Origin of the sequence: Desulfacinum hydrothermale DSM 13146, assembly GCF_900176285.1 — a bacterium.
GTDB classification, from domain to species: Bacteria; Desulfobacterota; Syntrophobacteria; order Syntrophobacterales; family DSM-9756; genus Desulfacinum; species Desulfacinum hydrothermale.
Genome location: NZ_FWXF01000018.1, coordinates 1 through 57,671, shown reverse-complemented (window position 1 = coordinate 57,671; position 57,671 = coordinate 1). Strand labels below are relative to the sequence as shown.

The window sequence follows — 57,671 nt, the reverse complement described above, 5'->3', positions numbered from 1 at the left end:
ACCACCCCGCGGCGTTCCTGGTGGAATGTGCGGGGAGAAGCCGGCCCGGCGGGAACGCCCTTGCCTGGGACTGGGCGTCCGTGAAAGGCCGCGTACAACACCGGCCCTTCATCCTGGCGGGAGGGCTGGATCCGGCCAATGTGGAGTCGGCCGTGCGGGCGGCCCGCCCCCAGGCGGTGGACGTGAGTTCCGGGGTGGAAGCGCGCCCCGGGGTGAAGGATGCGCGGAAGATGGAAGAATTCGTGAACGCGGTGCGGCGGATGGAACCGTCCGCGGCGCAAGGGAGGATCTTTTCATGACGATGCAGACGGCTGGTCAGAACCTGCCCGATGTGCGGGGCCATTTCGGACCGTACGGAGGCCGTTACGTGGCCGAAACCCTCATGCCGGCGCTGTTGGAGCTGGAGGAGGCCTACCTGGAGGTCCGGACCGCGGAATCTTTCCAGAAGGAATTCCGCGATCTCCTGGAAGAGTACGCCGGGCGTCCCACCCCGCTCTTTCACGCCCGCCGCCTGAGCGAGGCCTGCGGCGGGGCCCGGATCTATCTCAAGCGGGAAGACCTGACCCATACGGGGGCACACAAGATCAACAACACCCTGGGACAGGTCCTGTTGGCCCGGTACATGGGCAAGCGCAAGGTGATCGCCGAGACGGGCGCCGGTCAGCACGGCGTGGCCACGGCCACCGCCGCGGCCCTTTTCGGCATGGAATGCAAGGTCTTCATGGGCACGGAAGACGTGCGCCGGCAGGCTCCCAACGTGCGCCGCATGGAACTGCTGGGGGCCCAAGTGGTTCCCGTGGCCTCCGGCACGGGGACCCTCAAGGACGCCATGAACGAAGCCATGCGCTACTGGGTGGGGGCCGTGCGGGATACCTTCTACGTCATCGGATCGGTGGCCGGGCCCCATCCCTATCCCCAGATGGTCCGCGATTTCCAGAGGGTGATCGGCGACGAGGCGCGCCGGCAGATCCTGGAACGGGAAGGGCGCCTTCCGGACGCACTGGTGGCCTGCGTGGGGGGAGGCAGCAACGCCATGGGCCTCTTCTTTCCCTTTCTGGACGATCCGGTGGACCTGATCGGAGTGGAAGCCGCCGGTGAAGGGGTTCCGACGGGCAAGCACGCGGCCACCCTGGGGGCCGGTTCGGTGGGGGTTCTCCACGGATCCAAGTCCTACGTGCTCCAAGACGAAAACGGCCAGATACGCGAAGCCCATTCCATCTCGGCGGGACTGGATTACCCGGGTGTGGGCCCGGAACATGCCTGGCTCAAGGAATCGGGCCGGGCGGCCTATGTGTCCGTCACCGACCGGGAGGCCCTGGAGGCCTTCCGGCGCCTGTCGCTGCTGGAAGGCATCATTCCGGCTCTGGAAAGCGCCCATGCCGTGGCCCATGCCATGGTGGAAGCGGCGCGGCGCGATGGGCACCAGATTCTCATCGTCAATCTTTCCGGGCGCGGCGACAAGGACCTGGGGATCGTCTTTCGGGAGTGAAGGGACAAGAGGCACGGGACAAGGTGAAAAGGACGGATTCATGAGTCGATTGGGGCAAGTGTTCAAAGAGTTGAGACAGAGGGGCGAAGGCGCGCTGGTGGGGTTTGTGACGGCCGGGGATCCGAACCCGGAGACCTCCTTGGCGCTCATCCGGTCCATGTGTGAGGCGGGCCTGGACGTACTGGAACTGGGGGTGCCCTTTTCGGATCCCACGGCGGACGGCCCGGTGATCCAGCGCTCGTCGGCTCGAGCGCTGGGCCAAGGCATGACCCTGGAAAAGGTTTTCGGCCTGTGCCGGGAAATTCGGCGCTTCAGCCGGGTGCCCGTGGTGATCTTCAGCTACTACAATCCCATCCTGGCGGTGGGCCCCGACGCTTTTTACGAAAAGGCCGTGGACGCGGGAGCCGACGGGGTCCTGGTGGTGGATCTTCCTCCGGAAGAATCCCCCGAGATGCTGGACGCCTGGAAGGGCAGAGATCTGGATCTCATCCGCCTGGTGGCGCCCACCACACCCACCCCGCGCATGGAAGCGATCACCCGGGAGGCGTCCGGGTTCGTCTATCTCGTTTCCATGACGGGGGTTACGGGAAGCGCCGGGCTGGATCTTTCGGAGGTGGAGGCCACGGCCGTGCGCCTGAAACAGGTCACGTCGCTGCCCGTTTGCGTTGGATTCGGGATTTCCAAGCCCGAGCACGTGGAAGCGGTCTGTGGAGTGGCCGACGGGGCCGTGGTGGGAAGCGCCTTTGAGCGGCTGATCGAGGAAAACCTGGAAACGAAAACCCTGCCGGACCTGATCGGTTCCTACACCCAACAGCTCAAGGCCGCCACGCGAAAGACGCTTCTGGGTGCCCAAGGGAATCCAGCGGGCCATGCGGCCGGGGTGACGTCGGGATGAGACGCCCCTGGACTGATCCGGCGCATCCTGCGGAGGGCCGTTAGCGCCTTTGGTTTTGGGGCTGGGTTGTGAGGGGTGCGGCCGGGCCCTGCGCAGGCCGGCCGGCGCATCACGAATCCGGAACTGGAAAGGGATAGGGCGGGGTCCGTGACGGTCAGAAAAGGACGGATCCCGCCAGGGCCCGGTACAAGAGGTGGTCCAGGATCTGAAACAGAGAGCGGCTCAGGCCTTCGTGGCTCATGTTTCGGCCGAAGAGCTCCTTTCTCAGGCCGTCCACCGTGGGGTTCACCGACTGAAGCTTGGAAAGCGACCGGTTCTGGCCCGCCGCCCTTTCTTCCAAGAGGAGACGCTTGGCCTTTCGGCAGAAGATGTGCGTCCTTTCCGCCAGTTTCCGGCTCGGGCCGTCCCAGGCGGGGTCGGGATCGCCTTTTCCGCGCAATTTTTCCATCTCTTCCAGAAGGAATCGCAGGCACACGGCGAGCGACCCGTATTCCAAGCCGCGAAGCCCTCGCTGCCACTGCAGGAGCCAAGGCCGACGCCAACGCCAGAGCAGATTCCGTTCCCCGAAGGCGATGAGCGATTGGGCGTCCTGGTGGGCCCTTTGAACGGATTCCAGGGCGCTTTCACCCGGCGGTCCCCAGGATGCCCCATCCATCGGGGGCTCCCCGGGGCCGGGCGGGCAAGCGCCGCTGCGGGCCGTTGCGACCCATTCCAGCATGTTCAAAAGAAGCCGGTTTCCCCAAGCACATCCGGGTGTTTCCAGGTGGGGATAGGACAGGATGATCCGTCCGCGGCCCAGGGGGGCTGTCACAATGGCGGGTTCTCCCAGCAACCGTTTCGGGTTGAGCGCGATGCCGTAGTCTGCTTCCCAGGCATCCCAGTCGCCTTCGTGGGCCTGTACGTCCGCATACCTCAGGTCGGCCACCTGGAAGTCCTCGGCCGGCCCGTGGTAGGCGGCCAGGATCTCCACCGACGCCGGGTCGGAGACGGCGAATTGGGAGGGCCACCAGATGGAGACGGGAATCTGCGGGGGAAGATCCCGCCAGCAGGGGTGCTCGGAACGGCCCTGGACCCAGACCCCTCCGCTGACGTTGGGAAGGCGTTCTGCCAGGGGCTTTCGGCCGACCGAAGTGAGCCCCAGGGACGACGGGCTGGAAAGGGCCAGACCGGCGCCGCCGCAAATTCCCAAGTACGCACCCCCCCCTTCCACGAACCGCCGGACGGCCTCCCGGCCTTCCCGGTCCAGGGCCTGGGCCTTGTGGGTCGCCCATCCGCCGGGAACCACCAGGACGGAAAAACGCTCCAGGATTCCCCGGCGGATCTGGGACGCCGTCACGAGCCGAAAGGGAACGTCCAGGCACCGAAAGGTGTCCACGAAAAGAAGGCCCCAGACCAGGGACTGGTCCCAGAAAAGGGCCACCGGTGTTCTGCGGGTATCGATCATCGGGGGTGGTTCTCGGTTTTCGGTTCTCGGGCGGTCATTCACCACTTAAATCGACGATGCCCGATTTCTTGATGGCCGCCACGCCGCCCTGCAGGTTCAGCGCGTTGGTGATTCCGGCCTTTCGCAGCTGCAGGAGGGCCTCGTAGGAACGCACGCCGCTGTTGCAGATCAGTACCAGCTGCTTGTCCCGGGGAACCTGGTCCAGGCGCTCTTCCAAGGTTTCCTGGGGGATGTTGATCCACCGGTCGCCGAAGCGGGCCACGAAGGGAGCGGCGTTCTGGGGCCCGCGCACGTCCAGGCACAGGATGCGGTCGTCCTGACCGTGGAAGAAAAGGTCTTCGAACACTTCCGGATCCAGGGGGCGGTTGAGGCCGTCCAAAGTGTTTTCCGCCGTATTCCCCAGCGCGTTGACGATGTCCATGGCCGATGCAAAGGGAGGCGAGTAGGCCACTTCCAGATTGGACAGGTCCTCCACGGTGCCCCGAGCGGCCATGATGGCCGCCACGGCGTTGACCCGCCCCACCAGGGCGTCCCCGTTGTGGCTCACGCCTTGGATACCCAGCACGCGCCGGGTCCGCCGGTCCACCACGGCGGCCAGGTACATGAGGTCCTGGGTGGGATAGAAATGGGCCCGATCCGCCTGGACCAGCAGCACGAAGAGCGGATCGAAGCCTTCCTCCCGGGCGGCCTTTCGGGTGAGGCCCGCCGTGGCCACGGCCAAATCGAAGATCTTGACGGCGAAGGTGCCCACCGATCCGGGAAAACGGGCGGAGCCGCCGCAGATGTTGGTGCCGATGACCCGCCCCTGGCGGTTGGCCAGGGATCCCTGGGGGAAGTGGAAGTGCCGGCCCGTGATCTGGTGCATCACCTCGATGCAGTCGCCTCCGGCGTAAATAAAGGGATCCGACGTTTGGAGCCGCTGATTGACCAGGATCCCGCCCCGGGGCGATACGGCCAGGCCGGCGTTTCGGGCCAACTCTCCGCTGGGGCGCACCCCCACGGCGGTGATCACCAGGTCCGCTTCCAGTTCGCGGTGGTCCGTGCGCACCACCAGGGGCCCGTCGCCCTCGGCGGGGGCCGCCACTTCCCGGACCGTCTCGCCCAGGTGAACCGCCACGTCGTGTTCTTCCAAGTGCTTGCGCACCATGCGCGCCAGGGACGTATCCAGCACGCCGGGAAGTACCTGGGGAGCGATCTCCACCAGGGCGGTCTCCACCCCCCACAGGTCGCTCAAGGCCTCGGCCATCTCGCAGCCAATGGCCCCGGCACCCACGATCACCGCCTTGTCCACTTCCCCCTGGGCGATCTTTTCCTTGACCGCCACGGCCTCATGAAGGTTGCTCACGCTCGTCACCCGGGGATGATCCAGGCCGGGGATGGGCGGCCGGTTGGCCACACTGCCCGTGGCCAGCACCAGGTAATCGTAGGGGAGGTCGTCTTCCTGGCCGGTGTTCAGGTCCCGGATGCGGACCGTCTTGGCCTTGCGGTCGATGGATTCGGCCCGAGTGCGGGTGAGAACCTTCACCCCCTTGGCCTTTTCGAAGAACTGGGGATTGCGGAGCATGTGGAAGCTGGTGCTCATGAGCTCACTCACATCGCTCACATCCCCCGAGATGTAGTAGGGAATGCCGCAGCCTCCGTAGGAGATGTATTCGTCCTGGTCCACCATGGTCACGTGAAAATCGGGGCGAAGACGCTTGATGCGGCAGGCCGTCTTGGGCCCCAGCGCCACCGCTCCGATGATCACAACCCGAGTCGTCGCCATAGCTGCCTCCCGTGTTCGGACGCCGCCCTACTGATTGCCGAAGCCCCGGATGGCTCCGCAATCGGGGCAGGTCCAGGTGATGCCGTTGCAGGTCATGCCCCACAAATTCTCTTCCATGCAGTCGGAACAGATCATGAACCCACAGGGGCAGGTCCAGCAAAAGGGCTGTTCCGTTCCGCACGTGGAGCAGACGTAGCGTTCGGGGTGCCGGCGCCGGCGCGGCCCCTTGCGCCCCTGTCCCGCCTGGGACGCCGCCTTATCGGCATCGAATCGTTCATCCTTGTCCATGGGTATCGAAAAACCTCGCGCATCTCCGTGACGCTGTGCCTTCCGCCACGGCAAGCTGAGGGGGCGGGTCTCCTCCGCCCCCCTGTTCCCAGGTTCCGAAAGCCGCCTTGCATGCCTTGTCGTGGCGGATTCGCTCCATGGGTCGTCTTCCGCCCGTCTCCTTTTGAATCCACCCGCGCAGGCACTCTTAGGAGCTTGTCTGACAATGGTCCCTTGGCCTTTCTGACAAATGCAATTCAACCGGGCCATGTGATGTTGCTTGAGCTTTGTCGGGGCGGGTTCGGAACCCGCCCCCATGGCGGCCTGGCCAGGCCGACCGCACGGGCCCACAGGGAGCTCTGGGCATTTTCGGACAGGCACTCTAGGGGTTTTTCTCGTTCCGGGCAACCCCCATGGCCGTTCCCACTCCGGTGTCCGTCCGTGCCCGTTTCCCGTTACCCGGGGATCGACTTCATGGCACCGACGCGCAGGTCGTGCAGGGGGATGAGGATGTCGGCCATCTGGCGAATCTTCTGGATGCTGTCGTAGGCCGCCAGGGCATCCGTGTGGACGCCCGGTGTGATGGCGGGGCCCGTGGCGGGGAAGTTCTTGTGGTTGCAACAAAAGCCCGTGATGATGGCTCGGCCCGCCGAGGTGTTCACCGCCACCGATTGTCCCCCCGGCGTATGGCCGGGCGTGAAGATGAGGTCGATCCCGTCTCGGAACGCCACGTCCCCGCGAACCGTCTCCACCTTCAGACCGTCCAGCAGGTCCGGGTAGTACCGGTGGTCCAGGGGATGGGGATTCCGGAAAAAGGCGTATTCCTCTTCCTGCACGACGATGGTGGCGTTGGGACACTTGGCATCGTTTTCACAATGATCGTTGTGCAGATGGGTGTGGAGGATCACGTCCACATCTTCGGGACGCAGCCCCACCGAGGCCAGGGCGTCCTCGAATTCCAGAATGTCCAGGTTGTAGGTTTCCCCCACATGATCGGGCACCATGAACTCCTCCAAGCCCGTATCCACCAGGATCGTTTCATCCCCTTCCTGGATCACGAAGACGTAGATGGGAATCCAGATCCGTTTGCCGTAGTCCTTGAGATAGGTCATGATGCCCTGGTCCGTTTCGTTGGCTCCCACTACCAGCGGTCGAATGGTGTACTCGCGCATGTGGCACCTCTCTCGGCTTGATCTCCTTGGGCTCTCTCATATCAACCTGGAAACTACCTGTCACAGGTCATGGAAAAAGGCAAGTGGTCTTCCAGGCAAGGGGGACCGTGAAGCAAAAGAACGGCATGTGGTGAGTGGTGAGTGGTGAGTCGGGAGTGGAGAGGGGTGGCTATTCCCGACCCGAAAACCGATGTCCGCGAGCTGAGAACGGAAAAGAGAGAATTGGACACTTGAAATCGCTGAATCCGGCGCCGTCTCTGTCAGGTCTCGTACGGCCTTTCGGCTTTTTGGTGGATTTCCAACGGGTTGAAATTCCACCGTACCTTGGGGTGCTTTTGGGGTTCTCAGGCAGTCTCGCAGGGGCGGGGTCGGAACCCGCCCCTGGTGCCGTTTCCACCGGATGGCCGGGGATCGCAACGGGAGGTCTTTCGATTGCGGAAAGCATCACCGGGTTTTCAGCCGGGGTCCCTGGGGCGACGCCGACCGAGTGCCTTCCAATCGAATGATTTCCACGGACGGCGGGGGCGGAGGGAGGACGCTGGGGGTGGAAACGACGCGGGTCTGGGCGTTCCGTTCCAAAAGTGCGGGGGATCGGAAGGGCTTTTCTTCCCGGGGCGGAGGCGCCGGGACATCTTTTGCGGCAGGCCCTTCCGTCCAAGCCGGCTCTTCCAGGGGCACCAGGGATTCGGGAATGGGCAGGGGCTTCAAAATGCGCTGGCGCGTTGAAGGATCGGTCCTTTTGGAAGGTGCCGGCGGGGGAGGGGCCTCAGCGGCGGAAGGGGGCTTCGAAGGGGCCGGCCGCGCTTGGGCGGGGTCCTGGGCTTCCATCCCGGAAAAGAGGGCGGGCAGTCGGTCCCTGGCCCAGCCCAGGATCCTCTCCTGGCCGCCCGTGTACCAAAGATAGGCCGCCCCCGCCACCAGGGCGCAGGCCAGCACCGCCGTCACCCATTTCCAGGAGCGTCTCTTGTGGACGCGCCCCTCCAGGTCGTCCACCACTTCCCGGATGATCCCCGGGGTGATGGTCTTCCGGCCGTAGCCGAAGCCCGTGATGAGGGCGTTGTCGCAGATGATGTTGATGCGGCGGGGAATCCCGGCCGCCTCCTTCACGATCCGTTTGAGGGCCGAGTCGGTGAAGATCGTTTTCTTGTGCACCTGGACCAGGGAGAGCCGATGCCGGATATAGTCCAGGCTTTCCTGGCGGGTCAGGGGCTTCAGCTTGGTTCGGATGACGATGCGCTGCTTGAGCTGGCGCAGCTGGTGGAGGTTGAGGGTCCGTTCCAGTTCCGGCTGGCCGATGAGGATGATCTGGATCAGCTTGTCCTTGGTGCTTTCCAGGTTGGAGAGCATGCGAAGGTTTTCCAGCGTTTCTACCGGCATGTTCTGGGCTTCGTCGATGATGAGCACCACATTCCAGCCTTCCTGGTATTGGCGGATGAGCTCCAGGTGCAGGTGGTGCACCAGCTCGTGGGTGTCCCCGTCCGGGGGCTCCATGCCCAGTTCCCGGTAGATGGTCTTGAGCAGTCCATCGAAGGAGACGTTGGCGTTGAAGACCAGTACCGTCTTGATCTTTTCCGGGTCGTAGCGTTCCAGGTAGGTGCGGACGATGGTGGTTTTTCCCAGGCCCACTTCTCCGGTGATGGTGATGAATCCTTTGCGCTGTTCCACCCCATAGACGATGGCGGCCAGGGCCTCCTTGTGACTGGGGCTCAGGTAGAGGAAATCGGGATCCGGTGTGATGTGGAAGGGCTCAGCCCGGAGGCCGAAAAAATCAAGGTACATGCGACGAATCCTTCATCTTGGGTCGCAACACGCCAATCCTAAGGCGTAAGCTGGGGGGGCGCCCGCGGCGGCTGGGCGCTCACCTTCCCCCTCGCCTGCCTCCCTTCCCGCAAGGGAAAAAGGAAACAGGGGGTGTGGGTTGCGAGAATCGGTCAATTGAGCTTTTGATAACAGAAGTCTGGCATTCCCGCAATGTTAGGGGCGGCAAATGTGCTTGCTGATCCGTTGCGGGGTGGCTAGAATTTCGGCAAAAAACCAGGAGGTCCCGTTGACATTGCTCAAGCCTCGAAGGCCCACCCGCCGCCTCCACATCGGATCCGTTCCCATCGGAGACGGCGCTCCCATCGTTGTGCAATCCATGACCAATACGGACACCCGGGATGCCGGGGCCACCATCGCCCAGATCCAGCGCCTGGAGCGGGCGGGGTGCGAGCTGGTGCGCGTGGCCGTTCCCGACCGGGAAGCCGTGGAGCGCCTGGCCCAGATCAAGGCTTCCGTGTCGGTGCCCTTGGTGGCGGACATCCATTTCGATTATCGGCTGGCCCTGGGGGCGTTGCGGGCCGGAGTGGACGGCCTGCGGCTCAACCCCGGCAACATCGGAGGGGCAGACAAGGTCCGCCGGGTGGCCCAGGAGGCCAAGGCGCGGGAGGTTCCCATCCGGATCGGGGTCAACAGCGGATCGCTGGAAAAGGATCTGCTGGCCCGTTACGGAGGGCCCACGGCGGAGGCCATGGTGGAAAGCGCGCTGCGCCACATGGCGCTGCTCCAGGACCAGGGCTTTGAGCTCATCAAGGTGTCGTTGAAATCTTCCGATGTGCTCACCACCCTTTCCGCCTACCGTCTCCTGGCGGAAAGGACCGACGTGCCGCTGCACCTGGGGGTGACCGAAGCGGGAACGCCCGTGCAGGGGGCCATCAAGTCGGCACTGGGCATCGGTCTGCTTCTGGCCGAAGGAATCGGCGACACCATCCGGGTGTCGGTCACGGGGGAACCCGAGGAGGAGATGCCCATCGCCTACGGCATCCTGCGGGCCCTGGGCCTTCGCCGGCGTGGCGTGGAGATCATCAGTTGTCCCACCTGCGGCCGCACGGAATGGGACCTGATTCCCCTGACCCAGCAGGTGGAAAGGCTGGTGCGCGGCGTGGCCACGCCATTGAAGGTGGCCATCATGGGGTGCGTGGTGAACGGCCCCGGAGAAGCCCGGGAGGCGGACGTGGGAATCGCTGGGGGCCGTGGGACCGGCATTCTCTTCAAGAAGGGATGCCGGGTCCGAAAACTGCCCCAGGAAGGGCTGTTGGAGGTGCTGTTGGCGGAGATCGAGGCCATGACGGGGGAGTGCCTGCCTCGGGCATGAGGCCGGGAAGGGAAGGTGCTGTGGAATACTTCCAGATCGAGGATCAGGTCTTGGGCTATTTTCCCGAAGCGGACGTGGAGCTTCTTCGCAGGGCTTACGCCTTTTGTGCCAAGACGCATGAGGGCGCGGCCCGCCTGGCCCGGGAACCCTACCTGGAGCACCATCTGGAGGTGGCCGGGCTCATGGCGCGGCTCCACATGGACGATCAGACCATCGCCTCGGCTTTCTTGCACGACTGCCTGGATGACCACAGGGCGGACGAGGAGACCCTGCGGGAGCTCTTTGGACAGAAGGTGGCCCACATCGTCTCCGGGGTCCAGAAGATCTCCCGGTTCCGGCTGGAAGAGGGCAAGGAAAAGCAGGCGGAAGTGCTACGCAAGATGATCCTGGCCATGACCCGGGACGTGCGCGTGATCCTCATCCGCCTGGGCGACATCCTCCACGACGTGCGGGTGCTGGAGCGCTTTTCGGAAGCGAAGCGGAAGACCATCGCGCGGGAGGCCCTGGAGATCTTCGCGCCCCTGGCCAGTCGTCTGGGCATCGACTGGATGAAGGTGGAACTGGAGGACCAGAGCTTTCGGGAGCTGTATCCGGAGGAGTTTGCGCGCCTCCAGAGCCAGATGGCCAGGACCCAGGAGGAGCGCCGCGGCTACATCGAGGAGGTGCGCGGCATCCTGGCTGAAAAGCTCCGAGAAAACGGGCTCTCGGGAAGAATCCTGGGGCGCTCCAAGCACCTCTACAGCATCTACAAAAAGATGGTCAGCCAGAACCTGGAGCTGGACCGCATCTACGATCTCATCGCTTTCCGGATCATCGTGGATACAGTTCCCGCCTGCTACGAGACCCTGGCCGTGGTGCACGCCACCTGGGAACCCGTTCCCGGTCGTTACAAGGACTACATCGCCAAGCCCAAGCCCAACATGTACCAGTCGCTGCATACCACGGTGGTGGGCCCCCACGGGGAACGCATGGAGGTGCAGATCCGAACGGAGGAGATGGACCGGGTGGCCAATGAAGGCATCGCCGCCCATTGGCTCTACAAGGAAGGCCGGGTGCTGGAAGGCGTGGACAGCCAGGAGACGGAGCGGTTTTCGTGGCTGCGTCAGCTGCTGGAGCCGGAACGGGGCTGGCGGGATCCCAAGAGCTTCTTCGAGGGCCTGGAACTGGATCTCTATCCCGACGAGGTGTACGTCTTCTCGCCCCAGGGGGACATCAAGGTGTTGCCCCGGGGATCCACACCCATCGACTTCGCCTACGCCATCCATTCCGAAGTGGGCCACCGGTGCGTGGGCGCCCGGGTGAACGGCAAGATCGTTCCACTGCGCACCGAGCTGCAAAACGGCGACAGTGTGGAGATCATCACCGCCGCCAAGCACAAGCCCAGCAAGGACTGGCTCAACTTCGTCAAGACGAGCAAGGCCCGGAGCCGCATCCGCCATTGGATCAAGGCCGAGGAACGGGATCGGTCCATCGCCATGGGCCGGGAGATGTGCGAGCGGGAATTCAAGAAACGGGGCCTGAACTTCAACCATTACATCAATTCGCCGGAACTGGCCGAGGTGGCCCGCCAATTCTCCCTGCAGTCCGTGGAAGACCTGCTGGCCAGCGTGGGCTACAAGAAGGTCTCTCCCGTGCAGCTCATCGGCCGCCTGCCCCTGCCGGAAGCAGAAGAACCGGCCGAAGAAGAGCGCCTGCCGGAACGCCGGAAGCCGTCCAAGCCGGACGAGGGCATTCGGGTCCAGGGCGTGGACGATGTGCTCTTTCGCATGGCCAAGTGCTGCAATCCGCTGCCCGGGGAGCCCATCGTGGGCTATGTCACCCGCGGCCGGGGCGTGACCATCCATCGCCGATCGTGCAAGAACGCGGGCCAGGAAGGCGACGACCGGCGCATCGACGTGCAGTGGGACACCGGGGAGGCCCAAACCTATCCGGTGGACATCAAGGTGGTTTACGACGGCGACCGGGCCACCTTCGGGCTTCTCAGCAACGTGCTGGGCCAGATGGATGCGCCGGTGAACGACGTCCAGATCAGTCGAACCGCCAACGGGCTGGCCCAATGCCGGCTCAGCATCGAAGTGCGCGACAGCGAACACCTGAACCGGGTCATCACCGCCTTGAAGAACGAAAGCAGCGTCTTCCAGGTGATCCGAAGCCGTGACGGCTGAAAAAGGGCCGGGATATCAGGCGTCATGACCGGGGCGCCAAAGGGGATCGGGGGGGTATGGCCTTACGCTGATGCCCCCTGCCATGGGCATGAGCTCCAAAGCCAGAGGCGCCCGTTGCGGTCGGTCCTGGACAATGGGTGGTGCCGCCCCAGTCCAGAGAAACCGAAAACAGAAGCCCAAGAGCCCAAGAAAAAGCCCCTTTGGATCCGGAGGTTCCGGTCCGAAAGGGGCTGGAAAAATCTCTGGTCTCGCCCAAGCGGTGCGAACTCAGGCCGGCTTCACCACCAGGCCGGAGCGGATGCAGCGCGTGCAGACACGGACACGACGCACCGTGCCGTCCTGGCTCACATGGCGGACCCGCTGCAGGTTGGGATACCAGGTGCGCTTGGTCTTGTTGTTGGCATGGCTCACGTTATGGCCCACATGAGGCGTCTTTCCACAGAATTCGCATTTTCGGCTCATGGTTGTGTTCCTTTCCGCGGTCTTTTCGCTAACCAACTGAATAATCTATATTTTCTCGCATCGCGCGATTCACTCCCGACGAATTGCTTTGCTTAGCATACCCTGCGGCCCATCGCAAGGGCTTTTTGCCCAGGGGCGATCCACGTCGGTTCGGGGTTTTTCTGTTCTCGGTTTACCATCGATCCCCTTGGACCCACCGGCCGTTCCTCACCGCAGGCGTGGGACCCCGTTGGAAACCAACGGTCTTCGCCGTTTGGATGCCTGAAGGCCGAACCCCTTCCGTCACCGTGTTCCGCCCTGGGTTTGCGGGCGATTCCACGATTCACGACTCACGACTCACGACTCACGACTCACGACGGCCAGGGCCGCCAGCATACCGCTCACGGACGCCTGCAGAAGTCCGCGGGTAATGCCGGCGCCATCGCCCACGGCAAAGAGGTTGGTCACTTGGGTTTCCAGCTCCGGCGATACCTGGATGCGGTTGGAATAGAATTTCACTTCCACGCCGTAGAGGAGCGTGTGGCGCGAGGCGGTTCCCGGAGCAATCTTGTCCAGGGCCTGGAGCATCTCCACGATGCCCAGCAGGTGCCGGTAAGGAAAAACATAGCTCAGATCGCCGGGGACGGCCCGGCGCAGAGTGGGCCGGGTGAGGCAGCGGGCGATGCGTTTGGGGGTGCTGCGGCGGCCGGCCATGAGGTCGCCCAGGCGCTGGACGATGACGCCCTTACCCAGCAGGTTGGCGAGCCGGGCGATGTAGCGGCCGTAGGCGATGGGATCGTCGAAGGGCTCGGTGAAGGCGCTGCTCACCAGCAGGGCGAAGTTGGTGTTAGAGGTCTTCTTTTCCGCATAGCTGTGCCCGTTGACGGTGAGCATGTCGCCATTGCTTTCCTGGACCACCTCGCCGTACGGGTTCATGCAGAAGGTGCGCACCTTGTCGTCGAAGGTCTTGGAGTAGTAGATGAGTTTGGATTCGTAGCTGATGTCCGTGATGTCCTTGAAGACCACGGCGGGAAGTTCCACCCGAACGCCGATGTCCACAGGGCTTGCCTGGCTGGCGAGTCCCAGGGCCTGGGCCTGTTCCTTCATCCACGGGGCTCCCGATCGCCCCGGGGCGGCAATGACGTACTGGGTGCGCACCACCTGGCCCGTGGAAAGTTCCACGGCCCGCACGGCGCCCTCTTCGGCGAAGATTTTCACCGCACGGCACTGGGTGCGGATTTCCACCTCCTTTTCCAGGAATCGCTTCAATCGGTCCAGCACGATGAGGCAATTGTCCGTGCCGATATGGCGGATCTTCATGGGGATGAGCTCCAGGTCCGCCAGGCGTGCGCGATCGGAAAGGGCTTCCATCTGCGGGGTCATCTCCCCGTAGAGGCGGTCCGGAGCACCGAAGCGCACGTAGAGGCGATCCGCTTCCAGGAGCAGATCCTGAAGGGCGGCGGTACCCACAAAGTCGCCCAGAAAACCGCCCACTTCCGGCGACAGGGTGAGCTTGCCGTCGCTGAAAGCGCCCGCCCCTCCCCAGCCGCAGAGCACATCCTGGGCCCTCTTTTTCCGGTCGTCCAGATCCTTTCCCTGTTCCACCAGAAGCACCGGGCCCACGCCCGCTTCGGCCAGGGTGAGGGCCGCAAAGATGCCCGCCGGCCCTGCGCCCACAATCACCACCTTGTAGTCCATGGCTTGCCGTCTCCAGATCCGTTGGGGCCGTGGGGAGTGATAAGGGTGGCTTTCACTTCCCACTGGCCATCATTTTCATCCTTCTTTGTTCCTGCGTCCTGCCATGCCCGTGTATCCCAAAACGGGCACCTTGACAAATCCTTTGGGGCTGGTAGCTCTAGGGGTCCGGCTGACGATGGTCTCTTGGCCTTTTTGGCCTTTCTGACAAATGCAATTCAACGGTGCTATGAGATGTTTTTTGCGCTTTGTGGGGGCGGGTTCGGAACCCGCCCAAGGCCGGCCTGGCCAGGCCGAGGGTCCACAGGGAGCAATCCGGGCGTTCCCAGACAATCTCCTGGGGCGAAGGTGCTTGAGAATGCGGCAAAACACGAAGGTTCGCAGGAGGAAGGCGCAATGAAACGATGGTTGGTCTGGTGTGTGGCTCTGATGCTGGCGGCAGGATCCCTGACGGCCTGCAATACGGTGAAAGGCATTGGAAAGGACCTGAAATCGCTTGGAAGGGCGATCGAACGAGCTTCCGGTCCATGAGGCCCCAGGAAACACCGGGAGAAGGCTCCGTGCGGGGCTGCCTGGACCGGAAGGACTGGCGCGGCGTCCCCGCGACAGCGCAGGGCCAAGGCATCCAATTCACAGTGTATATCTGGGAAATGGGGAGCGATTGCACCCTGAACGGCGGTCCAAATCATCCTTGCCCCTGGATCTCGGACGTGGGTAAGGATAATCTAAGGCAGTGAACAGGAAGGGGGCGGGAATGGACCGCGGGGAGCGAGACAGACGAAGACAGCGGCGGTTTCCTCTGAAGGAAGGCGTCTTTGCTGCCATACGACCCGATTTCTTGCGGGTGGGGCGGGTCGTGGACGCCGGAAGGGGGGGCGTCGGCTTGGCCTACGCATCGGACCTGGGGCCTCTCGAGGCAAACACGGTGACAGTGGACCTTTTCACCGATGATACCGACCGGATGATCCCAAAGGTGCGCTGCCGGGTGGTCTACGACAGGGGGGAATCGCCGTTGAGCCAAAGGAATATCCGGTGTCGGCGCATTGGCTTGCAATTCCTGGATCTACCGGACCACCAGCTGCGCTTTGTCCACGAATTCCTGGAATCTCACCGGGCCTGATCGGTGCGGGTGGGGGCCATGCCGCCTCTGGGAGCCTGATCCGCCAACGGCCTTTCCGTTTTTTTTGGTTTCTGACAGGTTGAAATTTTACTGTGCCCAGGGGCTCTTTAAGAGTCGGACAGCCTCGTGGGGGCGGGTTCGGAACCCATCGCTGCGCGCGCAAGGCCAAGCTGGCAGCACGGGCCCGCAGGGAGCGACCTGGGCGTTCTCGGACAGGCGCTTAGGCGTGCCTGGATGGATCCGCGGAAGGGGGGCTCCCGGGTGAGTGGACGGCCAGGTGGGCTCTCAGGTCCGCTTTCGGGTCGGTAATGCCCAGCTTTTTCCGGATGTTTCGCCGGTGGGTCTTCACGGTGCTCAGGGACACGTTCATCTGCCGGGCGATCTCTTCCGTGGTCAGGCCGCTTCGAATGAAGGATGCGACCCGCAATTCCGTTTGCGTAAGGGATCCCACGATCCGCCCGTCCATGGTCTCGCCGGATGCCAGCTCCTGGATCATCTCATTCAAGGCGTTTTCCAGCTGCTCCATCTTGGGCCGCAAACGGGCGTCCAGGGCCATGCGTTCCACGATGGGCAGGACGATGCTGCGAAGCTGCAGAGCGAGGCGCCGTTGGGTCTCTTCCCGTTCCACGGAAAGGTTGCGCGCCAGGACGGCCATGGCCTTGTTGGTGTTGAGCAGCTGCTCGTTGAGCTGTTTCAGGCGGCGGTTCTGCTCCAGGAGTTGCTTTTCGCTTTCGCGCAGTTGGCCCAGGAGCTGGATCACCTCCTGCTCCCTGCGCCGGGCGTCCAGGGCCTTGGTGATCGCGTGCTTCAGGTCCTCGGCCTGGAAGGGCTTTTCCAGGTAGTCAAAGGCGCCCAGCTTCAGGGCCTGGATGGCGCTTTGCTTGTCGCCGGCTCCCGTCACCATGATCACCTTGGCGTCGGGAAACCGATCCTTGATCTTGGGTAGGGCGGTCAGGCCATTGTCGTTGGGAAAGTAGATGTCCAAAAGGATCACCTGGCACGCGGAGGGCGGAGCCCCCCAGGCCAGGAACTGCGCCGGGGTGTCGAAGCTTTCGGCTTCCATGCCCCACGAGGCCAGAAGCTCCGTCAGGGTGGCCCGGAGCATGCCTTCGTCGTCGATGACCACCACGCTGGGCGTTCTTCCTTCGGCAAGCGCCAGGGGCCGTGTGTCAGTTGATTTCATGTCTCGATCGATTCTCGGTGTTTACGGGGTCCGCTCCGGCTCCCAAGCGGGCATGGCGCGGATCTCCGTGGCGGGCCGGCTGATATGCAGGGAGAACCAACACCGCCTTGCCATTGTGTTTGGTACTCACACGGAAGAAACGGGCGGGTTGGCCGTCACGGGTCTTCAGGTACGAGCAGGTCTGGATCCCGTCCTGCACAAGAGGGCAGTCCGGTGGGGGCTCGTTTCGGCAGCCGATGGCTTCGTTGCAGGGGCGGTCGACCACGGCTGCACGGTCCGCCTTCACATAGGTCAGGAGCGCCGGGTTGGCGTAGTGAATGCGCCGGTCGGACGCCACAACGGCCACGCCCAAGGGCAGATGTTCCAAGGCTTCCTGAACGATGCGTTGGCGCTCCAAGGTGCGCAGCCGCAGGGCCCGGCGGATGAAGTATTCGGCCAGGGCGCGGTTGAAGCGAACCATCTCGTCCCTGTGGAATCGCTTGGTGCCCGCGGCCAGGCACCAGGCCAGTTCCAGGTACATCATGACGCCGTCGGGGTCCAGGAGGGGAAAGAGCCATCGGGTCATGTGTTTTTCTTCGATGACCCGGGGCAGTATATGGCGCGCTTCCCGGATGAGGTAGTCTTCGTACGACTTGGGTTGGGTTTTGTCTTCTTTCAGTAGTTTTTGGTGCACGTCCCGCCCGTAGAGGCTCATATCCGGTTTTCTCAGCACAATCTCTTCCGGCTGGAACAAAAGGGCCACATGGGTCGTAACCCTCTTTGTCAGTCCGGTGTAATCCTCCAGATCCGGTTCCTCCAAAGCCAGTCGAAAAAGGGTTTCGCGCCATGCCGTGCCGCCCATTCCCCGTCCTCCTCGTACTTATTGCCCTTTTCTGTTGTGGGTTTCGCCAGTCTTCGGATTGAAAACAAACGAAAAGAATATAAATGCCAGCCGGTCCGTGTTCAAGTTCCAATTGCCTTCCAGTGCTCGCCCCCTTGCCGCCGCCTGGTTGGACTCACCGGCTTGGCCTCCCGGGACGCGATCCGCCCAACAGGCAATGGCGCAGGCTGTAGTGGCGGCCATGGATGCCCAGTTTCTTACGGATGTTTTTTCGGTGTGTCTGCACGGTGCCCATGGACACGCCCAGGCGTCTGGCGATATCCCTTCCATTCAGGCCCAGGCGGATGAGTACCGCCACGCGAAGTTCCACGGGACTGAGGACGTGGATGGCGCGTCCTTCCACGCTTTCGGAGGCTTCCAGGCCGCGGAGGACGCAACGCATCAGCTGTTCCAGCTCCACGGCGGCTTCCGACGCGTCGGGATCCTGTTGCATATCTCGCAGCAGAGGGATCAGCCGATTTCCCGCCACGCGCCGCACGTGTTCCAAGGCTTCCCGCCGCTCCTCCAGTCTGCGTTGGGCCAGGATCTGCAGCGCCCTTTGCCCTTCCAAGAGCCTGTCGTGCAGGGATTCCAGCTTCCGGTGGCCTCGTTCCAGGCTTTCTTTCTTCGTGCTCAGAACGTCTTGTTTCAGCCGGCGGGTCAGCCCGTCCGGTTCCTGGCACAGGACCTCCAGAAGATGCCGATGAATCTGGTCCGGCCTGTAGGGCCGTTCCAGGTAGCCCTGGGCCCAACGGGGCAGATTGGGCGATCCCGACGGCTCCCTGGAAAGCCCCACCAGGACGTGCCGGTACGGGTGCAGGGATCGCTGGATCCAATGGCGGATCGCCTGCGAATCCAAAAAATCTTCCGCCACCACCACCAAGTGAAAAGACGTGGGATTCTCACGAGGCGGCACGGGTTCCGGGGTGTGATAGAACTCCGCCGGGAGAGCTGCCGCCAGCAAGTCCTCATGGGCCTTCGGGTCTGGATCGATGAACAGAACGCGCGGTGGTGCGAAGTCTTGGGATTCGGCAAGGGTCATGGTCGGTTGTCATTCCTGTCTGCAGTGCTCCGTATTTTAGTACGTATCGTCGAAACGGTGTTCCAACGTCAAGGTGGATGTGCGGCGGTAGGGGAATACCGCTGCACATACCCGATATGGAGAAAAAGGCCACTATATGCAATGAGATGGTGGCTCCTTTTCCGTCCTCGTATTACGGCCGTTGCATAGCCAGGAATCCCACCAGGCTCGGGCCGGGATCCCAGGTCAAGGTGATCGAGGCGGCATCGGCCGGGCTGGCAGCCCCGCTGCCGTATCGCCTTGTGGCAACTTAGGCCGGTGGCTTTGCGGCCCACGCTTTCGCGTGGTGTGCCTTTTTCAGGCGATAGCCATCTGGGAAGCGCTCGCGAGGAGGCTTCCGCTCACAAACGTCCCAACTTCCCAATCGGCATTTCGGGCAAAATCTTTAATCCTTTTTTTCGACCAAAGCGGCCATCCCCAGTGTTTTCTGAAAAGCTCGCGAACCATCCGGCTTCGCCCCGCGGCCCGCCTTTTATCGGGCGGGCCGATCCCGAAGGGCGGATCCTTCAAAAAAGTGCGGTTCTGGTTCCGCCAAGGCGAAAAAACACTGGATCTTTGGGCGGGAAGAAGGCAAGCAAGATGCATGCAACATATTATAAAAACAGGATATTCCATATTAACGGATAGAAAGGGCTACCGTTTGTCCTCCACAAAAACGGCCTGTATATACCTCCCGGGAATGCCTAGGTTCAATTTGAAGAGAAAGTTCAAGAACCGAAATCATGCCCATCTGAACAGAGGTCTCAATATGAATCGAATCTTTTTTTCTCTACTCCTTGTGGCGGCCCTGGTTGTCCTTGTCGGACATTCCCAGGTCCAGGCCAGCACGGACGAGGTGGTGATCCAGCTGGATTATCTCAATCCCGGCGACACTTCCCCTGGGGGACAAGGGCCTTGGCTCACAGCAACTTTTAAGAGCGGCACGAATGATAGTGGTCAGAGCGGCGTTTTGCTGAAGCTTTTGAACAACCTTGAGTCTGGCGAGTTTGTGGGCGGCCAAAATGGTAATGGCAATGGTAATGGCAACAGTCCCAACGGGTGGTTTTTCAACTTCAATGGGGACGTTGATAAACTGCATTGGGATACAGGAACAGAAAATGTGCCCGAGGTGAACATGGGTAATTTTAAGTTCCCTCCCGAGAACAAATTTGGAACGTTTGACCTGAAACTCACTTGGCCGAACAAACCTAGTAAACGCTTTGGAGCTGGAGACACCGCGCAAATCTTCTTTTACCTCGACGATGGATCCTTGTCTCCCACGGATTTTCTGGTTGCCAATGAACAGGGTGTCTACTCAGCGGCCCATATACAGGGGATAGCTGATGGAGGATCTGCCAAAGTGGCCGCCGTCCCCATCCCGCCGACGGCCTTGTTGCTGGGATCGGGCGTGCTGGGCCTGCTGGGGCTTCGTGGTCGGGGTGGGCGCCCAAGGAAGTGATCCGGGCGCCCAAGCGGCCGGGGCGGGAAGGGTGGAGCGATGCAGGCTGTCGGAGGCAAACTGCGGATGATCGAAGGGATCCTCATCTTGGCGATGGCGCTGGGGATTGGAGCGACCGCGGTGCCGCAGGATGCCTCCGCGACGGCAACCGAGGCGGCCGACGCTGAATGGCCGGCCCATGTGTCCGCCCAATCCACACCCCAGCTAACCCTTCCCACAGACCCGGTCACCATGTTCCTCCGGTATCCCGGTCCGCGCAGCCGCTTTCAGATGATCTTTTCGGATATCCCGGAAGGCATGGCGGTTCAAAACGATATGGGGTACGACGGTTGGTGCGTGGACCGGCAATTGGACATTCCCAAGAACACCACCACCCGGGTGCGCCTCTATTCCAGCGTCGATCCGCTGCTTCCGGGGCATCTGGCTCGGCTCTCCTGGAATGAAATCAACTACCTTGTAAACCACAAGGCGGGAACCCCCAAGGAGGTGCAGGCCGCCATCTGGCACCTGGTGGACGGCCGTACCCGCGGACTCACGCCCGCCGCCCGAAAGATGGTGGAAGCGGCCCGGCGAAACGGCGCTGCCTACATTCCGGGCCCGGGGGAAATCCTGGCCGTCATCTGCGAACCGTTTGAAGACGTCCAGACCACCTTCATCGAATACACCCAGCCGGTGGTTTTGGGAGCCGAAGGGGAGGCCCCGGCGGAGCCCACCGCTCCCGAGGAGCCTCCTTCTTCCCAGGCGGCTGTTGTGCCCACGGTGCGCCAAGTGGTGCCTCCCACCTTCACCATCGTGGATCCCGGGGACCCGGGCGGCCGCGAGCGGGTCGTGATCATCGAGGAAAGAGGGGGAGGGACGGACGGTGGTGAGCCGGAACCTCCCGCTCCGGTGCCGCTGCCCTCGGGGGTCGTCCTGCTGGCTCCCGGTCTGGCGGTGGTGGCCCTGGCCCGACGAAAGAGACCGTGATCCGTGAGGGGCGACCGGGCGGGGGGCCGGGATGATCGGTGGCAAGCCGCCGCAACGGGCGCCTATCGGCTGGCCAGTTCCAGCACCCAGTAGTGTTTGTGGGGGCTTTGGGGTGAGGCCACGTAGCCGATGCCCATCTCCCGGTACTTGGGGTTTAAGAGGACCTTCCGGTGGGACGGGCTCTGAAGCCAGGCCTCCACCACCTGCTTGGGCCCGGGGATGCCCGCGGCCACGTTTTCCCCGTAGCGCCGGGCCGGGTAGCCGGCGCGCCGGATCCGGTGCCACGGCGTGGTGCCTCCGGTACCGGTGTGGCTCACGAAATGGTGACGGGCCATGTCCAGACAGTGGCCTTCGGCGGCTCGGCTGAGGGTCTTGGAGTAGGTAAGGGGCTTCAACCCGTAGTACGAGCGCACCCGATTGACCAGCCGGGCCAGTTCGGATTCCGACGGATCCTGGATTCCGAAGACACGATCGGGTCGATCCGGCCGCGTGGGGAACTTGGCATCGGGCCGAATGGAGGCGAACACCCTGGGTTTATCCGAGGCGATCGCTGGGGGTGGTGGTGACGAGATGGCGCCCAAGAGGCCGAGGACGGTGACGACGGTGAGGATCCAAGGACTTGGTGTGAAGCGACGGAATGGAGCCATGGCGTATTCCTCCCTGCCTGGCAGCTCTGCGACCCTATTCCGAGGGGGCTCGGAACGTAGGCCAGTGGCTTTGCGTCCCGCTCTTTCGAGCGGTTTGCCCTTTACAGACGTGGAGAGACGGATCGTGCCGTCACTTTACCTATCGGCACAAAGGTCCGATGCCTTGAGGAAAATCTGCGGGAAGGATCGGGGGGGCTTATGGGAGCGTCTTATGGGTATGAAATGCTGGGGGGAGAGCTCATGGCCACATCTCCCTTAAAGTTATCAAAGAGCAGTAAAGTCAATGAATTGCGTATATCCTACTTATATGGTCGAGAACCACCGGGAACCCCCAATTTGGGTTTGCATGGGACGCTCTGGTCTGGGTAGGGTAGGGCTTAAAGGGAGCGATTTATACTTCCTCTTTCTTACTTCCCTGGATGGAAAAGGGTTTGCGGATGAGGGTGCTCCAATCCATCGGGCCGCCCTCTTCTCAAGTCCCTCTCGCAGGGAAAGGGAGGGCATCGGTGATTCCAATTGGCACCATGGAGGTGAGGATCCGAAAGATTGGCGAAGGACGAGCACAGGAAGGTGTGAAGGCGTGCAGCCCGCCATGGGCCCGGACCAGCTTTCCGGGGCGGAGCTGAGCCAGCCGGACCGCCCGGGGAAATAGATGGCATTGTTGTGGTGATGTGTGAGGGAGGAGCGATGATGAGATCGGTAGTGTTAGCGTGTATATTGTGTTTGGTGGCAGTGACCGTTGCCCATGCGTCCATAGACACGCAATGGGTGGCAACGAATGAGGATGTGAATCAGTTCGAAATTGACGGGGATCCAAATACTAATTATGATCTATATATATACGATGGTGTGAATACGGATAACCACCTCTTGATCAATAGTGACTATGATCGTATAATGGTAGAAGGGAATAAGGTGTATAGTTATTATGATACATCTAAAAAGCTTGACATTGGTAGTGATGGAATGTTTGGGTGGTTCTTTGATGATGCGAGTGATCCGGGTATAAATCCACTCAATTACAAATATTTGGGTCGTGGTTCGAATGCCTACAATTTATATATCGGCGATGAGGTTCGGCTGGTTGTTGACGCCGCTCCCGTTCCTTTGCCCGGATCGGCGGTGCTGTTGGGTTCCAGCCTGTTGGGGCTGGTGGGTATTGGCGCTCGGCGTAAGCTCATGGCAAGGTGAGAAAAGAAAGAGAGGCGGGCCCTGCGCTCGCTGTGGGGCAAAAAAATCCCCGGTGGATGGGCTACCGGGGATTTTTTTTGCGCGATGCGCGGGCGCCGGGTTGAGGAAGTGGTCCGGAAAGAGTTGGAGGGGGGTGTTGGGGATGGACTGCAGGACCGGGATGGGCGGCGATAGGGGTGCGCTCTTTACACGGAAGCGGGGGAGTGGGTGGAGCTTCCGGACTTCCCACTCCCCACTCCCCCCTCAACAACTCACGACTCCCCAGCCCCCCGCCGGGCCAAGGCCCGGGCGATCGGCTGCAGACGGGGCGGAAGGCCCGCCTCCAGGGCCTTCTGGGCGTATTGGGAGGCGGCGTCCGGATCGCCCCGGTCCCGGGCGATCTGGGCGGCGTGCAGCTGGTGTTCGCCGTTTTCGGGGTTGAGGCGGAGCACCTGCTGGATGGTCTTCCACGCCTCATCCAGGCGGCCCTGTTTGTGGGCGATGACGGCCAGGGTGTCCAGGTAGGCTGGATACCGGGGCCGGGCCTGGAGGGCCTTTTGGACCAGGGCGCGGGCGCGTTGGAGCCGGTCCGGTGTGGGATCGTCTTGGCTGATGAGATAGGCCAGGTTGTTGAGCAGTTCCGGGCGTTCGCCCCATCGCGTGAGGGCCTTTTCATAGACGGTGATGGCGTCCTTGGTGCGGCCCTGGTATTCGTAGAGGCCGGCCAGGTGCACGGCGAGCTCGGCCGTGGGGGTTTTCTGGTAGGCGGTTTCCGCCTCGCGGAGGGCTTCTTCCGGGCGCCCCTGGGACAGATAGAGACGGGCCAGGGCCCGGTGGGGTGCGGTCCAGCGGGGTGCCAAGTCCGCGGCGGTTTGGAAGGATGCCTGCGCGTCCTTGAGCTTCTTTTGGGCGAGCTGCAGTTGTCCCAGATCCAGGTAGCCCACGGGCGAGTCGGGACGAAGCTCGATGAGGCGCCGAAAATCGGCTTCGGCTCCCGCTTCTTTGCCCGTCCGGGCCCTGAGTTGTCCTCGCACGCGCAGCCAGGACGGGTCGTCCGGACGGCGTTCCAGGACCTTTTCCGCCAGGGCCAGGGCTTGCGCGTCCTTGCCTTCTTGGATGAGGGATTCCACCAGGGCCGCGCGCACGGCGACGGCGTCCGGACGGCGCTCCAGGGCCTGTTTCAGGGTGTCTTGAGCCAGGGCCCGTTTGCCGTTGGCTTGCTGGATGCGGGCCAGAAGGAGCTGGGCTTCGGGGTTGTCGGCCAGGGCCGCGGCGGCCTGGTTGGCGTGGAGTTCGGCCGTTTCAAAGTCCTTTTTGCGGGCCAGGAGCCGGGCCAGGAGCAGGTGGGCGGAGGCCGAGCCCTGGTTGTCCTGGAGAATGGCTCGGCATAGTTTTTCAGCTTCCTGGAAGCGGCCCTGGCGGCTCAAGAGCTCCGCCTTGGCCAGCTGGAGCTTTTCGCGGTCGGCGTCCGATCCCATCCGGGGAAGGTGGCGGTCCAGGACGGCCAGAGCGGCGTCGGGATCCTTGCCTTCTTCCAGGACGCGGGCCAGGGCCAGGGCGGTTTGGGGATCGTCGGGGGTGCGCCGGGCCAGCTTTTCCAGGATCTTTTGGGCCTTGGATCGATCCGCTCGGCGCAGGGCGAAGGCCGCCCGTTCCCGAAGGTATTTGGATTGGTCGGGAAGGGCGTCGAAGGCGGCGGCGGCCTCCTGGGCGTAGCCCAGCTGTTCCAGGGTCCGGGCCTGGAGGAGCCGTGCGTCGGCGGATCCCTGGAGGGCCTGAACCATGAGATCCACCTGCGTAAGGGCCTCTTCCTTGCGGCCCCGGCGGGCGGCGTGGCGGGCGCCCAACAGGTAGGATCCCGGGTCCTTAAGATCGAGCTGTCTCCAGCGTTCGAGGGCGCTTTGAAAGGCGTCTTCGCGCTCCAGGCGGTCATAGGCCAGGGCCAGGAGGGCCGTGGCCTCGCGGCTCTCGGCCACTCCGGGCGCCTTTTCCAGCACCGCCGCCGCTTCTTGCGCGCGCTTGAGGGCCAGGAGCGCCCGGGCCCGAACGGCGGCCGCTTGGGGCTGGAGCGCCTGGGGATCTGAGATCCGGTCCAGTTCCTTTAGGGCCTGATCGGGTCTTCGGCCCAGGGTCAAAAGACGAGCCGCCCCGAGGCGGGCGTCGTCCCTTTGGGGATCCAGTTCCAGGACCCGCCGATAGGTGCCCAGGGCCCGCTGGAAATCGCCCATGGCTTCGTAGGCTCGGGCCAGGCCCATGTGAGCCGGCAGGTTGCGGGGGTCCAGTTGCAGGGCGTTCTTGTACTGGATGGCGGCCCGGGCCGGATCGTTCTTTTCCATGTAGGCATGGCCGCTTTGGATGAACTGGGCGATCTTTTCTTCCCGACTGGCACAGCCGGCCAGGACCAGGAGCACCAGGACGGAGACGGCCGCCCAGGTGCGAAACGGGGCCGATGGGCGGTGCGCCTGCCGGCTATGGTCGACCGAAGGGAAAGATCCGGCGTCGGCGGGGCGGTGGATCGGATACATCTTTTTCCGCATCCTTTTCCTTTTCTTTCTGGACCTCTTTTTTCAGGTCCATGACCATGTACTTGAGTCTCAGGATCTTGGATTCCAGGCGGCGGTTTTCTTCCCTTTCCCGGGTGAGCATTTCCTGGAGGAGGCGAACCGACTCACCGGCACCTTGGGATTCCAGGGCCATGAGCCGCCGTTCTACCGATTCCAGCCGCAGGGCCAGTTCCGCCAGGGCCCGCCCGTCCAACGGGGCGTCCAGTGTGGTGGCGGGGCGGGCCTCCGGATCGGAGGGGGCGGGGTCGGCCTCCGGCGGATCGGATCCGCGATCCCACAGGAAGGGCTGGTCGGCCAGCACCTGATCGACGGTTTCCAAGCTCACCTGGTCCCGGCCTTCTCCGTAGGCGTAGGTGAGGCACGCATCGCACAGGGAATTGATGAGACGCGGCACGCCGCCGCTCACCGCCGCCACGCGTTCCAGTACCGAGTCCGGAAAGAGCGCTTCCGGATCCGAGCGACCTGCCACGGACAGCCGGTGGTGCACGTAGCGGCTCACCTCGTCGGCCGAAAGGGGGGGCAGGTGGTAGTGGACCGAGATGCGCTGGGCCAGCTGGGCCATGGACGGATGGGTGAGGCGCCGGCGCATCTCGGGCTGGCCCACCAGGATGATCTGGATGAGGAACTCCGCGTCCGCTTCCAGGTTGGAAAGCATGCGCAGTTCCTCCAGGGTCTCCAGGGGCAGATTCTGGGCTTCGTCCACCACGATGAGGCACCGGCGTCCCTGGGCGTAGCGGTCCAGGAAGTGGTGGTAGAGCGCCTGGAACAGATCGCTCTTCTTGTCCGAGGCCGGCTCCAGGCCGAATTCACGGCAGAGCATGTCCAGAAAGGCCGTGCCGTCCAGGTGGGTATTGAAGATGAGGGCCACGTCCAGGTCCTGGGGCACCTTGGCGAAGAGGTGCTTGAGGAGCGTGGTCTTGCCGGATCCGATCGCGCCCGTGAGGGCCATGAAGCCCGCCTGGTGCACCAGGGCGTATTCCAGGTGGGCCAGGGCCAGGTCGTGGACCCGGCTGAGGTAGAGGAAGTGCGGGTCGGGCGTCAGGCTGAAGGGGCGGGTGCTCAGTTTGAAGTGGTTCAGATACATTACGCATACCCGTACCGGCCCAGATGGCCCGGCGGCAGGTCGTTCATGACGATGCCCAGGAGCTTGTCGCGGGGAACCAGATCCAACGATTGGGCCACGGCCTCCTTGCGGGTACGGCCGGCGCGGGCCACCAGGAGCAGGCCGTCCACGTATTCGCTCACGATGATCGGATCGGGACAGGCGTTCACGGCGGGGGTGTCAAAGACGATGGCGCGGTCGTCGTAGCGCCGTTTCAGTTCCCGGATGAGCGCTTCCATGCGCGGCGATCCCATGATTTCGGCCGAATGGGCCATGGGCTGGAGCGTGGGCAGCAGGGTGAGCTTTTCGATCCCGGGCGACACAAAGATCTCTTCCAGCGGGGCACTGCCGGCAAAATAGGCTTCCAGGCCCGCCGTGAGACCGACCAGGCCGAAGATCCGGTGCAGGGTGGGCCGGCGGAAATCCAGATCCACCAGGAGGGTGGTCTGACGTGTGTCCCGGGCCATGGCCACGGCCAGGTTGGCCGCCACCAGGCTCTTTCCTTCCCCCACGCCGAAGCCGCTCACCTGCAGGGTGTTCCAGCCGCGAAGGCGCGTCTGCTGGAGGACCCGGGTGCGCAGCAGCTTGAAGGCGTCGCTGTGGTGCCCGTCGTCGGTGACGGCCAGCACCCGGTTGGCCAGGAGCCGGGCCGGGGGGACGTGGATCACGCGGGTGCGCGTGTAAATCGGCGCGGGGCTGGGTTGGGCGCCGGATTCCGGGGGGGAGAGCGGGGGCGCCGCCGAAGGGGCTGGAGCGGGGCTTTCCCCCCTTCCGGTCCGTTCCGACTTGGCGCGTTCCAATGCCTTTTTCAGTGTGCTCATGGCTTACCTCGATGTCGTACGGGTCGTGTGGCGGATCGGTGAACTTGGATCATCCGATCAGATGAAGAACTTGCCTTCCAACAGCCGCAACAGCTTGGCGTAAAAGATGTGCCAATCCATGACCCAAAGGTGGAAGGCCCAAAGCGCTGCAACCAGGCCTCCCAGGCAGGCGGCGGCGGTCGCCAGGCGCCGGCGCCGGCGCCGACGCCGGTCTTCTTCCGTTTCCAGGGTGGGGATGAGACTCAGCACGGGCATACCGGCTGCCTGTTCCAGATCTTCCCGGTCGTAAAGGCGCGGGTCGCTGAATTCCCGAAGGGCCGTCAGTCCCATGGCCAGGCCCAGGCCCAGCACGATGCCCACGAGCACGATGGCCAGCCGGTTGGGCCGGGCGGGCTTTCCGGGCAGGTAGGCTGGCTCGATCACCTCGAAGGTTTCCCCCAGCCGGTCCTCTTCCATGCTCTGAGACACCTTGGCGGCCAGGAACTTTTCCTGCAACTCCTGGTAGTGGGCTTTGGCCAGCTGGAGGTCCGTTTCCAGCGAGTTGTACGTCTTGGCCACTTCCGGCATGGCCCGAAGCTTCTCGTATAGATTCTGCACCTGCGCTTCCAGCCGCTTCCTTTCCTGCTTGAAGGACCGGATGGATACCTCCGTCTTGGCCAATTCCGCTTTCAGGTTCACGTAGGCCGGATTGGACGGGGCCTGGGTGGAGCGGGGACTGTCCCCTTGCGCGGCCGCCCCTTCCACGTAGCCCAGATCGGCGCGCAGCCGTTCCAGTTCGTTTCGCACCTTGCGCACCTTGGGATGATCCGCCGTGTACTTGGAGGAGAGGGCCGCCAGTTGGCCTTCCAGTTCCCGGATGCGCCGGCGGATCTCCACCAGAGCCTGGGATCCCCCCGCGGATTTTTCCAGCAGGGCGATCTCCCGGTTCTTGGCCTGCACCAGGGGGTGTTTTTCCGAATAGCGGGCCACCAGCTGGGCCCGTTCCATGCGGGCGAGCTGCAAGCGCTGCTGGGGCGACAGCACCTGTCCCGAGGCCGTTTCGGCGTATGGGTCCAGGGACGCCAGCTGGGTGCGCAGCGACGCCCTCTGTTCTTCCAGGTTGCGCAGCTGCATGTTGATGTTGACGATGTCCGCGTTGAGCTTTTCCAGCTTCTGCATGTTGAGCTGGGTGAATTCGGGAAGCTGCTCCAGGTGGGCCTTGCGGTAGGCCGCCAACTGGTCTTCCAGCCCGGTGATTCGCTTCTTGACCTGTTCCATCTGCTCCTGCAGAAAGGCGGTGGTGCCCCGGGCCACCTTTTCGCGGGATTCCAGGTTCTTTTCCAGGTAATAGGAAGCGATTTCGTTGGTCACGGCCTGGGCCTTTTGGGGGGATTCGTCTTCGTAGGCGAGCCGAAAGGCGATCATGAGGGTCACGGGCCGGTTGGATCGGCCGGTGTTCACCTCGGCGTTGACCGGCTCGATGGCGATCCGCTTCTTGATCTTTTCCACCAGGGTGTCCGTGGAAAGCGTGTGGCGTTTGGCCCCCAGCAGGTCGTGCTTTTCGGCCAGCTGTAGGATCCGCGTACGGCTCATCACCTCCTGGGTGATGGCCTGCACGCGCTCTTCGGCGTAGGACGACACCGTGGACGGCACCAGGTCTTCCGGGATGCGCTTGTCCTTGATGAGGATGGTGGCCGTGGACCGGTAGATGTTGGGAAGGGCCAGGGCCAAGACGACCGCCAGGAGCAAGGTGATCACAAACGGGGCCACGAGCCAACCCCGGCGGCGCTTGAGGATCCGTTGCAGTCGTTGCAGGTCGTTCAGGGATTGCTGTTGGTGCATGGGTCGAACTCCGATAGGGTTCTCAGTTATCGGTTATCCGTTTCCGGTTCTTGGTGGTCCGGGCCGGCCCGGGCTACCCGTAAGACACGCCGTCCGCCGTGTCCGCCCACATGGATTCGGACCAAGGTGGGAAGCCCGTAACAGGAGATTGCACAGAAAACCTAGTCATTGCTCAACATTATTGATGATCCGCTTTGCAAGGTATTCATCCATCTTTCTGTGGCGAGGCACCGGCTGTGAAATCTTGGTTCTCGGATTTTGTACCAGTCGTGGCGGGCACCATGGCGAATGAGAACGCAATCCATGGCCTCGAGTCGGTGGATCCAATCTCTTTTCTTCATGCAACTTCGAGTTCTCCTATGCGGCGCACGTGTGGAATGGCCCCGCTCGAAAGGTCTCTGTATAAATCCTTGAGATTTTCTTGCAATTCCTCAAGAGTCTCCCCCTGAGTCCAATAGTCCGGATATTCGGCCCGATAGCCCAACCACATCCGGTCGCCTTGCCAGTAGACGTATTTGGTTTTCATAGCGACCTCCAATTTCGTTCGTTTGGCCTGGTCCTGCGATCTTTACGCTTGGCCGATCTTATTATCGACCCTGCATTTCCACAAAGCAGCTTTTGCCGATCTACACGGAAGGCTTCGCCATGGTGGACAAAGATGCCTGCGATCCCGCACATCTGCCTGAGCTCTACCGCAAGAAGGTTGCGCAAGAAGCGCTTCTCGCGCCCGGGATCGCCCGGGTCTTGGCTGAACGGATTCGAGCTTTCCCTCTTAGCATCCGGAGGATCACCTCCTGCCTACGCTCAGCGGACCAACGGTAAGATCTTTTGACCCATGAATACCTGTCGCGCTTGTACATCGTGAACCCATCATGTGTCCATTGGATTGGAAAGACAAGCCCCCGAAGGTAGCCGGAACGATCGAAACCAGGTATCAATGGATCTCGAAATCAGCTTCCAGCGCTCCAGTGTCCACACGCCCCCTTTGTATTAACGGATTCAGGCTATTGGCTTTCCGGTCCTGATGTCATGAGTTGGTCCAGAGGGGGGGAGGCTTGCCGGCCTTTTCCCACCCTCACTTTTCCAGCGCCCGTTCCCACACGTAGCGCAGGCCGGCCCAGATCCGGTAGCGGTCCTTGTCCTCGTCGGAGCCCCGGTATTTCACGAAGGAGTGCTCGTAGACCGCGCCGCCCTGCAGGCTGAAGCGGGGGGTCAGCCGGTGGCTGAGGCCCGGAGCGATCCGGACGTAGTGGGTCTTTTGGTCCGCTCCCGCGCCGGCTTCTTCCTGGTTGTAGTCGTAGCCCGCCGCAAGGGAGGCGGTGGTGCGTTCGGAAAGCAGCCAGGAGACCGATCCTCGCACAAAGGTCCTTTCATTGCTCGCCGCCGTGACGCTGTTGTACTGTTCCCGCCCGGCGGACAGATCCACGGACACGGTTTCGGTGAGCTTGGCGGCCCAGGAGGCGTTGAAGATGAAACCGGTATCCGAGTAGCGTTCTTCGTCGGTCACGGTGACGAACCGGACCTGGTTGGTGGCGGGGTCGATCACGATTTGGACGGAATCCCGTTCCAAGGTGGTGCGGGTCGTTCGGTATCCGGCGCTCAGCAGGATATGGGACGACTCGCTCAGGTCCCGGCGCCAGAAGAGGCTGTTGGTGAAGGTGAAGATGGTGGAGGTGTCTTCATAGTCGGATCCGCTCACCCCGAAGGAGACGCCCACCCGGTCGCGTGGGGTCACCAGGTAGTAGGGACTCAGGGAGGCCATCCAGGTGGTGCGGTCGGGGTAGATGCGGCTGTCGTAGTCCGTGCGGCGAAGCCCCAAGCCGCCTTCCACCCCCACCCGGTCCGTCATCAGGTAGGCGAAGCTGAAATCGGGGCCGTAGCGGTACCGGCTTTCGCGGCGGGCTACCAGGCCCGATTCCCTCAGCTCCGCATCCAGCGTCTCGTCCTTGGCGAACGTGAGCCCCAACCGGGTGGACAGCCGGTCCGTCCACTGGCGGACCACCGCCGCCGTGGAATCGGCTTCCACGGTGTTGAGATCCGGGTTGTCGGCATAGATCTGGCCGTCCAGGGAAGTGTCCCAGGTCCACTGGGTGCGTTCCGATCCGTAGAGGGCGGAAAAGCCCGGCCGGACGTGGAAGACCAGGTCGTCCAGCTCATCGTCGGCCGTGTAGAGCACGTTGCTGTTGTATTCCACCCGCCCTTCGATCCACGGGGTTACGTACCAGTCTTCGCCTCGAGCCGGGGAGGCCGTGATCACCAGGGCCGCCAAGAGGATGGCAAAAGCCAGTCTTTTTCGGGTCATGGCAGAGTCCGTTGGTTGGGGGTGACGGGGGGGTCTCTCTTTTCGGCCATCGGTTGTTGGGGCGCCGAAGGCCCCGTAGCTGAGCGGCGACAACCCGGAACCATTCACGGCACCACCACCACGTCCTGGCGCTCCAGAACGATGTTTTGTCCCAGGTGCTTGCCCTCCTTGATGTCCTTCAGGTTGAAGCGGATCTTGGTGGTGTTTTTGCCGGTGCCGCGGATGATGAGAATGCGGTCCTCCTTGGCAAAGGGCGTGGTCCCTCCGGCCAGGGCCAGGGCCTCCAGGACGCTCAGGGGCTTGGACACATTGAACATGCCCGGCTTGTTGACCCGGCCGATCACGTAAAACTGCAGGCTTCCCAACTGGGTCACGATGGCCGTGGCGTTGGCCGACGGGATGAAGGGCCGCACCTGGCGTTCCACCATCTCCTTGACCTGCGCGGTGGTCTTTCCGGCCACCTCCATGTCGCCCACCAGGGGGAAGGAGACCTTGCCGTCGGGCCTCACCACCAGTTCCCGGACCAGGTCCGGTTCGCCGTAGACGGAGATTTCCAGGGTGTCACCCGGGGCGATGAGGTAATCGCCGGCAGGCGCCGACTCCTGGGCTCCAGCCGGAGTGCATGCGGCCCACAGGGCCACGGCCGTGAGAAGCATCCACAGTCCCACCATCCTACGCCTTGTCATGTGCCCACCTCCTGTGTCGTGAAGTCGTGACATCGTAAACCGTGAGGTCGTCCAGGGTCCGTCGTGACGCGCCGCCCGCTTATGCCGATGCCTGGTCGCACCATCCATACCCCAAAAGCGAGAGACAAAAACCTTATCACAAAATCCACGGCCAGAACGCCAGCACGGCCGTCAGGGCCAGGGATCCCACCACCGGGGCGGCCACCATGTCTTCCTGGCGTGCCGGGTTGTTCCAGATCGTTTCCAGGCAGAGGAAGTAGATCAGCAAGTTCCAGCCGATGGTGTGGACCCGGTAGGTGTTCAGGAAGCTTGGAGGGAGAAAGAAGAGCAGGAGCACCACGCCGGCCATGAGATAGTCCAGGGTGATCCGGCGCGCGCTCCCGTCGGCCAAAACCCTGTGGGCCAGGGTGAAGAGGGTCATGACCTGGAAGAGGCGGTGGTAGAGACCCACGTATTCGGTGCCCCACAGGGGGACCTGAAAGGCGAATTCCAGGGAGATCACGTAATAGAGGGCGCAGAAGTAGGCGCCCAGCTTGACGAAGATTTCCAGTGCGGAAGGGCGAAGGATCCGAACCAGCAGGGCCAAGGCGGCAAAGACAGCCGCCGTGACCCCGATCTGGTGGGGAATGGGGCGCACCCACAGCGGACAGGCCACCAGGAAGGCGCCCAGGCAGACTCCCATGCCCAGGCGGACCAGGCGCCCCAGGGCGTGCCGGGCCCGGGTGACGGGCCCCGCGGCGGAGGATGCCATGGGCAGCAGGATCCGCCGGTTGACCTGGCGCAGCAGGGCATCGAAGGGGAGCCTTTGAAAGCCGAAAAAGACCAGGGGAAAGGACAGGGCCGCCAGCAAGTAGAGGCCGGCGCCTACGTAGGCGGGAAGCGGCTGCACCAGGAGGCCGACGGCGATGAAGCTCAGCTGCAATCCGTAGATGGCGATCACGGCTTGGTGGTGCTGGAGGCCCTTTTGGAGCAGCATGTGGTGCACGTGGTTTCTGTCCGCGTGGAAGGGCGAGCGGCCTTCCAGGATCCGGCGGATCATGACCGTCAGGGTGTCCAGGGCCGGAACGCCCAAAAAGAAGAGGATCACGGCCGGGTTGGACGGCGATTGGCCCCGGTGGAAGGTGAGCAGGGTGGCGCCCAGCAAGAATCCCAGGATCTGGCTTCCCGCGTCCCCCATGAAGACCACCGCCGGGTGGGAATTGTAGCGCAGAAAGCCGATAACGGCCCCGGCGGTGCACATGGCCAGCGGCAGCGGGGTCAGGTGGCCCCGGGCGATGCCCGTGATGACCACGGAAGCCAGCACCAGGAGAGACAGGCCGGAAGCCAGCCCGTCCAGGCCGTCGGAGAGGTTCACCGAATTGATGACCGCCAGCAGGAAGAAGGCGGTGAGGGGAAGGTCCAGGGCCTTGCAGCCCACCGTGCATCCCGGAAGGATTTCTCCCAGGTTTCCCAGACTCAGGCCGGAAAGGGCCAGAAACAGGGCCACGGCCGCCGCCTGACCGCCAAGCTTGATGCGGTAGTCCAGTTCCAGGCGGTCGTCGGCGACGCCGAAGATGAGCAGCACGGCCATGCCCGCCAGCACACCCCGGACCAGGGCGCCTTGGGGCGCGAGAAAGGCCAAGGTGAGGCCGATGCCCAGGGCCATGGCGATCCCGCCCGTTCTGGGAACGGGCTTGCGGTGAATGTGGCGTCCGCCGGGCCGGTCCAGGAGCCCCCAGCGGGGGGCCAGGTGCATGAAGACGGGCACGAGGCCGGCGGTGAGCAGTGCGGCGGCCACCAGTTGGTAAAGGTAGGTCATGGACGGGGGACCTCGCCGGGATGGGTTGTTTTCTTACCCAGATACCGGTCCAGGACGGGCAGGGCTCGGGTCAGGAAGTCCTGGAGTCGTCGTTCCGCCGCCGCCTGGGTTTCCGAGGGGCCCACGGGGGTGAGCACCCGCACCAGGGCGCCGTCCGTGCGCCTTTGGGTGAGGGCGTTGAGGAAGTTGTAGAGCTTGATCTGGTAGGCGTTGACGGCCACGCGCCCCGCCAGGTCGAACCAGAAGTAGCCCACCAGGGTTTCGCCGAATTTGCGAAGAACCATGCGCTGGGCGGGCAGGATTCGAAGCGGGCTGTTGCGAAAGCGCAGGGTCACCCGGGCGGTGTCATCCACGGCCCAGCCCGATCCCGGCAGGCAGGTTTCCGGGGAGTGAATGGATTCGCCTTTGGCTTGGGAGGCGTAGTAGGCCACATAGAAGTCCACCGCCGGTTCGCCCGCGCGGCGCCGGTAGGTGAACGCGGCGTAGTCGCTCAGGTCCAGTGCCTCCAGGGTCTTGGCGTCCAGAAAGGACCGGGTGCCCTGCCAGGGGCCCAGGCGTTGTGGAAAAGAAACGAGGCTCCGTCCCAGGGGGATCGGGCGTCGAAAGTCCACGCTGTGGGAAATAACGAGGCTGGAGGCGAGCAAAACGAGGGCCGTGACCGGCGGGGCCCAGGCCCAGGCGGCGTCGCCGGCCGTGGGCGAAGTGGAAGACGCGCCCTTGGATCCCGCCTTTTCCGCTGCAGGGCGTTTCCCTATCCGGTTCAAAAGGGCCATCTCGGCCAGGAGGATGCCCAGGGCGCTCATGAAGACGAGCCAGCCGGAGAAGTCGTGGAAGAAGCCTTCCGCCGCGCGGGCTCCCAGCCATGGATAGAGGACGCCCGTGGCGGCGATGCGAAGGGCGTTCAGGACCACGGCCAGGGGGAGCGTGGTGAGCGCCAGAACCGTCCTTTTCCAGAAGGGGCCCCTGAGAAAGGAGGCCAGCAGGATGCCCAGGATGAGCAGCGGCAGGACGTATCGAAGGCCGCTGCAGGCTTCCACCACCTGCAGCTGGGTAAAGCCCAGGTCGATCACGTTTCCTTCGCGCAAGGCCGGCACCCCGATTCCTTGCAGCATGCGCACCCCCAGGGCCGAGGAGACCAGCTGAAGCTGGAAGGTGAGCTTGTTGTTGAGGAAGCTGGGAAGGGGAAACATGGTGGGGATGAGCGCCACCGGAAAGGCGAGGGCCCGGAGGCGGGCCCCCCCCAGGTGGATCCAGACAAGCCCCACCAGAGTGAAGAAAAAGCCCGTGTAAAGGGTGAAGTACTCCCCGGCCAGTTCCCCCAGCCAGTAGAGGCCCAAACCGACCGCCAGCGGGCCCAGCCCCCACGCCGAGACGGCGGCAGGCTGGGCCGCGAAGGCCTTTCGCCGCTCCCAGACCAGGTAGGCGATCACCACCGGCATGAGGGCGCAGTGGGTGTAGTCCGCCCCGCCCCAGCGCCCCACCATGTAAATCAGGGCTTGGCGAAAGAGGAGAAGCGTCGCACAGAGTGCCACCGCCAAAAAAAGGAAAGGGCGTCGTTGGTGCGTCATGGTTTCCGGGTTTTTTGGTGTTCAGTTGGCGGTTTTCGGTTCAAATGTTTCAGATCAAGGGCGTTTCATGGCCGTAAACGGGAGCGCTCTTCGGCTTCCGACCAACCTACCCGGCCCCGCAAATAACGGATACCCGATGCCCGAAAACCGAAAACTGTCCCGCCCCAAGGTCCCGGGCTAACGGATGAGTTGATGCCCGACCTTCTCGAGCGCTTTCCAGATCCGTTCCGCCGCTTTTCCGTCCCACAGGGGCGGCACGGAAAAGGCTTTTCTTTCCCGGTCCCTTTGTCGGGTGTAGGCGTCCAGGATGCTTTGCCGGGTGACGCCCCCCAGGACGTTGCTTCCGATCTGGATCGTCACCGGGCGTTCCGTGTTTTCGCGAAGGGTCACGCACGGCACCCCGAGCGCCGTGGTCTCTTCCTGCAGGCCGCCGCTGTCGGTGAGCACCACCCGGGCGTCCTTCCACAGGTAGAGGGCTTCGCGAAAGCCCAGGGGAGGCAGGAGGTGCACGCGGTGGGAGAAGCGGATGTGGTACCGTTCCAGCATCTTTTGGGTCCGCGGATGCACCGGAAAGAGGATGGGCCGGTCCTGGGCGATTTCGTTCAGCGTGGCGGCCAGTTCCCGCAGCCGGTTGGGATCGTCCACATTGGCGGGCCGGTGCAGGGTGAGGAAGTTGTAGGTGCCCAGTTGGGCCTTGAGAGGCGCTGTCTTAAGGCTCCGGGCGCCGCCGTTTTGGAGCTGTTTCAGCTGGTGGAAGAGGTTGTCGATCATGACATGCCCCACAAAGAAGATCCGTTCCTGGGGTTTTCCTTCCCGCCTGAGGTTTTCCACCGCGCTTTGTTCGGTGCAAAAGAAGTAATCGGTGATGGAGTCGGTCACCAGGCGGTTGATCTCTTCGGGCATGGTGAGATCGAAGCTCCTCAAGCCCGCTTCCACGTGGGCCACGGCGATCCCCAGTTTCTTGGCCGTGATGCTGCACGCCAGGGTGGAATTGACATCGCCCACCACCAGCACCAGGTCCGGCCGGTCCCGTTGGCAGACCTGCTCGAAGGCGGTCATGATCCGGGCCGTCTGCTCGGCGTGGCTGCCGGAGCCGGCCTGGAGGAAATGGTCGGGCCGGGGGATTTCCAGGTCCCGAAAGAAGGCCTCGGACATCTGGTAATCGTAGTGCTGGCCCGTGTGGACCAGGCGGCATCGCGCCTGGGGGTATGCTCGCGCCGCCCGAAGGATGGGAGCAGCCTTCATGAAATTGGGCCGCGCCCCGGCGATGACGCAAACGTTCATGACTTTACCTCGTTGGCCACAAGCACACGAAGTCACACAGAAGATCCGGGTCTTTGTGCCTTTGTGCCTTGCTGGCTCCTTTGAATGGTCTTGGCCAGGGTTTCCAAGTAGCACCGGGCCTGTACGTCACGGTTGTATTGGCGCTTCACGCTCCGCCTTCCGCGCCGGCCCATCTGTTGCCCCGTTTCCGGTTCCGCCGCCAGGCGCAGGAGGCAGCCGGTGAGCTCCTCGGCACTTTCCGGCTCGATCGCCACCCCGCATCCGGCCGATTCCACGATGCGACGGCTTTCGCCTTCCACCCCCAGGACAACGGGCCGTTCCATGGCCATGGCCTCGAAGATCTTGGACGGAATGACCGAGCGGAAAAGATCCTTCTTTTTGAGCAGCACCAGGCATACATCCGATGCCGCCAGAAACTGCGGCATGGTTTCCTTGGGTTGCTGGCCGAGCATGATCACATTGTCCAGCCCTTCCTCTTCCTTTCGTGCCAGGAGGCGCTCTCTTTCCGCACCGTCCCCGACGAGGAGGAAGACCATGTCCTTTCTTTGCCTGATGAGGCGAGCGGCGTCCAGAATGACGTCCAGGCCGTGCGCCATACCGTGGGTGCCGATATAGGAAGCCACGAACTTACCGTGCAGTTTCAGGCTGGAGCGCACACCGTTTTCTTTCTCCATGGGTTGATAACGCGCCAGATCGGCGCCATTGGTGATGACGGTGATCCGATCCGGCCTGGCTCCCCGCTCTTTTAGGTGCGTTGTGAAAGAATGGGTCACCGAGACGATGTGATCCGCCTTGCGGTAGAGGAAAGATTCCACGGCTTCCAAAAGCCCGATGATGCGCCGATGGGTCAGGGCCCCCACGGCGATGATGGATTCCGGCCACAGGTCGCGGATTTCCAGGACCCAGGGGAGCCGCTTCAGGCGGGCCACGAAAAAGCCCGCCATGCCGCAGAAGAATTGGGGAGAGGTGGAGACGACCACGTCCACGTCCCGTACCAGAGGGCAGAAGAGAACGGCCGAAAAGAGGTAGGACAGGTAGTTGGCCGTGCGTCTCCAAAAGCCCTTGTTGGGACCGAGATAGGTTCCTACGCGCAGGATGCGCACGCCGTCGCGTTCCTCCCACTGCCAGGGTCGGTTCCGGTAGCCGGGATAGGGCACGCCGTTGGGGTGGTTGGGCACGCAGGTGAGCACCGTGACCCGATGGCCGGCCGCCACCCAGCGGCGGGCGTGTTCGTAGGTGCGCGATGCGGGCGCGTTCACTTCGGGCGGAAAGTAGTGGGATAGAAAGAGAATGTGCATGTGTCTGAACCCCCAAGGCACAAAGGCACCAAGGAAAAAAGTAAAAGTATTCTTAGTGTCTTGGTGTCTTTGTGGTTTGTTTACAAAACCATCCGGATGATCCCGTTTTTGATCAGCGCCACATGGAAGTTGATGAGCAAGCCGAGCCTGTGCCCTGTGAGTTTCAGGTAGCTCAGCAGTTGTGCCTTGTGGACGGGAAGGATCTTTTCCACCGCCTTCAGCTCCACCACCACACGGTCCTGCACCAGCATGTCCAACCGGAAGCCGGCGTCGATGTGGATATGGTCGTAAATCACGGGAACCGGGACCTGTCTTTCCACGTTCAGGCCTCTCTTTTCCAGTTCATGGGCCAGGCAGATCTCGTAGACGCTCTCCAGGAGTCCCGGGCCGAGGGCCGAATGGACCTTGAAAGCCGCATCCACAACCTCTCGGGCGATGTCATTTGTGGCTGAGGGTATCTTTTCCATGGGATTGGGAACCACTAAGACACAAAGTCACCAAGGGAAATAAGCAAGAGCATTCTTAGTGTCTTGGTGTCTTTGTGGTTCATCCCTTCCTTACGATGGGCTGTGGAATCACGAAGGTATTGGGAACCACTAAGACACAAAGTCACCAAGGAAAAAAATCAAAAGCATTCTTAGTGTCTTGGTGTCTTTGTGGTTCATCTTTTCCTTATGATCCACCCGCCGTCGTAGGGCAACCGCCCCTTCCAGCGAGTCACCACCACAGGGCATTCCAGCCTCAGCCCGAATTCGGGGCAATACCACCCTTGTTCCACGTGGACGGGAGCAGGACACAAAGACACCAAGACGGCGATCCTTCTGCCGGCTTCCTTCACGACAATCGCCGGCCCGTCCCTGTGGACCTCCAAGTCCGGGTGGATGTGCAACCGGGATTCCACGTGGTGCTGACCGCGTCCTTCCACGCGGTCCTCAATCCGTATTTCGCCCCGGTGCCACACGACGCGGCGGTGATGGATGGGAGCGCCTTGCAGGTGGCGGTATCCGTCGTGGGCCCCTTCGAAGACCAGTGCGCCGTCTTCGCCGGACCAGGCCCGTGCGTAGAGGGGTTTGGCCCGGCGGCCGCAACGATGGGCGCCCCAGACCTGGGATTGATTTTCTCCGTCGATGGTGACGGTGTTGTGCCCGGCGTTGCCGCGGTTGTACCGGCGCATGGGCCCGTCTCGGTATGCGTAGGTTCCCGAATCCACGATGAGGCGTCTTCCGCCCAGGGACAGCTCGAAACTCAACGTGTCGCAGTGGCTGTGGCCGGGCTGGTAATCCGGTCCCACCCGGCCGCAGTCCACCAAAAGCCGCTCCCCGGGCTGGGGGGCCATGACGAAGTAGCCCGATTGGCCAAAGGCCGCCACGGGCGTTTGCACGGGCGGGAATGCCCGACCCGTAAGGCGCCGCGCGTAGGTTTCCAGGTCCGCCGGGTCGGGTTCCACTCCGTGGGCTGCGTCATTGAAGAGCGCCACCCCCCCGTCGGGATGGGTCATGGCGGAAAGAAAGCGTCCCATGGCGGCAACGGTAGTGGTGAGGCGCTCCCGGCGGGCAGCGCCCTGCCTGGCGGAAACCATCGGGGCGGCTTGCAAGGCGTTGAGCAGATCCAGGCAGTCGCCCAGGATCATGGCGTGATACATGGGGCTCCGTTCGAAATGGCCACCGTCGTCGAGGATCTGTTCGGAAAGCTGCTCATCCAGTCCTTCCATGCCCTTTTCCAGCCATCGCTGGGCGTCGCGGGTGTGAAAAAAAAGGCCCGCGAACACCAGGGCCTTGAAGTTACGAAACAAGTGATTGGCGCGCAGGTGCTTTTCCAGGCTGCGTTCCAGCCAGAGGCATTGGCGATAGAGCGATGGAAGGACCGTTCCGTCGTCACGGCCGAGAGAGGTTGTTTCGGAAAGAGCCTTGATCCAGTTGACTATCCTCAGGGACAGCGGGTAGGGATCCCAGGCGTCGGGGGTTCCCGGCGGGTTGCAGGCGATCCAGTGCTCCATGAGGCGCCGGGCTTCCGCGACGCTCTGGCGGGCGACAGGCGCCAGGAAGTCGAAATAGTGCAAATTGTAAACCCACAGCCGGTCCACGTCTTCCGGGCGCCACCGGACGGGGTGTCCCAGGACCCGTGTCCGGTTCAAAAAGGTGAATCGGCCTTGGCACAGACCGGACCATTGGACGTGGGGGTTGGGAGGAAACGGCACGACCCGGGGCAGTGGATTCCAGGCGGGTCGGTTGGGAACCTTTGGGACGCAGGGCCCTACGATTCCCGGATAGCGGGCCCTCAGAAGAAACCAGGTCTTGTAGAGGATCTGTTCCGGGCGATAGTGTGCCAGGGTGCGGACCGTTCGGCCCAGATGATGAATCGTGGGACGCATGGCAGTCTCAGGCCCTGGAACCGCTTCGCACGTGACGGTCGGCCGCCAGGCACACCCGCATGACTTCTTCGATTTCGTGGAAGGCGATGGGACTGGGCCCGCCTGAGCGAACCGCTTGGATGAAGGCGGCCGCTTCGGCTTGATGGCCCTTGTCCTGGCGCCACAGGTTCATCTTCTTGAACCCGGGCCAGCCGAACCCGCGAAGTTTACGGAAGTTATCCAGCTGCAGCACCCGGCCCTGGGCGAAGACTTCCAGCCGTTCCTTGGGAAACCGGCGATGGCCGTTGGAAAGGTAGTGGATCGTTCCGATGGAACCGTCCTGGAAGGCCAGTTGCAGGCTCAAGGTGTCGTGTGTCGGGCTTTTGAGGGCCGAGACCCAATGTTCGCGGATGGGGCATCCCGCCAGGAAACGGACCAGGTCCACAAAGTGACACACTTCACCGAGGATCCGCCCGCCTCCGATCTCCGGATCCTGGATCCAGTGATCAGGGGGGATGGCGCCCGCGTTGACGGTCATGACGAAGGCCTTGGGTCCCTTCGTCCCTTGAAGGAGCGTCCTCATCTTTTGGATATGGGGCGCAAAGCGCCGGTTGAAGCCCACCATCAGGAGCGGCTTGGGATCCGGCCTCGATTGCAGCTCTTCCCCGATGGCGTCCAGCTCCTTTTCCGTAAGGCAAAGAGGCTTTTCCACGAAGACGTGTTTTCCGGCCTTCAGGGCCTTGAGCACCAGGGGGCCGTGGGTGTTGTGGCGGGTGGTGATGAAGACGGTGGTGATTTCCGGATCGCCGAAAAGGACCTCATTTTCGGTGGTGCTTTGCTGAAAGCCCAGTTTTTTCCCCAGGTGGGTACCGGAGACGCCGGAAGCCGAGGAGATGGCCTTGAGCCGCGCTCCAGCGGCCGCCACGGCCGGCGCCAGGATGCGCGATGCAAACGCCCCGGCTCCGATAAAGCCCACCACCGCCTCTTCAGCAGCGGAGGGGCGCTCCTGTCCGCTTTCTTTTAGAAACACCGTGCGTGAAAGCCGGGACGCCTCCGGGCCCGGACCGCGTTCTGTCCGGACCCTGGTGGCGGTTTTCTCCACCTGGGCACCCGCTTCCCGGGGGGCCGCAGCCGAGGAATATTCCAGCAGGACTCCCAGGTAAGGCTCGCGGTTTTCGGCCAAGAGATCGTAGGCCCGCGTGGCTTCATGGAAGGGAAACCGGTGCGTGATGAGCGGCTCCACGTCCAGTTTTCCCGCCGCCATGAGGTCCAGGACCGCCTCGAAGTTTCGCTGTTCCGTCCAGCGCACGTAGCCCACCGGGTAGTCGTGGCCCTTTTCTTCGTAGTGGGGATCATAACGGCCCGGCCCGTAAGAACAAGACACGCGGAAGCTCAGTTCCTTTTCGTAGAAGTCCGACCGGTTGAGTTCCAGGCCGGTGACCCCGGTCAGGACGATCCGACCGCGCTTTCGGCACATGTGAGCCGCCTGGGCGATGGGTTCACTGCTCCGCGTCGCGGCCGTCACGAGCACGCCGTCCACCCCTCGCTGTCGGCTGAAACGAAGGGCCTCCGCCACGGGATCGCTTCCGGGGGCGAGGTGGAAGGCGGCGGCCCCGAAGCCTTCGGCCAAACGGCATCGGGCCGGGTCCACGTCCAGGCCCAGAACGCGGCAGCCGTGGGCCTGGAGGATCTGGACCGCCAGTTGCCCGATGAGCCCCAGGCCGGTGACCACGAAGCATTCCCCCAGGGTGGGTTCCAGGAGCCGGATTCCTTGCAAAGCGATGGCCCCCAGCACGGTGAAGACGGCGGCCTCGTCCGACACACCGTCGGGTATCCGGGCACAAAGGTTCTTGGGAACGGAAACCACCTCCGCATGGGGTCCGTTGGACACCACCCGGTCGCCCACCTGGAAACCCTCGACTCAGGGGCCCACTTCCACCACGCGGCCCACGTTGCAGTAGCCCAGGGGCAGAGGCTGATCGAGCTTGCTCCGAACCGCCTCTACGGTGGGCAGCAGCCCGTCGGTTCGGATCTTATCCAGCACCTGCCGGACCTTTTCCGGCTGCTGGCGGGCCTTGGCGATCCAGCCGGCCCGCCCGAAATCCACCAGCATCCGTTCGGTTCCGGCCGAGATGAGAGAAACGCGGGTCCTGAGGAGGAGCTTACCCGCCCCCACGGCCGGAACCGATACGTCCGCTAGCAATGTTTCTCCTGTCTTTAAATGTTGTAGGACTTGCTTCATGCTTGGTTTCACTAACGCTGGGGCATATAGTAATGGCAGCCTCCGAAAAGTGGCCCTCATGTTGTCCCAGTTTAATTTGAAGTCCGTTGGACGTTTGCCTGAACTTCTATAAGTGTGACTCTTGTGTCGTATTTAATTAAAGCCAATTTCAGATCTTACGAAGGCTGGTATTTAATGTTTACTATAGATTTATGTTGCTGAGCGTGAGATCTCAAGAAACATTATACGGTTTTGGTTGACAGCTTCCGAGTTCATTACGTAGTTGGCAGCCTGCTTTTTTATTCGCCGTTTGCGCATAAGCCGTTGATCGGGAGGCAATTGGGCTTCCTGCTCAATTGCCCTGACAAATCTCTCCGGCTCATCAAGAGAGAGGTCCCAACCTAGCCCTTGAGTTTCAAGGTTGCGCCAGGGAGTTTGGTCGCTGATCAGGACGGGTAACCCAGCCATCATTGCTTCCAATATGGCGTGTCCATAGTTCTCTCCTGCCGTGGGAAGAAAAAATAGGTCGTATTCCGAAAGTGTCGTTAGGACCCGGTCATTCGTTATGGCGCCATGATATCTAACCGATACATGCTCAGGCATCATTGCTGTTATTTTTTGACATTGTTCCCAGTAAGTTTGATCTCTTATAGGACCGTAAATGTCAAACTTCACGGGTACCGACACTCGTGGCAACACTTTCATCGCAAAATCAAGGTTTTTCATGGGGGTAATCCTGGAAAGGAAAACCACCCGGAGGTAGTTCTGTTGCGTTCGACTTCTAGCATGATCTTTTTGAAAACAGCAGATGGAGGGTAAATTCGGGGCTATGTGGATCTTTCGCGCGGATACGGCCCGCCCCATGCTGCATCGGATGTCCTCGGCTTCGTATCTGCTGGAAGCTTGCCAGAAAAGATGCCGGTACAAACCAAGCTTTTTGGCGATCGACAGGTAGGGCTTTTTCTTCCATCTTTTCAGAGCCAATGCTCCTTGAGAAAATTCCCCTCGCGGCGCAATGAGTGTGGGGCGGTTCGGAATCAACCCCAGCCTTCTTGCCAATAGCGGCTGCAGTGTGAAGACAGGATCGAAGAAACTGTTGAGGTACAATATATCGTGTGGAGTTTCGCGCATAAGTTGTGCCAGGAATCTAAGAGTCCGTCTTTGTGGCGGGACGTAACAGACATTGGCTTTTCCTACCGAATTCCAGGCGTTGACCGAGATGTTGGGATACGGATAGGAATCTGTCGCATCGCGATCGGAGGTGACGATAAGAAAGTCGAATTCGGAACCAAGGTGATCCACCATGTTGGCGATGGTTCGTACCGGGCCACCGGATTTGTACCCAGGGAGATAATGTCGGACCAAGGTAAGAATTTTTATTCTTTGTCCGATTTGTCCACAATCGGTAACCTTTCGCTGATGTGTTCTATTATCTATTTTCACGGTCGATGGGCTTTCGCTATATGGTGTGTCAAGGCTATCTCAGTCTCGAAAGGAGGTATCATTGGGCGCATCCGATTTTATCAGCCCTGTCCCCCACGGGCGGACAGGCCGATCTATGCTTCTTTTCTCTTGTACGAAACGAATGATGTCCATAAGATATTGGGCAGCCCTCTGCGGGGAAATGCACTCTTCGGCCCAGCGGCGAATTCTTAACCGTTTCTGCCGCCCGACGGGGCCTCGTTTCATGCGATCCATCAAGGCCCGCAATAAGTCGTCTGAACTTTCGGAACGAAAGACCTGGCCGAGCCACGGTGCGGCGATCAAATCACTGCTTCCGCAGGCATCGCTCACGACGACCGGAGTCCCGGCGAGAAGCGCTTCATTCACCACGGCCCCCCATCCGTCGTAGCGGCCCGGAAGCACCAGACAATCGGCCTGGGACATCAAGTGGCGTACTCCGTGATTGGGAAGGGTCCCCAACCAGTGTATGTGTTTCAAAATTTTCAGGCGATTGGCCTCTGCTCGGAGTCCTTCGCCTTTCGGTCCCTCCCCGACGATATTCAGCCTCCATGGCTGGCCGGTGAGTTGTGAAAGGGCCTTCAAAAGAATATCTACACCCTTGCACTCTATAAGCCGTCCGACAAAAAGGAGATTGAAGGTTGTCCCTTCCGTCTCAGTACCACCCAGTTGGCTGCTGTATTGTTCCGAGTCGCCCACAGGGTCAACGAAGTAACCGAAGTGATATATTTTAGAAGAGGGAAATCCGCACGATCGGTAAAAGCGGACGCCCAATTCACCGGTGGCGAGCAAAAAATCGAGCCTTCGTCCCCACCTCAAGGCGTGGGCGCGGTAGCGAACCCGACGCAAGACGCCTTGGAGGCCACCTGTTCGCCCGGCTTCTGCAAAGACCCCAGTACAGCGGCCATATCGCAGTGCCTGCCGAAAGGATTGATACGTTTTCGGGTACGCGTGAAAGCCGGAAAAGATGTGAACACTGTCGCTTGCCGAACGCTTTAGCAGCTCTCGGCGCATCTCAGGGCTCGGAGACACTATGAGTTTGGCGGGAGAAAAGTCCGGCACCTTCCATCCTTGCGCCAAACGAGATGGAGATACATCTTCTTCTGCAACGACGAAGATATCGCCTGGCCACAGCCTCGCCACGTGTCGAATCAGCGGAGCCTGGTGTATGGATGGGGTGTTTTGCCAGAAAAATAACTGGAGCATGAAGTTATGCAGAAAGATATGTGGCTTCGGTTACAAATTGAATTAGAATCTGGTTTCTGGGCGAAAGGCGATAAAGTTGGTTCAAGTAGTAAATCTGAATGTATCTAAACAAGGCCAAATCTCTTTTATTGTAGTTGATATTTGATTTTGATCGTATTCTAGAAAGGCTTAAGATTTTCCTGTCCTCTGTAAAGCCCCCGAATTGATGGACACCTTTTTTAAGAAGGGCCGTTTCTAATGGCCCCTACGGCTCGGGTACAAGGATCCCATTGCTCGAAAGCCCGACGGTCCTCTTATGACTGCGCATCGCATAGGGCAAGAGAGCACCTCTTGCTTACGCTTAGCGGACCAACGTTTCGGTAAGCTATTCCCACTCATGGACACCTCCCGCAGCTTTGGATCGTAACCTATCATGTGTCCACTTTATTGGAAGGGCAACCCACCTCTTAGGGGGGTTGTTTATCACGAAAAAGACTTAGAATGCATCGGGCATTAGCCTCCCAGCTAAACGCGAAGCTTCTAAGACGAGCTGCCCTTCCTAAACAACCTGCATAATCTGGGTCCGACAGGAGTTTGAGTATTGCCTGCTTAAGTGAATTTACATCCCCCGGCTCGACTAGTAAGCCCTCTTTGCCGTGTCGAACTATTTCCTGCGCTCCCCAGCCAAGACAGCCTATCACTGGCCGTCCCCGGGCCATAGCCTCTAGATAGACAATTCCAAAAGCCTCGCCCCAACTCGGGAGACTAAACACATCGCACTGCTGCATTTGTGACATTGTATCCGAATATGGTAAACGTCCAAGAAAGACGACGCGGTCTTGAATCTTGAGATGTGTGGCGAGCTCTTGCAGTCGCGGTTTTTCAGGACCGTCACCAACTATACGATACTCCCAATCAATCTGGGGATGTTCTTGAAGGATTTCGGCCAAAGCGCGCAAGTTTAAATCAATTCCTTTGATAGGTATTAAGTTGCTAACACTGAGGACGACACGTCTTTTAGTAAGAGGCCGCTGCGGACTGAGGCCCCCATCGTCCGTAGGGATATCTGTGCCATTATGAATGATTTTTATTTTTTCGGGTGGAACCGAGAGCTGTCTTGCGTATTGTTGCAATGCCCGACCAACAAGCAAAACCCAATCAAAAGTGGACCATGCAACTCGGAGGCGTTTTTGCCATGTAGACTTATGACATATGAGCTGATAAAGAGGATCGATACCATGGACGACAATCGCAGAGGGGGCTCGGATGAGATCCGTCCAGATTGGGTTCGTTAAACCGTGGCACAGGATACCATGATAATGGTTTCTCTTTGCGAGCTGGCGGACCGTCCTCCGAACGAAATAGCCACAACTCTTCCAGTTGAAAGCCAATGCAGAGCAGTGAAGACGAGAGGGTGGAAGACTCAGGAATGGGACCTCTATGAATCGTGTGGATGGGCTAAGTCCGAGTAAGCGAGGATCAATGGATTTGCTGCTCCTTTTAAATGCCGGAGCTGGGCGGATAACAGTAAGCTCCCAACCTTGTCTCTCCAAAGCCTTGGCTTGCTGCACAACAAAAATTCCTGTTATTGTATTTGATTTCGTGGGCCAAAAACGCGAGACGACTAATAGTTTCAATACAGCGTGCATGTCAAAATCAGTCCAGCCATTCTGAAGGTACACGGCCCAAAAGGTCTCGAACAATCCGTATCTCAGGTTCAAAATATGCGTCAAGCTCTCTCCTGAGTGGTGGTGGAAGCATCTGTTTACTTTTTGCTGCTGTGTTAAGCCGATAAAATGGTGCCAAGAGCCCGGTGGACTTTTTGATGCCTAAATTTGATTTCAGATGTCCTAGGGCATTCAGGACCTTCTTAAGCCTGAATGATCGGATGTGTCTGCGGGTGTTCGCTGCTGAGAAGCCTGCTGGATAAACGCGTGAGAGTCCAAGAAACTGAAGAACCCGGTCATACTCACCGCGAGGATCTCGCCTGAGGTTCTCAAGAAAAACAACTAGAACGCGATCTTGTGAAACATGTTCGAACAGGCGTTTTAATTGCGACCCGATGCGGCAACGGTCACCATATTGATAAAGATCAGGTGCGGGGCAAAAAGCTGGGAGAGAGTACCCCTGTGCGCGCTTTGTCTGTAACCGCCAAGCTGCTTCGAATGATGGCTGGTCCTCTGCTCCACCACATTCTTGCGCATAAAGTGAAACAGCCATTTCCTGGGGTTTTCTCAGCATGACAATAAAACGCGCGCCCGGAGAATACTTAAGTATCGAAGGCACAGCGACTCCTGACCAAAGATATGAGGTTGATGCCTCGCCCACTGCCAGGTGTTGTGAGTTTGCTTCGAAAAAAAGACCTTCATAGGCCTTAAGATCAGTGTAGAAGTTAAATCCAACGTCGGTATTGAAGAAATGAGGTTCCTTGGGAATAGACAAGAACACTTGTGGGTGAGTTCTTAGCCAATTGTATAGTGACGTCGTCCCACATTTCGGCGCACCGATAATGAAAAAATTGGGCTTTTTCATGACTTTCTACTCCATCGGCAGCTCAAGGTGATGGATTCATTGCCTTGGCGAGGATCGAAGAAAGGGCAAATAACCTATGAAGTGATTGTATTTAATTTTTACAAATAATAAGCAGCAGCTATTCCAAAATATGAGTGAGATGCTGCAGGCTAAGGCAGCTCCTACAACGCCGTAATGGGGAACCACTAGCACGTTGGTGAATACATTTGTTAAGCCAGCAACCAGCATGATGTTTCTAAGTGCCTTTTCATGGCCGATCATGTTCATGAAATAACCCGTAGACCCTGAGGCAGCATTGACGAATTGGCCGAAAAGTAGGAGCAGCATAGGAGTGTAAGAAGCTGTGAATTGCCGACCGTAAAGCAAGGAAAGTAGGGGGTTGCCTATTGCCACCAACGTAAGCAATATTGGAATGGTGCTCCAAAAGATAAGTTTTGCAGATACATGTGCTGCGCGAAAAAGATCGTCAATACGACCGGCATAGTAAAGTTCGGAAAACTTAGGTGCCGCTATCACATTAACTGCCTGCAATAGAAATGTCGTAAGAGTTGACATCTTGACGGCAACATCATAATACCCCACTTCCGCAACAGGCCTGAACATTCCCAAGACGATGACACTTGCCTGGCCTATGAGCAACCCCATTGCTGAAGTCATCAGCATGGGCAAAGACAGGGAGGCAATGACCCTCACCGGTATATCGTGAATTTTATCATGAATTCCTATTTTGCGCCGAAATGTCGTTTCCACAATAAGGGTGCCAGCAACAGCCGTTATTACAAGTGAGGAAAACAATGCGCAAACTGGATTGATAGGTCTAAACCAAAACGAAGTCAATAGAAGCAATACTAGAAGTCTGCATAAAGGGGAGAGAAGTTGCATGAATGCGAATGTGCGGACAAGCTTGAGACTTCGGACAGATTGTGTGTTCAAATTCCCTAGGGACATGAACACCACAAAAACGGAGGCAGCAGCGAAAAAAGACATAAATTGAGGTTTAGAATAGATTCGTCCTGCAATGAAGGGGGAGGCGACAAAAAGGATCACACCGGCAATCAGTCCGGTGCCGGCTATGAGAAAAAGGACCTTCCTGTAGATTCTGTGGGCAGAGCCTGGCGAGTATTTTGCCATGTGTTCCGGGATTAACCTCAGGATGGATGTGCTGGTCCCCATGAGGGTAAAGGTTGTGGCCAGCCCTAGGAAGGCATTGATGGTGGCTACAATTCCCATGATTTCAGCACCATAAAATCTGGCGGTGATGATGCTGGTCGTCATGGCGAGAGCCGTAGCCAGGACGCGGGCGCTCATGGCCCATACAGACCCAGTAAGGATCTCCGAAAAGCTTGTTTCCGCAGCGAGCCCTGGGAGTCTGCGAAGGAGGGCGGCTTTCATCTGCTGAAGACGGGATTGCGATTGTTTTGCTTGCTCGATGGGTATTGGATTCAGAAGGTGCTCCAGTGGGGTTCTCGGCCTGCCATTCGCGCCGCTGCCCGGCACCAGCCCATGAGGAGCCAGTAGAAGAGACCGTTGCCGCCCAGGGAAAAGAAGATCGCTTCGCCGAAGTTGACCGCGAGGCATCCCATGAACATGGCCACCCATGGGGCGCATCCCGGCGAAAGGAGGGGCTTCGTGAGAAAGATAAGGAAGACGAGAAGGGCCACGGTGCCGATGACACCGATTTCTTCCAAAACCGCCGTGGGAGTCACGCCTTTTTCCACCGAGGCGGAAATGGGGATGCCGGCAAAGGTCTTGACACCGCTCGGGAAAAAGCCTTCCGCATAGACTCCGAAACCGTTTCCCGTCCAGGGGCTCTTGAGAAAATTTTTCCACTGCCGGCCGATGATGCGGCCGCGTGACTGGTGGAAGGCTTCTTTGACCGAACGTGCGTCCTCGCCCTTGTAAAGGTAAGCTTTTACGCCCTCCTGCACGGAAGGGATCGCGGCCACGGCCGCGACGACGCAAATTCCCATGGCCAAAGCCGCGGCGAGTCCCCTCTTGAGGACTGTTCGTCGCCGCAAGTTCTTGGAACAAAAAAGAAGAACCAGCGTGGCGCAAGATCCCAACAAGATGGCTGCCATCCCGGTGCGAGCCCGGGATGCAATGACCATCGCCAGCATGCCGGCCAGGAAGAGTGTTTCCACATTTCGGGAGCGCTCCGAAGGTTGAAAAAGCCAATCAAAGGCAAACCACAGGATGAAAGGAGGCCAGAAGATCCCGAATGCCTGGGGGTGGTTCAAAATCCCCTGGAAGCTCTTCCCGTTCCGATGGAAGGCGATATCCGCGAACGGAAGCGTCGGAAGGGATGCAACGAAGAGCGCAGCCGCCAGGCTGAAAAACCAGCGACCCAATCCTTCCGTGTCCTTTTGGTCCATGCCTTGGTAACCGATCAGAAGGCACGCCACCACGCCACAAAAGGAGGTGGCCTTGAGGATCGAAATGAGAGGCTGACTGCTCCAGAAAGAAAGGGTGAGCACCACCAAATAAAAGTAAGCAACCGGAACGGCGGCCAGGAGGTTCGCGGGCTTTAGGCGGATCAGAAAGCTCAGGCACGCCGCATAGGTCATACCCCAAAAGAGAATCCCCGAGAGGGGGGGAAAGTCACAAAGGGCGGGGTTGAGGTACTTAATCAGCACCATGAGGGAAAGGGCCTGGACAGCCTGCTTGGAGCCCAGTAAGGCATAGCCCGCAAGCCCCACGATCACCGCCGTCAAGGCGAAAGGGTGTGCCGCCGCCAGGCCCAGTAGCCCGCAGGCGATGCCCATGGATGCAAGAGAGAACCGGGCGTTGGACGGGGCCCAACGGGCGGCCTGGGAAGATGAGTGGAGCTCGGCTGGCACGGAGTTCATCTGGATTTTACCTACCGGACGCAACTTTCAAGGGCGGAGAAGTTCGACCCGTGCCTCATTATGGTGCACTCTGCTGGAGTTGCAGGTTTTGTGGAGGTGCGGGCGGGAACTGGTCCACATCGAGCTTCTGTACGTCGTTTTCTTTTTCGCGGACCCAGAAAAAGTCCCCTTTGGGTGATGCGGAAAGGGTCACGGCTTTGTAGTCGGGCAGGGTTACCTGTACCTTTTCACGGGCCTTCACGGGTGAGAAGGCATATACCAGCCACTGGCGGTTGGGTTTTTCTCCGATCACAAGGGCCAGGGAAAAGACGGGAATTTCCGTGTCCAGGGACCATGGCCACTTGGGATCCAGGTTGGTATCCAGCAAAAACCAGCGGTTCTTGGACTTGTACTCGTCGGGTATGTTGGCCTGATAGGGGTGCGCGTGGGCCGCGTTGGCCACGAGCTCTCCCTGCCGCCAGAAGCGACGCAATACGGAGTGCTTATGAACTCGATCCACGGCCTCCAGCAGCGATAGGAAGTAGGGTTCGGTATCCTGGGCCACCTTCTGCGTCCAGCCGCGGAATTCCCTCACCACGCGGGGTCGAAGGAGCCACATGCCGAACTGGGCGTACCCCCCGTAGCGCTCCGGTGAAAAGGTCTGGCCCAACGACTCATAGTACTTTCGTTTGTCCGTGTCTTTATCGGGCTCGTACCCATCCCAGATGGAGAGTTCAAACCAGAGTTGCGGATTCATGGCCCGCGCCTCTTCCAGCATGAAGACGAAATTCATGGCACGCACCTGGGGGCTCCACACGGTGAAATCGGTGGACGGGTCCCAATCGTATAGATAGTAAGAGGGAGAAGCTCCCTCCCAGGCCAGGGGCCAAGGTTCGAAACGGCCCGGGATGTAGAGGGAATAGTCGATCCATCCACCCCAGCGGCCGAAGGCGTCGCAGCCGAAAGCATTGTAGCCTTCGAAAAGGGTTTTCGTCTTTTTCCAAGATTCGGGGAGGTTGTCCCGCATTCCCTGAATCAGGGCCCGGTAGCGCTCGATCCAGCCGTCGCCCACCACCTTGCGCTTGAATTCATCGCTCTTGCCCTTTCCATAGGCGTCCAGGTAGCGCTTGGAACTTTCCGCTTCGTTCCAGCGGAGCTTTGCGTGTTCGTTGTTGGACAAAAAAAGAACCATCGGGGGATCCGGATACCACTGGGCGATCTGGGAAAGGAGCGGGTCGGAAACGCGGATCTTTCCCACTTCGGTCCAAGGTTCCACCGGGCCAAAGGGAGAGACCTTCTGGAGAATCTCTCCCTGCGGGGTGACCACGTTGGGGTTCTTTTCGGGGGGCAGCTTGAAAAAACGGTCATCATCGGTCAGCAATCTTTCCCACTGGGTGCTTACCAACGTGAAGGGCAATTTCAAGGATGCGGCTTTCTTGATGGCGGCCTCGAAATATTCCTTCGTTGCTTTATCATGGCCCGGTAGCTGAAAGGTGGGAAGCAGGTAGTGTCCGGCTTCGACGAGCCCCAACTGGTAGTCCGGAGTAAAGGTGTCCGGAAGCAGCCCCGAGTTCCAAGTGGCGGCCAGGGGCAGTGGTCGACCAACGGGCGCATCTTCGGCAAGCGTGGCTTCGTAACGTATCTCCTCCGCTACCGGCTTGAGGATGTCTTCCCCTGCCGCACTGGGTGCCCAGGTGAGGTGGGCGATCCATAGGAACGCTATGAGGGCAGCGCATGTTCTAATGGCGTGAAACCTTTCTCTGTCTTCGTTCAGCGGGGCATTCCATCGTCTTTGTGCCATCTCGATTCCTTCCTTTCCGCTGTGCAGTCAACAGATTCAGAGGAAAATCCCGATTCCGTCTGAACCAAGACAGGGGGAAAAGGTCACAGCTTCGCCAACTCGGTTACAGGGACCGAGGCATGCCTTAGATCCGGCAACTTCTTGGTATGTAATCGGCGGGAACCGAAGATGACTTGAAGCGTAAAGATGCAATAGGCTTCTTTTTTCCTAAAGTCCGAAATGGGGGTTAGTCATAGGGGTGAAAGGAATATCCAACCATATAAAAAACCATAAGGTTGCCATGACTTAGTGTCTCATACCCCGTGGGGGTACACGCTCTGAAAAGAGAAGGGTGGGGGCAGCGCAGCGCCGCCGCGGCACCTGGATCTGGAGTTCAAGAAAAGGCGTCACCGATGGTGGTCTTAACGAGGGCCAGCGGCCTGGGCTTTCAGCCGTAGGGGCGGGTTCTAAACCCGCCCCTACGGGGCTGTCTGAGAGATCATAGGGCACTGTGGGACACGGTGGAATTTCAGCTGGTCAGAGGGCCCAGAAAGGCCGAGATGCCATTTTCGGCCGGCCTTCTGGGTGGTTTCCCACTCAGCGGGGGCCTGCGGGAAGGAAGGATTCGTCGCCCAGCATGGTGAAGGGCGATTTGCCGTCGGCCACACCCGTCTTGTATTGGAAGATGTTTTCCACCAGGTGGTTCACGCGCTTGTAGAGGGCGCGCAGCGGGATGCCGGCCGGGCAGATCTCTTCGCACAGGCCGCAGTCGATGCAGCGGCCCGCCATGTGCACGGCCCGCACCAGGTGAAAGGATGTGTCCGGCGGAAGCTTTTGGGCCGGGATGAGTTCCTTGTGTTCCAGGCTGCATTCGGTGCAAAAACAGACCGGGCAGACGTCCCGGCAGCCGTGGCAGCGGATGCAGCGGTTGAAATGGGAAAGCCACCACTGGAGGCGATCGTTTTCCGGCATGGCCTCCAGCTCCTCCAGCCTGCGGCTCTTGGAGACAGGGGCCGGCGCCTCCCCGTAGTCCAACTGATCCGGGTAGGGCTTGGGACATTCACAGTAGAGCGCCAGATCCTCCGTGCAGGCGTGGCCCAGCACTACCACCTTGTCCCGAGCAAGCTGGTTCCATTTGAAGAGCTCGTTCAGGGAGCGCTCTTCGCAGCCGCGCACCAGCACGCCGTAGGTCTTTTCCGGGTTCTGACGGGCCTGGGCCAGGAGGATCTTGGTCACGGGATAACGCGCCTTGAAGGGCGCCCAAGGTTCCAGCTCGTCCACGTTTTCCCGGGTAAAAAGGGCCGGGTAGGGCACCCCGTGGATCGTTTTGTAGGCCAGGAAAGCGTCCACCCGGCCGTCTTCCAGCAATTGTCGCACCTTGGTCTTCATGGGGTCTATCCTGTCTGATGGTATGGGTTTCGCCGATCGTGGGCCAGTGCGCTCCTGCAGGCCGCCGTCAAATACCCATGGCCAGGCGGGGGCTGGCCTCGAAGGGTGGGGCCGGGCCGAGCGAGCGCACCTTTTCCGTAAAGTCGCGCGCCACCTCGGCGAACTTCACGCCTTCGGCCGACGAGATCCATTCGAGCCGGAACCGCTCCGGGTTGTAGCCGGCGAACCGGATGAGCTCTTGCACGAAGGTCATGCGCTTGAGCGTCATGTAGTTGCCCTTGATGTAGTGGCAGTCGCCGATATGGCAGCCGGCCACCAGGACGCCGTCCGCCCCGCGCTGAAACGCGTGGATCACATGGTGGGGCGAGACGGTCCCCGAACACATGACGCGCATCACCCGGATGTTGGGTGGGTACTGCAGTCGGCTCACGCCCGCCAGATCCGCACCGGCGTAGCTGCACCAGTTGCACAAAAAGGCCAGGATCTTGGGTTCGAATGGGGATTGCATGGGTGCTCCTGGGGTTATCGGTTATCGTTTTTCGGTTATGGGTCGTCGCCTGGTGGTCGCGGCCATGGCCGCGACGCACCAGGAGCGATTTACGATTTCATCGCATCAGGCCGAAAGGGCTTCATCGATCTGGGTGTAGAGCTGCAGGTGCGAAAAGCCCAGCAACGTGATGGCCTCCGAAGGACAGGTGGCCGCGCAGGTGCCGCAGCCCTTGCAAAGGGCCTGGTTCACCTCGCATTTGCCTTCCTGTTCCAGGAAGTCGATGGCCCCGAAGGGACAGCACTGCACGCAGCCCTGACAGCCGCAGCAAAGATCCTTGTTCACCACAGCGACCACGCCGCCGGCGGTGATGGAATCCTTGGTAAGCACCGTGGCCGCCCGGGAGGCCGCCGCCTTGGCCTGGGCGATGCACTCTTCCGTGGGCTTGGGATAGTGGGCCAGACCCGCCAGGAAGACGCCGTCGGTGGCGAAATCCACCGGCCGCAGCTTGGCGTGCGCCTCCATGAAGAAGCCTTCGGCATTGATTGGTACCTTGAACATCTTGGCCAGCTCGTCCGCTTCCGCTTCCCGCATGACGATGGCGCTGGCGAGGGTCAGGATATCGGGCTGGAGCACCACGGGCCGTTGCAGCACGTGGTCTTTCACCGTCACCTGGAGGGTGCCGTCGGAGGCCACCTCGACCACGGGCTTGTTTTCCAGGTCGAAGCGGATGAAGACCACGCCCCGGGCTCGGGCTTCCTTGTAGAGGTTTTCCCGCAGTCCGAAGGTGCGGATGTCCCGATAGAGGATGTAGACGTCCATGTCGGGATTGAGCTTTTTAAGGCGCAGGGCGTTTTCGATGGAATGGCTGCAGCATACGCGGCTGCAGTAGGGACGATCCGGTTCCCGGGATCCCACGCACTGGATGAAGACGGCGGACTGGGCCGAGACGATGCGCTCGTCGCGCTCCCCGATGGCCTGATCCAGATCCAGATTGAGAAAGATCCGGTCACTCTGGCCATAGCCGTATTCGGTGGGCTTGAGGGAATGGGCCCCCACGGCGATAACGGCCACGCCGTGATCCACTTCCTTCCGCTCACCGCCCACGTCCAGGGTCGTGTGGAAGTTGCCCACAAAACCCTGCACGTCCGTGATCCTGGCATGGGTAAGCACCGAGATCTCCGGGTGGCCTTCCACACGCTTGATGAGTTCATCCAGGAAGGGCGCCACCGGCTGGCCGTCCCAGGTGGAATAGAGCTTGCGCCCGTGGCCGCCCAGCACGTCCTTTCGCTCCACCAGGGTCACCGGGTAGCCCTGGTCTGCCAAGGTGAGGGCCGCTGTCATGCCGGCGATGCCGCCTCCCACCACCAGGGCGGACTTGGTCACGCCCAACTTCATCTCGCCCAGGGGCTGCTGGAGGGCCACCTTGGCCACGGCCATGCGCACCAGGTCCTTGGCCTTTTCCGTGGCCGCTTCCGGTTCGTTCATGTGCACCCAGGATCCCTGGTTGCGGATGTTGGCCATCTCGAAAAGATACTTGTTGAGGCCCGCTTCCTTGATCGTTTCCCGGAAGAGCGCCTCATGGGTGCGGGGCGAACAGGCCGCCACCACGACCCGGTTCAGATTGTGCTCCTGGATGACCTGCTTCATCTTGTCCTGGGTGTCTTGGGAGCAGGTGAAGAGATTGCGCTCCACATGGGCCACCCCGGGCAGGGTCTGGGCGTAGTCGGCCACCGCCTCCACGTCCACCACGCCGGCGATGTTGACCCCGCAGTGGCACACAAAGACGCCCACCCGCGGCTCCTCGGCCGCCACGTCCCTTTCCACGGGTTCCGGTGGCTTGCGGGTGAGGGAGTCTCGGGCCGGGGCCAGCAGCACCGCCGATTCGGCCGCCGCCGCGGACGCTTCCATGACCGACAGGGGGATGTCCTTGGGGCTCTGGAAGACCCCGCACACATAGATTCCCGTTCTGGACGTCTGTACGGGCTGGAAAGGCGAGGTGGCGGCAAAGCGGCCGTCGCCGATTTCCACGCCCAGTTTCTGGGCCAGTTTCAGGGTGTCTTCGGAAACCTGGAGGCCTACGGACAGGACCACCAGGTTGAAGATCTCCTCCGTGATCTGACCGTCTTCGGTCACATACTGGATGGCCAGATCGTCTGTGCCGGCAATGGGCTCGATGCTGTGCACCCGCGAGCGGATGAACCGCACGCCCTTTTCCGTCTTGGCCCGTTCGTAGTACTTGTCGAAATCTTTGCCCGGCGTGCGCATGTCCATGAAGAAGATGGCCGTGTCCAGGTCGCTTCCCGCATGCTCCTTGGCGATCACCGCCTCCTTGACGGCGTACATGCAGCACACCCCGGAACAATACCCGTTGTCACAGTGGTGGATGTCTCGGGATCCCACGCACTGGAGCCATGCGATCTTCTTGGGTTCCTTGTCGTCGGACGGACGCACCAGATGGCCCATGGTGGGTCCGGACGCCGAAAGGATCCGCTCGAACTCCATGGACGTGATCACGTTGGGGTGCTGGGCGTAGTTGTAGGTGTCGTAGATGCTGGGATCGAAGGCCTCAAAGCCGGGAGCCAGCACGATCGCCCCCACTTCCAGTTCCCGCTCCCGGGGGGTGTCCTCGTGGATCACCGCATCGGCCAGACACGCGTCCACGCACCGGTAGCATTCGGAACAGATCCCGCAGTTGAGGCATCTTTCGGCTTCCCGGCGCACCTGCTCTTCCGTAAAGCCCAGTTGCACCTCGTTGAAGTTGCCCCGGCGCTCTTCGGGCGAAAGCCGCGGCATGCGCTCCCTGGGAATCCGGTCGTAGCCCTCCGTGGGCACATCTTGGACCGGCTCCCACTTTCTTTCCCGTCCTTCCCGGAGATCCTGCCCCTGCAGGAACCGTTGGATGGAAACGGCCGCTTCCTTTCCCGCCGCGATGGCCTCGATCACCGTGCGCGGGCCCGTCACCGCATCGCCGCCCGCGAAGATGTCCGGATCATCCGATTGGAGCGTCACCGGATCCACCTTCAGGGTCCGCCAGTCGCTCAGGGTGCACGCGCATTCCGGCGTCAGACACGCCCAGTCCGATTCCTGCCCGATGGCCGGAATCACCGCGTCCACTTCCATCACGAAGTTGGACCCTTCCACGGGAACCGGACGGCGCCGCCCGCTGGCGTCGGGCTCTCCCAGCTCCATGCGGACGCACTCCACGGCCTTCACCTTGCCGTTTTCCCCAATGATCCGAATCGGGTTCACCAGCGTGTGGATCTC

At 61.1% G+C, this 57,671-nt stretch carries 44 protein-coding genes, 1 pseudogene and 2 riboswitches (1 of these 47 running past the window's edge); of the genes and pseudogenes, 10 read left to right on the top strand and 35 right to left on the bottom strand.

All coding sequences use genetic code 11. The features are described 5' to 3' along the window. The 3 genes in view from B9A12_RS13770 to trpA are tightly spaced (at most 40 nt apart) and all read left to right on the top strand, a layout consistent with a single transcriptional unit that may run on beyond the window. Nucleotides 1–299: the end of a phosphoribosylanthranilate isomerase gene (locus B9A12_RS13770; RefSeq protein ID WP_084058688.1), read on the top strand. 352 nt of this gene lie to the left of the window's left edge; only the last 299 of its 651 coding nucleotides appear in the window; its start codon lies off the left edge, out of view; its stop codon occupies nucleotides 297–299. Next, nucleotides 296–1,489, top strand: coding sequence for a tryptophan synthase subunit beta (gene trpB / locus B9A12_RS13765; RefSeq protein ID WP_084058687.1), 1,194 nt, complete (start codon nucleotides 296–298; stop codon nucleotides 1,487–1,489). Before B9A12_RS13770 ends, trpB begins: the two co-directional genes overlap by 4 nt. A gap of 40 nt (nucleotides 1,490–1,529) precedes the next feature. Further along, a complete protein-coding gene (trpA, locus tag B9A12_RS13760) occupies nucleotides 1,530–2,384 on the top strand; it encodes a tryptophan synthase subunit alpha (RefSeq protein ID WP_084058686.1) in 855 nt (284 codons plus the stop codon). A 154-nt stretch (nucleotides 2,385–2,538) separates the two neighbouring features. Here trpA and B9A12_RS13755 read toward each other — a convergent pair whose 3' ends face one another. The 5 genes from B9A12_RS13755 to B9A12_RS13735 all read right to left on the bottom strand — a co-directional run bounded on the left by B9A12_RS13755 (nucleotide 2,539) and on the right by B9A12_RS13735 (nucleotide 8,811). Then, nucleotides 2,539–3,828, bottom strand: a complete 1,290-nt coding sequence (locus B9A12_RS13755) for a BPL-N domain-containing protein (RefSeq protein WP_084058685.1) — start codon at nucleotides 3,826–3,828, stop codon at nucleotides 2,539–2,541. Nucleotides 3,829–3,862: 34 nt separating this feature from the next. After that, entirely contained in the window at nucleotides 3,863–5,593 is a 1,731-nt protein-coding gene (locus tag B9A12_RS13750) for an FAD-dependent oxidoreductase (RefSeq protein ID WP_084058684.1), read from the bottom strand. Between the two features lie 27 nt (nucleotides 5,594–5,620). Next, a complete protein-coding gene (locus B9A12_RS13745; RefSeq protein WP_084058683.1) occupies nucleotides 5,621–5,881 on the bottom strand; it encodes a hypothetical protein in 261 nt (86 codons plus the stop codon). Between the two features lie 434 nt (nucleotides 5,882–6,315). Next, nucleotides 6,316–7,032 carry an N-acyl homoserine lactonase family protein gene (locus tag B9A12_RS13740; protein ID WP_084058682.1) on the bottom strand — a complete coding sequence of 239 codons (717 nt, stop codon included), beginning with the start codon at nucleotides 7,030–7,032 and terminating at the stop codon, nucleotides 6,316–6,318. A 444-nt stretch (nucleotides 7,033–7,476) separates the two neighbouring features. Then, the gene (locus tag B9A12_RS13735; RefSeq protein WP_084058681.1) at nucleotides 7,477–8,811 is read right to left on the bottom strand and encodes an AAA family ATPase; all 1,335 of its coding nucleotides are present in this window, start codon (nucleotides 8,809–8,811) and stop codon (nucleotides 7,477–7,479) included. A 274-nt stretch (nucleotides 8,812–9,085) separates the two neighbouring features. Here B9A12_RS13735 and ispG point away from each other — a divergent pair, with 274 nt between their 5' ends. Both ispG and B9A12_RS13725 read left to right on the top strand, forming a co-directional pair. Continuing rightward, nucleotides 9,086–10,165, top strand: a complete 1,080-nt coding sequence (gene ispG / locus B9A12_RS13730; protein ID WP_342752495.1) for a flavodoxin-dependent (E)-4-hydroxy-3-methylbut-2-enyl-diphosphate synthase — start codon at nucleotides 9,086–9,088, stop codon at nucleotides 10,163–10,165. A 20-nt stretch (nucleotides 10,166–10,185) separates the two neighbouring features. Next, nucleotides 10,186–12,330, top strand: a complete 2,145-nt coding sequence (locus B9A12_RS13725) for a RelA/SpoT family protein (protein WP_084058705.1) — start codon at nucleotides 10,186–10,188, stop codon at nucleotides 12,328–12,330. A gap of 267 nt (nucleotides 12,331–12,597) precedes the next feature. On the opposite strand, the gene rpmB is transcribed toward B9A12_RS13725, so the two are convergent. Together rpmB and B9A12_RS13715 are read right to left on the bottom strand one after the other, a co-directional pair. Next, nucleotides 12,598–12,792, bottom strand: a complete 195-nt coding sequence (gene rpmB, locus B9A12_RS13720) for a 50S ribosomal protein L28 (protein ID WP_084058679.1) — start codon at nucleotides 12,790–12,792, stop codon at nucleotides 12,598–12,600. Nucleotides 12,793–13,128: 336 nt separating this feature from the next. Beyond that, entirely contained in the window at nucleotides 13,129–14,469 is a 1,341-nt protein-coding gene (locus tag B9A12_RS13715) for an NAD(P)/FAD-dependent oxidoreductase (protein ID WP_084058678.1), read from the bottom strand. Nucleotides 14,470–14,862: 393 nt separating this feature from the next. On the opposite strand from B9A12_RS13715, the gene B9A12_RS16735 reads away from it, so the two are divergent. Together B9A12_RS16735 and B9A12_RS13705 are read left to right on the top strand one after the other, a co-directional pair. Continuing rightward, nucleotides 14,863–14,997 (top strand): entericidin A/B family lipoprotein, encoded by a 135-nt coding sequence (locus tag B9A12_RS16735; protein WP_139796641.1) that lies wholly within the window; start codon nucleotides 14,863–14,865, stop codon nucleotides 14,995–14,997. A gap of 223 nt (nucleotides 14,998–15,220) precedes the next feature. Next, nucleotides 15,221–15,586, top strand: coding sequence for a PilZ domain-containing protein (locus tag B9A12_RS13705; protein WP_084058676.1), 366 nt, complete (start codon nucleotides 15,221–15,223; stop codon nucleotides 15,584–15,586). 220 nt (nucleotides 15,587–15,806) lie between these two features. On the opposite strand, the gene B9A12_RS13700 is transcribed toward B9A12_RS13705, so the two are convergent. The 3 genes from B9A12_RS13700 to B9A12_RS13690 all read right to left on the bottom strand — a co-directional run bounded on the left by B9A12_RS13700 (nucleotide 15,807) and on the right by B9A12_RS13690 (nucleotide 18,670). Further along, on the bottom strand, nucleotides 15,807–16,769 hold the full coding sequence (locus B9A12_RS13700; RefSeq protein WP_084058675.1) for a response regulator transcription factor: 963 nt from the start codon (nucleotides 16,767–16,769) through the stop codon (nucleotides 15,807–15,809). After that, nucleotides 16,756–17,610, bottom strand: coding sequence for a PAS domain-containing protein (locus B9A12_RS13695; RefSeq protein WP_084058674.1), 855 nt, complete (start codon nucleotides 17,608–17,610; stop codon nucleotides 16,756–16,758). The genes B9A12_RS13700 and B9A12_RS13695 overlap by 14 nt, the downstream gene beginning before the upstream one ends. A gap of 154 nt (nucleotides 17,611–17,764) precedes the next feature. Further along, nucleotides 17,765–18,670 (bottom strand): helix-turn-helix transcriptional regulator, encoded by a 906-nt coding sequence (locus tag B9A12_RS13690; RefSeq protein ID WP_084058673.1) that lies wholly within the window; start codon nucleotides 18,668–18,670, stop codon nucleotides 17,765–17,767. A 253-nt stretch (nucleotides 18,671–18,923) separates the two neighbouring features. After that, nucleotides 18,924–19,012, bottom strand: a riboswitch (cyclic di-GMP riboswitch). A gap of 445 nt (nucleotides 19,013–19,457) precedes the next feature. Between B9A12_RS13690 and B9A12_RS13680 the strand changes: the two genes are divergently transcribed. Further along, nucleotides 19,458–20,147: a hypothetical protein gene (locus tag B9A12_RS13680; protein WP_084058671.1), complete on the top strand. Its 690-nt coding sequence runs from the start codon at nucleotides 19,458–19,460 to the stop codon at nucleotides 20,145–20,147. A gap of 39 nt (nucleotides 20,148–20,186) precedes the next feature. After that, complete coding sequence (locus B9A12_RS13675) at nucleotides 20,187–21,113, top strand: hypothetical protein (RefSeq protein WP_084058670.1); 927 nt, start codon at nucleotides 20,187–20,189, stop codon at nucleotides 21,111–21,113. Nucleotides 21,114–21,175: 62 nt separating this feature from the next. Here B9A12_RS13675 and B9A12_RS13670 read toward each other — a convergent pair whose 3' ends face one another. Further along, on the bottom strand, nucleotides 21,176–21,760 hold the full coding sequence (locus tag B9A12_RS13670; RefSeq protein WP_084058669.1) for a CAP domain-containing protein: 585 nt from the start codon (nucleotides 21,758–21,760) through the stop codon (nucleotides 21,176–21,178). A 16-nt stretch (nucleotides 21,761–21,776) separates the two neighbouring features. Beyond that, nucleotides 21,777–21,869: riboswitch (cyclic di-GMP riboswitch) on the bottom strand. Between the two features lie 578 nt (nucleotides 21,870–22,447). On the opposite strand from B9A12_RS13670, the gene B9A12_RS13665 reads away from it, so the two are divergent. After that, on the top strand, nucleotides 22,448–22,951 hold the full coding sequence (locus B9A12_RS13665) for a hypothetical protein (RefSeq protein ID WP_084058668.1): 504 nt from the start codon (nucleotides 22,448–22,450) through the stop codon (nucleotides 22,949–22,951). A gap of 251 nt (nucleotides 22,952–23,202) precedes the next feature. Here the strand turns inward: B9A12_RS13665 and B9A12_RS13660 are convergent, their stop codons facing one another. The 24 genes and pseudogenes from B9A12_RS13660 to B9A12_RS13540 form a co-directional block, all read right to left on the bottom strand. Further along, nucleotides 23,203–25,455, bottom strand: a complete 2,253-nt coding sequence (locus B9A12_RS13660) for a tetratricopeptide repeat protein (RefSeq protein WP_170920614.1) — start codon at nucleotides 25,453–25,455, stop codon at nucleotides 23,203–23,205. Continuing rightward, the gene (locus B9A12_RS13655; RefSeq protein WP_084058666.1) at nucleotides 25,400–26,578 is read right to left on the bottom strand and encodes an ExeA family protein; all 1,179 of its coding nucleotides are present in this window, start codon (nucleotides 26,576–26,578) and stop codon (nucleotides 25,400–25,402) included. The genes B9A12_RS13660 and B9A12_RS13655 overlap by 56 nt, the downstream gene beginning before the upstream one ends. Next, nucleotides 26,578–27,417, bottom strand: coding sequence for a CpsD/CapB family tyrosine-protein kinase (locus tag B9A12_RS13650; RefSeq protein WP_084058665.1), 840 nt, complete (start codon nucleotides 27,415–27,417; stop codon nucleotides 26,578–26,580). Before B9A12_RS13650 ends, B9A12_RS13655 begins: the two co-directional genes overlap by 1 nt. A gap of 57 nt (nucleotides 27,418–27,474) precedes the next feature. Beyond that, the gene (locus B9A12_RS13645; RefSeq protein ID WP_084058664.1) at nucleotides 27,475–29,238 is read right to left on the bottom strand and encodes a Wzz/FepE/Etk N-terminal domain-containing protein; all 1,764 of its coding nucleotides are present in this window, start codon (nucleotides 29,236–29,238) and stop codon (nucleotides 27,475–27,477) included. 337 nt (nucleotides 29,239–29,575) lie between these two features. Next, the gene (locus B9A12_RS13635) at nucleotides 29,576–29,764 is read right to left on the bottom strand and encodes a type II toxin-antitoxin system HicB family antitoxin (RefSeq protein ID WP_084058663.1); all 189 of its coding nucleotides are present in this window, start codon (nucleotides 29,762–29,764) and stop codon (nucleotides 29,576–29,578) included. Between the two features lie 549 nt (nucleotides 29,765–30,313). After that, nucleotides 30,314–31,540 carry a porin family protein gene (locus B9A12_RS13630; protein WP_084058662.1) on the bottom strand — a complete coding sequence of 409 codons (1,227 nt, stop codon included), beginning with the start codon at nucleotides 31,538–31,540 and terminating at the stop codon, nucleotides 30,314–30,316. Between the two features lie 104 nt (nucleotides 31,541–31,644). Beyond that, nucleotides 31,645–32,226: a polysaccharide biosynthesis/export family protein gene (locus B9A12_RS13625; protein ID WP_170920613.1), complete on the bottom strand. Its 582-nt coding sequence runs from the start codon at nucleotides 32,224–32,226 to the stop codon at nucleotides 31,645–31,647. Between the two features lie 136 nt (nucleotides 32,227–32,362). Beyond that, nucleotides 32,363–34,024: a glycosyltransferase family 4 protein gene (locus B9A12_RS13620; RefSeq protein WP_084058660.1), complete on the bottom strand. Its 1,662-nt coding sequence runs from the start codon at nucleotides 34,022–34,024 to the stop codon at nucleotides 32,363–32,365. Next, nucleotides 34,021–35,592 carry a VPLPA-CTERM-specific exosortase XrtD gene (gene xrtD, locus B9A12_RS13615; protein ID WP_084058659.1) on the bottom strand — a complete coding sequence of 524 codons (1,572 nt, stop codon included), beginning with the start codon at nucleotides 35,590–35,592 and terminating at the stop codon, nucleotides 34,021–34,023. The genes B9A12_RS13620 and xrtD overlap by 4 nt, the downstream gene beginning before the upstream one ends. A gap of 177 nt (nucleotides 35,593–35,769) precedes the next feature. Continuing rightward, complete coding sequence (wecB, locus tag B9A12_RS13610) at nucleotides 35,770–36,876, bottom strand: non-hydrolyzing UDP-N-acetylglucosamine 2-epimerase (RefSeq protein ID WP_084058658.1); 1,107 nt, start codon at nucleotides 36,874–36,876, stop codon at nucleotides 35,770–35,772. Between the two features lie 32 nt (nucleotides 36,877–36,908). Then, on the bottom strand, nucleotides 36,909–38,174 hold the full coding sequence (locus B9A12_RS13605; protein ID WP_084058657.1) for a glycosyltransferase family 4 protein: 1,266 nt from the start codon (nucleotides 38,172–38,174) through the stop codon (nucleotides 36,909–36,911). A gap of 80 nt (nucleotides 38,175–38,254) precedes the next feature. Next, nucleotides 38,255–38,641 carry a GxxExxY protein gene (locus B9A12_RS13600; protein WP_084058656.1) on the bottom strand — a complete coding sequence of 129 codons (387 nt, stop codon included), beginning with the start codon at nucleotides 38,639–38,641 and terminating at the stop codon, nucleotides 38,255–38,257. A 194-nt stretch (nucleotides 38,642–38,835) separates the two neighbouring features. After that, on the bottom strand, nucleotides 38,836–40,545 hold the full coding sequence (locus B9A12_RS13595) for a heparinase II/III family protein (RefSeq protein WP_084058655.1): 1,710 nt from the start codon (nucleotides 40,543–40,545) through the stop codon (nucleotides 38,836–38,838). A 7-nt stretch (nucleotides 40,546–40,552) separates the two neighbouring features. Further along, nucleotides 40,553–42,766: pseudogene (locus B9A12_RS13590) on the bottom strand (bi-domain-containing oxidoreductase). A 189-nt stretch (nucleotides 42,767–42,955) separates the two neighbouring features. Continuing rightward, entirely contained in the window at nucleotides 42,956–44,050 is a 1,095-nt protein-coding gene (locus B9A12_RS13585) for a glycosyltransferase (protein WP_139796640.1), read from the bottom strand. A gap of 177 nt (nucleotides 44,051–44,227) precedes the next feature. Further along, complete coding sequence (locus B9A12_RS13580; protein WP_084058653.1) at nucleotides 44,228–45,412, bottom strand: glycosyltransferase family 4 protein; 1,185 nt, start codon at nucleotides 45,410–45,412, stop codon at nucleotides 44,228–44,230. A gap of 446 nt (nucleotides 45,413–45,858) precedes the next feature. Next, nucleotides 45,859–47,124 carry a glycosyltransferase gene (locus B9A12_RS13575; protein ID WP_139796639.1) on the bottom strand — a complete coding sequence of 422 codons (1,266 nt, stop codon included), beginning with the start codon at nucleotides 47,122–47,124 and terminating at the stop codon, nucleotides 45,859–45,861. Further along, nucleotides 47,048–47,923: a sulfotransferase family protein gene (locus tag B9A12_RS13570; protein WP_084058651.1), complete on the bottom strand. Its 876-nt coding sequence runs from the start codon at nucleotides 47,921–47,923 to the stop codon at nucleotides 47,048–47,050. The genes B9A12_RS13575 and B9A12_RS13570 overlap by 77 nt, the downstream gene beginning before the upstream one ends. A gap of 36 nt (nucleotides 47,924–47,959) precedes the next feature. Then, nucleotides 47,960–49,315 (bottom strand): flippase, encoded by a 1,356-nt coding sequence (locus B9A12_RS13565; RefSeq protein ID WP_084058650.1) that lies wholly within the window; start codon nucleotides 49,313–49,315, stop codon nucleotides 47,960–47,962. Between the two features lie 50 nt (nucleotides 49,316–49,365). Then, nucleotides 49,366–50,769, bottom strand: coding sequence for an O-antigen ligase family protein (locus B9A12_RS13560; RefSeq protein WP_084058649.1), 1,404 nt, complete (start codon nucleotides 50,767–50,769; stop codon nucleotides 49,366–49,368). Nucleotides 50,770–50,827: 58 nt separating this feature from the next. Then, a complete protein-coding gene (locus tag B9A12_RS13555; protein WP_084058648.1) occupies nucleotides 50,828–52,549 on the bottom strand; it encodes a hypothetical protein in 1,722 nt (573 codons plus the stop codon). Nucleotides 52,550–53,125: 576 nt separating this feature from the next. Further along, a complete protein-coding gene (locus B9A12_RS13550) occupies nucleotides 53,126–53,917 on the bottom strand; it encodes a 4Fe-4S dicluster domain-containing protein (protein ID WP_084058647.1) in 792 nt (263 codons plus the stop codon). Between the two features lie 67 nt (nucleotides 53,918–53,984). After that, entirely contained in the window at nucleotides 53,985–54,425 is a 441-nt protein-coding gene (locus tag B9A12_RS13545) for a hydrogenase iron-sulfur subunit (protein ID WP_084058646.1), read from the bottom strand. A 105-nt stretch (nucleotides 54,426–54,530) separates the two neighbouring features. Beyond that, entirely contained in the window at nucleotides 54,531–57,527 is a 2,997-nt protein-coding gene (locus B9A12_RS13540) for an FAD-dependent oxidoreductase (RefSeq protein ID WP_084058704.1), read from the bottom strand. Nucleotides 57,528–57,671: the final 144 nt, after the last annotated feature.

Excerpts from the sequence above, each read along its gene's own strand:
- trpB (WP_084058687.1), top strand. The coding sequence starts at position 296 with ATGACGATGCAGACGGCTGGTCAGAACCTGCCCGATGTGCGGGGCCAT.
- trpA (WP_084058686.1), top strand. The coding sequence starts at position 1,530 with ATGAGTCGATTGGGGCAAGTGTTCAAAGAGTTGAGACAGAGGGGCGAA.
- B9A12_RS13755 (WP_084058685.1), bottom strand. The coding sequence starts at position 3,828 with ATGATCGATACCCGCAGAACACCGGTGGCCCTTTTCTGGGACCAGTCC.
- B9A12_RS13750 (WP_084058684.1), bottom strand. The coding sequence starts at position 5,593 with ATGGCGACGACTCGGGTTGTGATCATCGGAGCGGTGGCGCTGGGGCCC.
- B9A12_RS13745 (WP_084058683.1), bottom strand. The coding sequence starts at position 5,881 with ATGGACAAGGATGAACGATTCGATGCCGATAAGGCGGCGTCCCAGGCG.
- B9A12_RS13740 (WP_084058682.1), bottom strand. The coding sequence starts at position 7,032 with ATGCGCGAGTACACCATTCGACCGCTGGTAGTGGGAGCCAACGAAACG.
- B9A12_RS13735 (WP_084058681.1), bottom strand. The coding sequence starts at position 8,811 with ATGTACCTTGATTTTTTCGGCCTCCGGGCTGAGCCCTTCCACATCACA.
- rpmB (WP_084058679.1), bottom strand. The coding sequence starts at position 12,792 with ATGAGCCGAAAATGCGAATTCTGTGGAAAGACGCCTCATGTGGGCCAT.
- B9A12_RS13715 (WP_084058678.1), bottom strand. The coding sequence starts at position 14,469 with ATGGACTACAAGGTGGTGATTGTGGGCGCAGGGCCGGCGGGCATCTTT.
- B9A12_RS16735 (WP_139796641.1), top strand. The coding sequence starts at position 14,863 with ATGAAACGATGGTTGGTCTGGTGTGTGGCTCTGATGCTGGCGGCAGGA.
- B9A12_RS13705 (WP_084058676.1), top strand. The coding sequence starts at position 15,221 with ATGGACCGCGGGGAGCGAGACAGACGAAGACAGCGGCGGTTTCCTCTG.
- B9A12_RS13700 (WP_084058675.1), bottom strand. The coding sequence starts at position 16,769 with ATGAAATCAACTGACACACGGCCCCTGGCGCTTGCCGAAGGAAGAACG.
- B9A12_RS13695 (WP_084058674.1), bottom strand. The coding sequence starts at position 17,610 with ATGGGCGGCACGGCATGGCGCGAAACCCTTTTTCGACTGGCTTTGGAG.
- B9A12_RS13690 (WP_084058673.1), bottom strand. The coding sequence starts at position 18,670 with ATGACCCTTGCCGAATCCCAAGACTTCGCACCACCGCGCGTTCTGTTC.
- B9A12_RS13680 (WP_084058671.1), top strand. The coding sequence starts at position 19,458 with ATGAATCGAATCTTTTTTTCTCTACTCCTTGTGGCGGCCCTGGTTGTC.
- B9A12_RS13675 (WP_084058670.1), top strand. The coding sequence starts at position 20,187 with ATGCAGGCTGTCGGAGGCAAACTGCGGATGATCGAAGGGATCCTCATC.
- B9A12_RS13670 (WP_084058669.1), bottom strand. The coding sequence starts at position 21,760 with ATGGCTCCATTCCGTCGCTTCACACCAAGTCCTTGGATCCTCACCGTC.
- B9A12_RS13665 (WP_084058668.1), top strand. The coding sequence starts at position 22,448 with ATGATGAGATCGGTAGTGTTAGCGTGTATATTGTGTTTGGTGGCAGTG.
- B9A12_RS13660 (WP_170920614.1), bottom strand. The coding sequence starts at position 25,455 with ATGTATCCGATCCACCGCCCCGCCGACGCCGGATCTTTCCCTTCGGTC.
- B9A12_RS13655 (WP_084058666.1), bottom strand. The coding sequence starts at position 26,578 with ATGTATCTGAACCACTTCAAACTGAGCACCCGCCCCTTCAGCCTGACG.
- B9A12_RS13650 (WP_084058665.1), bottom strand. The coding sequence starts at position 27,417 with ATGAGCACACTGAAAAAGGCATTGGAACGCGCCAAGTCGGAACGGACC.
- B9A12_RS13645 (WP_084058664.1), bottom strand. The coding sequence starts at position 29,238 with ATGCACCAACAGCAATCCCTGAACGACCTGCAACGACTGCAACGGATC.
- B9A12_RS13635 (WP_084058663.1), bottom strand. The coding sequence starts at position 29,764 with ATGAAAACCAAATACGTCTACTGGCAAGGCGACCGGATGTGGTTGGGC.
- B9A12_RS13630 (WP_084058662.1), bottom strand. The coding sequence starts at position 31,540 with ATGACCCGAAAAAGACTGGCTTTTGCCATCCTCTTGGCGGCCCTGGTG.
- B9A12_RS13625 (WP_170920613.1), bottom strand. The coding sequence starts at position 32,226 with ATGACAAGGCGTAGGATGGTGGGACTGTGGATGCTTCTCACGGCCGTG.
- B9A12_RS13620 (WP_084058660.1), bottom strand. The coding sequence starts at position 34,024 with ATGACCTACCTTTACCAACTGGTGGCCGCCGCACTGCTCACCGCCGGC.
- xrtD (WP_084058659.1), bottom strand. The coding sequence starts at position 35,592 with ATGACGCACCAACGACGCCCTTTCCTTTTTTTGGCGGTGGCACTCTGT.
- wecB (WP_084058658.1), bottom strand. The coding sequence starts at position 36,876 with ATGAACGTTTGCGTCATCGCCGGGGCGCGGCCCAATTTCATGAAGGCT.
- B9A12_RS13605 (WP_084058657.1), bottom strand. The coding sequence starts at position 38,174 with ATGCACATTCTCTTTCTATCCCACTACTTTCCGCCCGAAGTGAACGCG.
- B9A12_RS13600 (WP_084058656.1), bottom strand. The coding sequence starts at position 38,641 with ATGGAAAAGATACCCTCAGCCACAAATGACATCGCCCGAGAGGTTGTG.
- B9A12_RS13595 (WP_084058655.1), bottom strand. The coding sequence starts at position 40,545 with ATGCGTCCCACGATTCATCATCTGGGCCGAACGGTCCGCACCCTGGCA.
- B9A12_RS13585 (WP_139796640.1), bottom strand. The coding sequence starts at position 44,050 with ATGGTGGATCACCTTGGTTCCGAATTCGACTTTCTTATCGTCACCTCC.
- B9A12_RS13580 (WP_084058653.1), bottom strand. The coding sequence starts at position 45,412 with ATGCTCCAGTTATTTTTCTGGCAAAACACCCCATCCATACACCAGGCT.
- B9A12_RS13570 (WP_084058651.1), bottom strand. The coding sequence starts at position 47,923 with ATGAAAAAGCCCAATTTTTTCATTATCGGTGCGCCGAAATGTGGGACG.
- B9A12_RS13565 (WP_084058650.1), bottom strand. The coding sequence starts at position 49,315 with ATGAAAGCCGCCCTCCTTCGCAGACTCCCAGGGCTCGCTGCGGAAACA.
- B9A12_RS13560 (WP_084058649.1), bottom strand. The coding sequence starts at position 50,769 with ATGAACTCCGTGCCAGCCGAGCTCCACTCATCTTCCCAGGCCGCCCGT.
- B9A12_RS13555 (WP_084058648.1), bottom strand. The coding sequence starts at position 52,549 with ATGGCACAAAGACGATGGAATGCCCCGCTGAACGAAGACAGAGAAAGG.
- B9A12_RS13550 (WP_084058647.1), bottom strand. The coding sequence starts at position 53,917 with ATGAAGACCAAGGTGCGACAATTGCTGGAAGACGGCCGGGTGGACGCT.
- B9A12_RS13545 (WP_084058646.1), bottom strand. The coding sequence starts at position 54,425 with ATGCAATCCCCATTCGAACCCAAGATCCTGGCCTTTTTGTGCAACTGG.
- B9A12_RS13540 (WP_084058704.1), bottom strand. The coding sequence starts at position 57,527 with ATGGAAGTGGACGCGGTGATTCCGGCCATCGGGCAGGAATCGGACTGG.